The following is a 56,474-nucleotide window of genomic DNA, read 5'->3' on the forward strand; positions in this document are numbered from 1 at the left end:
TAATGTACAGCATTTGCTTCCAGCAAGTGCTGTTTTTCTTCAAATGACCATTTAGGATGAAATACTGACTGTTTATGATTTTCGGCTTGTTATTTGAAGAAAGCGCGCTATAATCTAAGTAGGTTAAGATTGACTTCTCAAATGGTTGAGGTCTGTTAAGACAAAAAAACTTTTAATCAAAAATTTATGATATAATAACAGCATAATAATCATTTGTAATTTTGGGAAAAAGGTGATTTGCTATATCTAATGGCGCTTTTTAGAATGGAGGGCATCTATGAAGTTAGAAATGATAGGCATTAGCAAGAGCTATGGCTCTAAGTCTGTGCTCAAAGATATTTCCTGTGAATTTACTGAGGGAGTCTATGGTTTGCTTGGGGCAAATGGTACAGGTAAGACGACCTTGATGAATATCATTTGTGATCTCATAAAGCCGAGCCAAGGAAGGATAAAGTTTGATGACGCCTCGCATGCTGAAGAGTATATCCAGTATCTTGGATTCTTGCCTCAAGATTTTTCTTATTATCATAACTTTACGGGGCTTGATTTCCTTTTATATATGGCTGCTCTTAAGGGGATGACGAGGAAACAAGCCAGAGTAGAGAGCGATAAGTTTTTGAAACTTACTGGTTTATATGATGTTCGGAAAAAGAAGATTGTTTCCTATTCGGGTGGTATGAAGCAAAGACTCGGCATTGCGCAGGCACTTCTCAATAATCCCAAAATATTGATTTTAGATGAGCCAACTGTAGGACTGGATCCCAAGGAAAGAGTGAAATTCAGAAATATTATCAGTGAGCTATCGGCTGATAAAATCATTCTCTTATCTACCCATATCGTATCGGACGTAGAAGCGATAGCCAAGGAAATCCTAATCCTAAAAGACGGAAATTTTGTGGAGAGAGGCAGTGCTAAGGAACTTCTTTCATTTATTGATGGACAAGTTTGGGAATTTCGTGTTGCCGAGCGTGAGTGGCAGCGTTTTGCAAAGGATTATGTCATTGTGAATGAGCGGATAGAACCAGACGGTATCGTCTTGCGGGTTATTAGCGATGATAGTCCTTTCGAAGGGGCGCAACGGGTAGTGCCAAGTCTGGAAGATTTGTATATTTATTACTTTAGAGAGGAGGCAAATGGATGATAGCTTTAGTTCCTTTTGAATTGAAAAAATTATTAAAAAAGAAATCAGTTTTAGGTGCAGTCCTGGCTATTATACTGGTTTTAGCTGGATTGTTTTATGCAAATTTTTTTAATGATGGTCAAATTAGTGGATCTTCAGCTGATCGAATACATGGAAAACAAGCAGTTGTGATCAAACAAAAGATTGCTGAAGAGCATACTGGTTATTTATCTGATGAGTTAATGGATAAAATCGTTAATGACTATGCAGCGAATATGCCCTATTTCAAACAGAATGACTTGTATGATATGTTTTCCTGGTATGCCATTGATCGTCTCGCCTCAAATTCTCAAGAAATTTTAACAGATACTTATAAATCTGATGATGTCTTACATTACGATCAGATTAGTCTCAAGTCGCAAGAAGAGCTGCAATCCTATTTTCCCTTAAAAACCTTAAAGCTGGGAAATTTTGCTCCTTGGCATAAGTTATTTAATACCTTAAATGCGGCTTTTAGCTTAATAGTGGTATTTGTGATCTATATTTGCTGCTCTGTTTTCTCAGGTGATCGAGCAAGAAAGATGGATTCATTACTTTTGACAACTAAATATGGTCGCAATCAGTTAACGATTGCAAAGATCTTATCTGTTTTTGGAATTGCTACTTTAACATTTGCCCTTGTTAATAGCCTTATTTTGCTAGTGTTTGGGACCTACTTCGGTTGGAGTGGTTGGGATACCAGCGTCCAGATGAATTTGGAATGGATTTCGACCATTTATAATATTTTGCAATTCCCTGTCCATATGAATCTCTTAGAATTGTTGATTCGCCTTATTCTATTCCAGTTTGTTGGTTTACTCTTTATTCTTGGGGTGATGGTCCTCATATCTAGTTTGACAAAGTCGCCGCTAGCAACATTTGCGAGTTCTGTAGGGATGTTCTTGGCTCCAGATTTTTTGATGAATATTTTCAGAGATGGCCTGATGAACAAGATACTAACTATTTTTTCAATTTCAACCGATGGAACGGAAGGAATCTTATTGAAACTTTCCAATAGCAAAGGATTCTTCTTCAATGATTTTACTACAAATGCTATCAGCATGATTATTGTCCGACTCTTCCTCATGCTCCTCTGCTGTCTGATGACTTATCGGATCATCCGAAAAAGAGGACTTTAAACGAGTTGTTGTCTTTTTTAGAAAAGCAGTTTCGCTTTTCTGATGGAATATACAAGGAAAAAAGAGGTCACTAATATGGAAAAAAATTTGTTTTTTAAAATTTCTCTGCTTATATCTTTTATGCTAACGGCAGGAGGTCTATTATTAACACTCTTTAATTATTTATTTTTTAATTATCCGTTTTTAAACCAAACTACGGTAGGCCTAATTGTCTCTTTTTTAATTGTTTCGCTTATATTTTTTAGTTCTCATCATAGAAATAGAAATTAATTTTTTGAATTACTTGAGAATAAAAAGAAAAAAACTGCTAAAGACATTCTTTGAATTTATCCTTTAAAGGAGTTGATTTTATGGCTAATACTAGGCGAGCAGTGGTTGCTATGGGCTTAGGTTTCATCTTATTATTAGCAGTGGGAATTCTACTGCAGATTCGCTTTGGGAGAATGGTCTTTTTGTTAAGTTTATTCTGTTATGCGGAAGCCTTTATCATCTGGTACGCGAAAAGTAAGTCTAAGTCGCAGATCAGTGGCAGTAGGAGCATTGAACTCTTCTGGCTCTATATCAAGCAGTTGAAAATATTGTATATCACAATTTTGTGTCTTGCGATTCCTTTCGTGTCCCTGTCTTCTGACCCCACTTATGATTTGTTTTTTGTGCTTGGCTTGTTAGTATTCTTGCTCTTAAGCAATTATATCTTTAGCTCTCATGGCATTCAGCCATCTAAGAAAGAGAGAAATGTAAAAGATTAATTGTTTTATCTGTGGCAGTTATTCAGCTTGCTGTTTTCTACAAAAGAAAAGAGGCTGGGACAAAAGTCCTAGCCTCTCAATTGTCTTTGGATTGTCGAGCAAGACGCAGTGGTTGAGTAGGGCTCTATTCAACTATGCGGAGNAGGGCTCTATTCAACTATGCGGAGGTGGGACGACGAAATCGAATTCTAACGAATTACCAATTTCTGTCCCACTCTCTTTTGTAAAATGTGCAGGCTTAGTGTGCTACGCGTTTACGGGCTGCTTTCTTACGATTTTCTTCGATGAAAGCTGCTTTTTGTTCTTCTGGTTCGATGACTTTTTTCTTAAAGGCATAGACTGCACCAGCAAGAGCAGCAACAGTACCTGCTACACCTGTAAGAACGCCTTTTCCAAATCCTTTAGCCATGTGATTTCTCCTTTTCTGAACTTTTATTATTTATGTTATAATTAATAGTAACGAAAAATCAAAATTTTTTCAAGGAAAAACGATGAAAACCAAGATAATTGTAATAGTGGGGCCGACGGCAGTTGGGAAAACGGCTCTGAGTATCGAAGTAGCCAAGCGCTTCAATGGCCAAATCATCAGCGGTGATAGCCAGCAGGTCTATCGTGGCTTGGATATTGGCACGGCCAAGATTCGTCCTGAAGAGCAAGAGGGCATTCCCCATCATCTGCTGGATGTGCGGGAGGTTGGAGAAAGCTACTCGGCCTATGATTTTGTGACTGAGGCGTCTCAGGCTATTCGTGAGATTGCAGCTCAAGGACAGCTTCCCATCATTTGCGGTGGCACAGGGCTCTATATCCAGAGCTTGCTCGAGGGCTACCATCTGGGCGGCTCCGTCCCTCATGAGGAGATTCTGGCCTATCGGGCGCAGCTGGATAGTTGGTCAGATGAAGCTTTGTTTGGAAAAATAGCAGAGCTAGGTATCGAGATTCCTCAGCTAAATCGGCGCAGGGCTATGAGGGCGTTAGAGATTGCCCAACTGGGAGGTTCCTTAGAAAACAGCCAGCCAGACTATGAGGCCCTGCTGATTTGCCTAGATGATGAGCGACAACAACTTTATGAGCGAATTAATCAGCGGGTTGATCTGATGCTAGAAGCCGGGCTTTTAGAAGAAGCCCGTTGCCTGTTTGATAAAGCTCCGACCAGTCAAGCCAGCAAAGGAATCGGCTATAAGGAACTCTTCCCCTACTTTGAAGGCCAGATGAGCCTAGATGAGGCCGTGGACAAGCTCAAACAGAATACCCGCCGTTTCGCCAAACGGCAACTGACTTGGTTTCGAAATCGGATGGCCGTAACCTTTTATCAGGTGGGAAATCCAGACTACAAAGAGCAGGTTATGGAGGACATCAGGAAGTTTTTGGACAAATAGCTGGCTGACCAAGTCTTAGTAAGGATATGAAATGATAGAAACAGAGAAAAAAATAGAGCGTGTCTTTCTGGTCGGTGTGGAACTACCAGATACGGAGAATTTTGACCTATCCATGGAGGAGTTGCAAAGCCTAGCCAAGACGGCAGGGGCAGAGGTCGTCGGCTCCTATAGCCAGAAGCGGGAAAAGTATGACAGCAAGACCTTTGTCGGTTCTGGCAAGTTAGAAGAAATCCGGCAGATGGTTGATGCCGAAGAGATTTCGACAGTTATTGTCAATAACCGTCTGACACCTCGCCAAAATGTCAATCTGGAGGAAAGTTTGGGGGTCAAGGTCATTGACCGGATGCAGCTGATTTTGGATATTTTTGCCATGAGGGCTAGGAGTCATGAAGGCAAGTTGCAGGTGCATCTGGCCCAGCTCAAGTACCTGCTGCCTCGCTTGGTTGGTCAGGGCATCATGCTCAGCCGTCAGGCTGGTGGAATTGGCTCCCGCGGGCCTGGTGAAAGCCAGCTGGAGCTCAATCGACGCAGTGTCCGTAATCAGATTCATGATATTGAGCGCCAGCTCAAGGCGGTTGAGAAAAATCGGGCAACCGTTCGTGAAAAGCGACTGGAATCCAGCATTTTCAAAATCGGGCTCATCGGCTATACTAATGCGGGCAAGTCGACTATCATGAACTGCTTGACCAGTAAGAGCCAGTATGAGGCAGACGAGCTTTTTGCGACACTAGATGCCACGACCAAGAACATCAACCTCAGTGGTCAGCTCAATGTCACGCTGACAGACACAGTTGGCTTCATTCAGGATTTGCCGACGGAGCTGGTATCTAGCTTTAAATCCACTCTGGAAGAGAGCAAAAATGTCGATTTGCTGGTTCATGTTATTGACGCTAGCGACCCTCATCATGAGGAACATGAAAAGACCGTCCTCGACATCATGAAAGAGTTGGACATGCTGGATATTCCCCGGCTGACTCTCTATAACAAAGCGGACAAGGTGGAGAACTTCACCCCGACCTTGACTCCTTATTCTTTGATTTCGGCTAAGGCGGACAATAGCAGAGCTCTTTTACAGCAAGTCCTGCTAGAGCGGATGAAAGAGCTTTTTTTGCCTTTTACCATCAAGGTAGCACCGGCTAAAGCTTACAAGATTCATGATTTAGAGAAGGTCGCTATTATCGGGAATCGAGAATACATAGACGACGTCGAAGTCATTTCAGGCTGGATTGCCGAGAAAAATAAATGGAAACTGGAAGAATTTTATGATTGATTATATTGACTTGGCCCTGAAATACGGTGGTTTTACTAGCCTAGACAGGGTCTACTTAGAGCAAGTATTGACTGGCCTGACAGAGGAGCAGAAGCGTAGCTTTATCACTCCGCCACCTAGCGTTATCAATGCTTACTTTGCTGAGCTTTATCAAAAGAAAAGTCCGGAAGCCGCGACAGCCTATTTTTTAGAAATTACCCAAGCGCTGGACTTGTGGAATCCGGAGCCTAGCTTTGTAGAAAGTAAACCTTTTGTCCGACTCAATCTTTCTGGTAAGTCCTATGGATTTTGCTACGAGAGAGAGGAAGTCGGCTTGGTCTTCCCTGAAAAGCCAGAGGCGGTAACAGCTGACCTACTCTTTGAAATCGCTCAAGTCTTTCCCCAGTACTTGGTTTACGAAGAAGCTGGGAGAATAAAAATGGTACCTCTCAAAGCTGAGCCTCAAGTCGTGGACAGTCAGGCGTTGACTGCCTTGACCGATTGGCAGCAGCTAGCGGATGGTAGCCAGAGAGTTCTGGGCTATAATCAAGACGAAGTTAGTCAGCTGGCTCAGTCCTATGCTGGCAGAAAATACTATCACTTGCAGAATCGCTCTGCCATGATTTATATCATTTAGAAAGAAAAACATGCAATTACAATTTTTAGGAACCGGAGCCGGTCAGCCCTCCAAGACTCGCAATGTGTCCAGTCTTGTCCTCAAGCTTTTGGAGGAAATCAATGAAGTCTGGATGTTTGACTGCGGCGAAGGTACCCAGCACCAGATTTTGGAGACGACGATTAAACCGCGCAAAATCAGCAAGATTTTCATCACGCATCTGCATGGCGACCATATTTTTGGCTTGCCGGGCTTTCTATCCAGTCGCTCCTTTCAGGCTAATGAAGAGCAGACAGACCTAGAGATTTTTGGTCCCAAAGGTATTAAGAATTTTGTCCTGTCTAGCCTGCGAGTGTCAGGTTCTCGTCTGCCTTATCGGATTGATTTTCATGAGTTTGATGAAAATAGTCTGGGTAAGATTTTAGAAACGGACAAGTTCACTGTTTATGCAGATAAGCTAGACCACACGATTTTCTGCGTCGGTTATCGGGTCATGCAGAAAGATTTGGAAGGAACGCTGGATGCGGATAAGCTAAGAGAGGCAGGCGTACCTTTTGGTCCCCTCTTTGGTAAGGTCAAGAACGGTCAGGATATCGTACTAGATGATGGAACCAAAATCAGTGCAGCCGACTATATATCAGCCCCTCGTCCAGGTAAGACCATTACCATTTTGGGGGACACCAGAAAGACTGATTCAAGTGTTCGCTTGGCTGTGGCTGCGGATGTGCTGGTTCATGAAGCGACCTATGGTAAGGGAGATGAAAAAATGGCTCGCAAGCATGGCCATTCGACCAATATGCAGGCCGCAGAAGTAGCCAAAGAAGCCGGAGCCAAGCGCCTCCTCCTCAATCATGTCAGCGCGCGTTTCTTATCGAAAGACATTAGCCAAATGCGTCGCGATGCCAGCGCTGTCTTTGACAATGTCCATGTGGTCAAGGATTTGGAAGAAGTTGAGTTATAGTTTTCCAATTTAGGACAGTTTTGTTGAGAGGAAAATAAGATGGCAGTTGAAAATCGTTTATTCGATAAAGCTGATTGGTATTTTGAGGATGCATTAACCAACTATCTTTACAGCTACCAATTACAAAATGAGGAATTGACAAAAGATGATTACCGAGAGATTCATCGTTGGGCTGCGAATCATATTGGTTTTTTCGTTACTTGGCTCATCCAGCATGATGCAAAGGAAATGATGACTCTTGATGAAGAAACATCATTCCAGAGTGTCAAAGACGAGCAAAGTTTGGGTGTGGATTATGTTCTAGACTGGTGTGATGGCAAATTGGGCACAATGGATGTCAAAAGGGATTTTCAGGCTTTTGTGAACGACTATTATGAACATCAGTACATGAAGGATTATTCTGAATTTGTAGTCAATGACTTATACGACCTACCTTTGGAATTTTTAGGTAGCTGGGAGGATTATCATCTTTTTGCTCCGGTCATTGATCAAGCTTATGCTGACTATTTAGCTGGGAAAAGATTTCATTAAATTAACAACACGAAAGGCAGAACAATGCGTACCATCATCATCACAGGAGCTAGCGGTGGACTTGCTCAGGAAATGGTTCAGCTCTTGCCCCATGACCGACTGATTTTGGTTGGTCGTAGCAAGGCCAAGCTGGAAAAACTATATGGAGAAAGGGAAAACCTTGACCTAGTGGAGCTAGATATCACAGATAGCTCAGCTTTGGAAAGATTTGCTGAGCGGATTGACAACCAATACGGCCAAGTCGATGTCCTAGTTAATAACGCTGGCTATGGGATTTTTGAAGAATTTGACAAAATCAGCTCAAGCGATATCGAGGCCATGTTTGAAGTCAATACCTTTGCCCTGATGAACCTGTCCCGCATCTTTGGAGCTCGCATGAAGCGGGCAGGCCGAGGCCATATCGTTAATATCGTTAGTATGGCCGGCCTCATTGCCAGTAGCAAGTCCAGTCTTTACTCAGCGACTAAGTTTGCTGCTATTGGTTTTTCCAACGCCCTGCGTTTAGAACTCCTGCCTTTTGGGGTCTATGTCACAACGGTGAACTCAGGTCCTATCAAAACTGCCTTTTTCGATCAGGCAGATCCTGACGGTTCCTATGTAAAAGCAGTGGATAAGTATATCTTGGAGCCTGACTTTGTAGCAGGAAAAATCGTCAGCTCCTTTGGCAAAAAGAAGCGGGAAATCAACCTGCCTGGCATTCTCAATCTAGCCCACAAGCTTTATACCCTTTTTCCAAGAATGGCCGACAAGATGGCAGCCAATATGTTTAACTACAAGTGAGGTTTTATGACAGCTAATCTACAAGCCTACAAAGCTCATCTGCAGGCACCTTGGGGCAAGCTTCAGTATGATATTATTTTTGCTTTTCTTGAGTCACTTAAGGGCCAGAAAATTCTTGATTTCGGCAGTGGTTTTGGGATTGTGGCTGATTTTCTAGCGGAAAAGAACCAAGTGACCGCCATCGAGCCGAGCTCAGAAATGATTGCCGAGCGCAAGCAGGACTTTTCCTATGAGCAATTGCAAGGCAGCTTGGACCTTCTGCAAAATCTGCCTGACCAGTCTTTCGATGTCATCGTCTGTCATAATGTCTTAGAGTATGTATCTGACCCTGCTCTTTATTTAGCAGAATTTTCTCGCCTCTTAAAAAAGGACGGCAAAATTTCTCTGGTTAAGCACCACGAGGTTGGGCGCATTATGCATACGGTGGTTTTTGAAAATGCCCCAGAAAAAGCCCAGCAGCTTTTAGCGGGTCAGAAATATCAAACCCACAGCATGGGAGCTGTTAAGGTTTATCAGATTTCGGAAGTGATTTCAGGTCTGCCATTAGAAGTTGAGGATTATCAGGGAGTACGGATTTTTTACGGGCTGCAAACCAATGACTACAAAACGGCCCCTGACTGGGCTGAAAAGATGCTTGAGATGGAGCTGGCTGTCTGCAACAAATCACCTTATCGGGACATCGCCGCCTTTCAGCATGTTTGGCTGAGCAAGCACTAAATCTATTTATTAAGCACAATCTTCCTAGGGAGAACTATTTATGGCAGAAAGAAATGTCAGAGAGCCTGAGCAGCCGATCAACTACGCCATGCTCAGTTTATTTCAGTATCTGGCTTCAATTTTGGTAATTCTGGTTCACTGCCAGAGGCTTTTTGAGAATGAAGTCCTACATTTCACTCAGAAAAGTATGTTTGGCCGCATGGCGGTCCCTTTCTTTTTAATTTCTTCAGCTTTTATACTTAAATCCAGCTTGGCTAAGAAGAAGGAAATGAAGGTCTACATTAAGCGGGTTTTGAAGCAGTATCTTTTGTGGAGCGGGATTTATGTCCCTTATGCCTTGGCCTATTTTTGGACCTTGCCACTTCCTAAACATTATGCTCCATTAGCCTTATTGGCTGGGCTTTTGTATATCGGTTTATGCTATCAGCTTTGGTATATTCCTGCCTTTCTCTTGGGACTTTTACTTGTTCACTATTTTTATAGAAAATGGGGTGCTAGAAAGACGGGGGTATTTTTACTCCTGCTTTATGTAATGGGCTCGATCGAGACATACTACGCTTATTTCTCAAATAGCTGGCTTACCCAGTCATTTGATGCCTATGCTAAAGTTTTCTTCACCACCCGAAATGGCCTTTTCTATACTCCCATTTTTGTTTACTTGGGCTATCTCCTTTATGATTATCGGCATTTCAGCCTTTTTAGGGACAATGTTGGGAAAAAGCTATTCTTGACCAGTCTTCTTTTGCTGCTAGATGGGTGGATTGTTTTTGTTCACCAAGGGATTGACAAGAATTTCTTTTTGGCTTTGCCTCTCTTTGCTTTATTTCTGGTGAATTGGGTTTTACGTACAAGGATTGGTCAAAAATGGCATCTTTATCACCTTAAAGAATTGAGCGTTTTATACTTCTTTTTGCATCCAATTTTTATAGAATCCTCTTTCTATCTGCTCCAGAAGACCGATTTTGCTAAATGGCAGCAGGGAAGGATTGTCTTTTTGCTAACCTTGCTCTTAACTCATCTAAGTGCAGAAGTCATTTTATTGGCTCGGAAGCGCTTGTTCTTGAAGCAAAGACTTACAAAGGGAATAGGATGACGAAAAAAAAGCTAGTGAGTCAGATATGGCGATTGGGGAAATCCTAGCTGGTAAGAGAAAATCCAGCAAAATTGTCCTTGCTCAGATTTTAATCCAGTGAGGAAGTAAGACATAAAGTGATAGAACAGAAGAAATATTCCGTGCCTTTTTCTTCTGTTCTGTCGCTTTTTCATGTTATAATATTCAGACAAGATTGAACGGAGAAAGTGTTTCACTTATCATGATTAGCTCAAAATACGACTGGCAGTTTGCCACTAATTTTACAGACGAAAAATTTTTAAAAAAGGCTAAGAAAGCTGGATTAGAACCCGCAGCTGCCAGTCTTCTTTACCAAAGAGGTGTGCAGACTGAAGAGGCTTTACAGGAATTTTTGGAGCCTAGTTTAGACCAGCTTCACGACCCTTATGACCTTCATGATATGAAGCGGGCAGTGGAGCGCATTCGCGCAGCGATTGAGAATTACGAACAGATTTTGATCTATGGCGATTATGATGCTGATGGGATGACCTCAGCATCGATTGTCAAGGAGGCCTTGGAGCAGCTGGGGGCTGAGTGTCAGGTCTATCTGCCCAATCGCTTTACGGATGGCTATGGTCCTAATAGCAGTGTTTACAAATATTTTATTGAAAATCAGGGTATTTCACTCATTATTACAGTGGATAATGGAGTGGCTGGACTTGAAGCTATCGAGCTGGCCCAGTCTCTGGGCGTGGATGTCATCGTGACGGATCACCACTCCATGCCCGAGGAGCTGCCAAATGCCTATGCGATTGTCCATCCGGAACATAGCGGAGCGGATTACCCTTTCAAACATCTGGCTGGCTGTGGGGTGGCTTTTAAGCTGGCAACAGCCTTGTTGGAAGAAGTCCAAGTCGAACTGTTGGACTTAGTTGCCATTGGCACTATTGCAGATATGGTCAGTCTGACGGGGGAAAATCGGATCTTAGTCAAATATGGTCTTTCAGTTCTCAAAAATACCCAGCGGGTAGGACTTCAGGAACTTTTCAAAATTGCAGGCATTCAAACTGATGAACTGGATGAAGAAACGGTTGGCTTCCAACTTGCCCCTAGACTCAATGCCTTGGGACGGCTGGATGATCCCAATCCAGCTATTGAGCTTTTGACAGGCTTTGACGACGAAGAAGCTCGTGAGATTGCTCTCATGGTTAACCAGAAAAATGACGAGCGCAAGGAAATCGTCCAGCAGATTTATGAAGAAGCAAAAAGTATGCTGGACGCTAAGAGACCAGTTCAGGTGTTGGCCAAGGAAGGCTGGAATCCCGGTGTGCTAGGGATTGTCGCTGGGCGCTTGCTGGAAGAGCTGCATCAGCCAGTCATAGTGCTTAATATCGAGGATGGAATCGCTAAGGGCAGCGCCCGCAGTATTGAAGCGGTCAATATTTTTGAGGCCTTGGACAGCCACCGTGACCTCTTTCTAGCCTTTGGTGGCCATGCTGGAGCGGCTGGAATGACTCTTGAAGCAGACAAGCTGGCGGAGCTTGCAGATATTTTGACAGAGTATATCTTAGAAAATGATTTGGATTTAACTGGCAAAACAGCTCTGTATTTAGATGAGGAGCTACACCTGCCAGAACTAACCCTCGATACACTCAAAAGCTTCGAAAAACTGGCTCCTTTTGGTATGAACAATAAGAAGCCACTTTTTTACCTTAAGGATTTTAAAGTGGACAATGCACGGACTATGGGGGCTGGCAATAGCCATCTCAAGCTGAAAATTTCTCAGGAAGACGCATCTTTTGAAGTAGTTGCCTTTGGGCAAGGAAGCCTGGCGACAGAGTTTGCCCAGACCAAGAATCTAGAGCTGGCCGTCAGCCTCTCTGTCAATAAATGGAATGGACAGACCAGTCTCCAGCTCATGCTGGTAGATGCCCGTGTGGACGGCGTTCAGCTTTTCAATATCCGAGGAAAAAATGCGACACTACCTGACAAAGTTCCTGTCTTGCGTTTCACAGAGGAATTGCCAGATTTGACAAATTGCAGAGCAGTTGTAGTTTATGACCTGCCTGATGATTTGCAGGTCTTGAAGAAGATTCTTCAGTCTCAGGATTTCGAAGCTATTTACTTTAAAAATGAGATTGCCAAGCCATACTATCTGACCGGTTATGGTACTCGTGAGCAATTTGCTAAACTTTACAAGACCATCTATCAGTTCCCTGAGTTTGACGTTCGCTATAAACTTAAAGAGTTGGCAGCCTATCTGAAAATCGACCCGATTCTCTTGGTCAAAATGATTCAGATTTTTGAAGAGCTGGGCTTTGTCAGCATCACCGAAGGCGTCATGACGGTCAATAAGGAAGCAGAAAAGAAAGAAATTGATAGCAGTCTTATTTATCAAGATCTCAAGCGACTAGTCAAGGAGCAGGAACTCATGGCTCTGGGCACTGTGCAGGAGATTTACGACTATCTCATGGATTGCTAGGTGCAAGGCCTCCTTGTTTTACAAATCTTTCATATCTAAAAATATTTGAAAGTCTGCTAGAGCCTTTTTGGATAAAACATGGTATAATAGAGAGTAAAAAATTTTTTGAAAGAAAGAACATTATGAATTTAAAAGATTATATTGCAACTATTGAAAACTACCCAACGGAAGGTATTCTCTTCCGCGATATTAGCCCTTTGATGGCTGATGGCAATGCCTATAGCTACGCTGTACGTGAAATTGTACAGTATGCGACTGACAAGCAAATCGACATGATTGTTGGTCCAGAAGCGCGTGGCTTTATCGTAGGTTGTCCAGTTGCCTTTGAATTAGGAGTTGGTTTTGCTCCTGTTCGTAAGCCAGGCAAACTTCCACGTGAAGTTATCTCAGCAGACTATGAAAAAGAGTACGGTGTAGATACTCTGACTATGCATGCGGATGCAATCAAACCTGGTCAACGCGTTCTGATTGTCGATGACCTTCTTGCAACTGGTGGAACTGTTAAGGCGACCATTGAGATGATTGAGCGTCTTGGTGGCGTAGTGGCTGGTTGTGCCTTCCTCATCGAGCTGGATGAGCTCAAAGGTCGCGAAGCAATTGGCAATTATGACTACAAAGTATTGATGCACTACTAAAGATATAGCTTATTACTATATCTAGTTAGAGAAAAAGTATAATTGAAAACTATATCTCCTTTGAGTATAATAAGTATATTAAACAAAAGGAGATATTTTCATGCCTATCAAGATTGATAAGAAGCTTCCAGCAGTTGAAATTTTAAGCTCTGAGAATATCTTTGTCATGGATGATGACCGGGCAGACCACCAAGATATTCGCCCTCTGAATATTTTGGTACTCAATCTCATGCCCCAGAAAATGGTGACAGAAACTCAGATCTTGCGTCATTTGGCCAATACGCCCTTGCAGCTGACCATTGAGTTTCTTTATATGACTTCTCATACATCGAAGACCACCCAAGCGGAGCACATGCAGACCTTTTACAAGACTTTCGATGAGGTTAAAAATCGCTATTTTGATGGCTTGATTATCACAGGAGCACCAGTAGAGCATCTGCCTTTTGAGGCGGTGGACTATTGGGAGGAGTTCCAGCAGGTGATTGAATGGTCCAAGACTCATGTCTTTTCGACTCTGCATATCTGCTGGGGAGCTCAAGCTGGTCTCTATGCCCGCTATGGCGTGGATAAGCACCAGATGGAAGATAAACTCTCAGGTGTTTACGAGCAGTCGGCTCCAAGTAATAATCTGCTTTTTAGAGGCTTTGATGATGAATTTATCACGCCTCATTCAAGGCATACAGAGGTGCTGAAGGAAGACATTCTGAATCTGACCAATCTAGAAATTCTCTCTGAGGGAGAAAAGACTGGCTTGTCTGTTTTGGCAAGTCGTGACTTGCGAGAGGTGTATAGCTTTGGTCATATGGAATACGACCGTGATACCCTCGCCAAGGAGTATTTCCGTGATTTGGAAGCGGGCAAGGATCCGCATATTCCTGAAAATTATTTCAAGAATGATGATGTGAATGCGACACCTTGTCTGCGCTGGAGTCTGGCGGCAGCTCTCTTTTTCAGTAACTGGGTCAATTATGCAGTCTATCAAGAAACACCATTTGATTGGCAAAGTCCAGAGAATGATGCATCCTTCTTTGCTTATTTATAAAGAGGTACTATGACTTATTTAGCAGCTTACAAAAATGGCAACTTGGTTCTTCCAAGTGCCCTCTTTTTGCATTTTAAAGAAATTTTTGATTCCAGCGATGATTTCTTGGTCTGGCAGTTTTTCTATCTGCAAAATACCACCTCATTGGAGGAGTTTGCGCCCAGTCAGATTGCAGAGCATATTGGCAAGACCTTATCCGAGGTTAATCGTTCCATGTCCCATCTGACGGAAAAGGGCTTGCTCCAGTACAGAACCATCGAACTGAATGGGGAAATCGAGGCGATTTTTGATGCTTCACCAGCCTTAGAAAAGCTAGACGAGATTCTAGGCACTTCCAGTCCTACTGGGTCAAGGACAACGTCTGATGGTAACCTTCTCAAGGAACTGGTTGAGACATTCCAGCAAGAGTTAGGGCGTCTTTTGACTCCATTTGAAATCGAGGATTTGACCAAGACTATTAAGGACGATCAAATCAATCCAGATTTGGTCAAGGCTGCTCTTCGTGAAGCTGTTTTCAATGGCAAGGCCAATTGGAAATATATTCAGGCCATCTTGCGTAATTGGCGGCGAGAAGGCATTACAAGCCCAGCTCAGGTAGAAGCCAAACGGGCGGAACGTGAAGCAAGCAATCCGCAGAATGTAACGGTTTCGGATGATTTCCTCAATGCCATGAATTTGTGGAAGGACTAGTTACAAGTAAGTGTGGTGGGGCTGTGCGAAATGTTTGAAGATTCTGCTTTTCTTTCTACTATCTAGTTTCAGATTTAAAGAGCTTCAAGTCATTATAAATAGTTCCAACTCCGAGTGGTTGCTCAGTAATCGCTGGCTATTGAGCAATAATCTACTATATTGATAGTTTGCTGAACATAATAAGGCGAGAGAGTGGGACAGAAATCGGTCATTCGTTAGAATTCGATTTCGTCGTCCCACCTCCGCATAGTTGAGTAGGGCTGTAAAAGCTGATGAAATCAGCGTAGTAGAGCCCACTCAACCACTGCGTCTTGCTCTACAATCCAAAGACAATTGAGAGTCTGGGACTTTTGTCCCAGCCTCTTTTTTGTCTTAGAACCTATGATTTTGAGGAATTGTGATATAATGAAAAGGTATGTTGGTAATTCTATAAATAAAAGGAGAAGTGAAGATGGGACAAATTAAATCAAGCACTATTTCAGCTGGATCTGCTATCAGCGAGCTAGTTGAAGTTGATACCAGCAATGCACAAAATCAACAAGCCGAATTTTCCTATACAACAGGGATTGCTGGGATGGAAGCTGGCCGTCAGGCCTGCAATCAAATGCTGCAGGCTATCAGTGACTTCAGTTCGGCCGTCTTAACTCAGGCCAATAAATTTCCAGAAATTGCTGCAAAAATTGAGAAACGCGATATAGAGCAGGCTAAGCGCTGGGAGAGTTAAAATGAAGGTAGATAAAAGCGAAAAAGAACGCCAAGCACTTTACGAAAAAATTCTCAAAGTTGACCAAAAAGAAGACGAATTTATGACGATGAAACGTCAATACGAGATTTCCCTGGTAAATTTTGCGACGGATTTCCAATATTTGACGACTCGAATGGAAAATCTACTTTATGAGTATCCGCAAAATACTGCTTCCCTCAGTCGTGATTTAGCAGAGACTCAGCATCTTAACCAACAGGTTAAGAACTATGTGGATGTTCAGATGGATGAACTAGAAAAGCTCGGTCGTCAAACAAGAAAGACTCTGGAAGAAGAACGAGAAAAACTGACCAAAGAAAGGAATAGTCTACCATGGGAGTGAAATATAGTGCAGCAGATTCGGCCCAGCTTATCCAAGCGATGACCAGCAACCTGCAGGTAGCTAATCAGGTGACCGATCGTCTATCTAGTGGCTGCAATCACCTGATTGCCTCTTTGGAGTCGGGTGAGCTGCAGGGAGCGGCTTATACAGCGGGAAAAGGCTTATTTACAGAAATTATAATCCCTGCTATCAAAAAGCTACAAGCTGCTATTGATGATATTCAGGAGGAGCTGAATTCTTATAAATATGCTGACTCCACCGTATCTGAGTATGGGATACTGGATCTTGACTTGCTGAAAGAACAGTTGGAAACAAAACAGGAGATGTTGGAGAAAACCCAAGCTCAGCTAGCAGAGTATCAATCTCTATTTCGCCGGATTATTGATGGACTTGCAGGGGAATTAGCTGACAATCTGTCCAAGACGAATGCTCTGACAGTGCTGGAAAACCAGCTAAATATCGGCATTCGGGAAATTCAGGAAAAAATTGACAAACTTGAATGGTTTGTGGCAGATGTTTCAAAATACTTTACAGACAGTCTAGAAATTTTGAGACTAGCTATTCAAGGAGCAGTGTCATTGAGTCAAATCACAATTGATGCAGAAGGAAACTACTATACAAATGGTGCGGACATGTCTTGGGTTTCAAAACTGAAAAATGAAGAGATTCGTACTTATGGAAGAGGAGTAGATCCTAAGATTTCTTTGATTAATCAGAGTATCAGAGAATTGATGCTACCTGATGAAGCAGCAGCTTACTATCGTAAACACTTGCTGGCCTACTTAGAGGGGAAACCTTCTAGCGACTGGCCAATCTTGATTCAAGAATTCAATCAATCTTTACGCTTTGACCATGAGGGGAATATTCTGACTTTTATACCTACTAAAGTTAGTAATGTACCAGTCGTTGGTGAAGTGTGGGTTGTTCTAAAAAATGGTCATTTCGATGAAGAATACACTCGGCGTCTGAATGATGAGCGAGGTGGACAATTTTGGGAAAGTATCCGAGAAAATGCGGCAGAGTTCTTAGCGGGTCTAGGAAGTATTGCCCTTGGTGCTATGATTGATACAATAAGCTTAGGAGGAGGGGCGGCAGGCTTAGTATTTTCTATACCAAGTTTTGGGACTATAACTATTCCCATAGAAACAGCGGCAGCGGCTGGTTTTGCGACAGGAGCGACGATGATTGCTGGTGGCACATATGCCGTTAATGATGCTATTATAAAGACTTGGACAGCTGATGCTAGTTTAAATGTCAGCTTTGCCCAAAGTTACGACAGATGGCAGGCGACTAAACCGACGAGTAAGACTTTTGGGACTGTTGAAGGTAAAGTCGGAGGAAAGAAAGGGAATATTCGCGTAGATGCAGAACCCCATAGTGGTAAAGTTCAGATTCAGTCAGGAGGAGGAAAATCAGGTTATAGAGTTAATGCACATAGAGGAATGGATAAAATTGTCGATGCGGCAAGTGCTAGAGAATGGATTGATAGACTTCCTGAGTTGAATAAATTATCAAATTATGAAAAAAATCAATTAGTTAAATATATTTTAAAAGCTGTTAAGTGGTTAAAATCATAGGAGGAAAAATGAAAGTTTATATTAAAGGTGATTACACCAAAGAAATTCCATTTGATTATTTAGAATTAGCGAAGAGGATGTGGTTTGAGGAAAAAGATGGAATAGAGCCAGATTTGTCGTATGCTGGGTATCTAGATTTACCAATCGAGAAACTTTCTATTCACTTAGAATTAGACAAGGAAACTCATGATGATAGGTGGAAAAGTGTTCAGATAAAGGAAGGGATAAAATATGATTTTTTATCCCATAAGTCAGAATATATACAGTTAGACTATGAAGATGCTATCATGTCGGATTTTCGTGAGAAAGGTGAATGTTTAAGAATTGCTTCCACACATCTGGACCTTCTCACTGTTGATAAACGTGCTTTCTACATTATGGCTATTGAAATTGCGACTGCGATTGATGGTCAGATTAGCGAAGATGATAAAGAGAGCTGGTTAAGTGTGGAGGAATTTAAAAATCGGCATGAGGATATCCTTTCGATGAGTTATGAAGATGCTAATGAGCTGAGTTTGGAAGAAATTCCCTTTTTGGACGATGTGAGAGACCCAGTCTGGGAAGAAGATGACCGCAGAAATGAAGAATACATCAAAATATATGGTGAAGTGGAGTTGGATGACGAGGACGAATGAAATTATACTTAAAAGGTGATTATACAAAAAAGATACCTTATGGTTATTTGGAACTAGCTCGTAAAATGTGGTTTCCAGAGGATGAGCAGGTTTCTTACTCAAATGCTGGGAATAATGATGCATTGCAAGAAGATTTTTTCTCAAATTTATCCTTGAGGAAAGGCACTGTCGATAAGAGGTGGGTGTTACTTATAATGTTGAAGGGGATTCCTTTACTCCTCTTGCTATTGAGAAAAAACTCCCTATTCTATAAGTGTTAAACAATTTGATGGGAAAGCTTAATTTAGATAGAAGGTACAAATGGCTAAAACAAAATAATTTCACTTGATGATACAGAAATGATATACTGAATAGAAGAATGTTTAGAAAAGAGTAAGCAATGCAAAAAAAGACTATTTCCCAGCGCTTGGAGCGAGTAGCCGCTTTTGTGCCGGATGGGGCAAGGCTGCTGGATGTTGGAAGCGATCACGCCTATCTGCCTATTTACCTGATTCAGCAGGGACGGATTGAGAAGGCTCTGGCCGGTGAAGTGGTAGAGGGGCCTTTCCAGTCTGCTCAGAAAAATGTTGCTGAGCATGGGCTGACGCAGCAGATTGAGGTTCGCTTGGCCAATGGTCTGGCGGCTGTTGAAGCGGAGGATCAGATTGACACCATCGTTATCGCTGGCATGGGTGGTCGCTTGATTTCAGAGATTTTGGAAAATGGCAGAGCTAAGCTTGGGTCTATTTACCGCTTGATTTTGCAGCCTAATAACCGAGAGGATGAGCTCCGCAGCTGGCTAGTATCTAATGGCTTTCGCTTGCTGGCTGAGGATATCTTAGAAGAAGCTGGCAAATTTTATGAAATCCTAGTGGCGGAAGCAGGCCAGCAAACTTTGACAGAGAAAGAAAAGCGCTTTGGACCTTTTCTGATGAAGCAGAAATCGCCTGTGTTTAAACTAAGATGGCAAAAAGAACTGAAGAAACTTGAAGGAGCTCTAGCTCATATCCCAGAAAAAAATGAGCTAGAACGCTCTGCTATGTCCCAAAAAATCGAAAGTATCAAGGAGGTACTCCATGCTAGCAAGTGAAATCATCGCCCGTTATGAAGCCTATTGTCCACAGGAACTGTCCATGGAGGGTGACATTTCAGGCCTGCAAATCGGGACTTTGGACAAAGAAGTGGACAATGTTCTAGTGGCACTGGATATTCGCGAGCAGACGGTGGCGGAGGCTATTGAGGCAGGTGCTGGACTGATTATCGTTAAACATGCGCCTATTTTTCGCCCGCTCAAGGACCTAGTGACGGATAAGGCGCAAAATCAGATGATTTTAGACCTCATCAAGCATGATATTGCTGTTTATGTCAGTCATACCAATATTGATGTTGTGGAGGACGGGCTCAATGACTGGTTCTGCCAGCTTCTTGAGATTGAGGAGCCAAGTTTTCTCAGTCAGACGGGGCCAGAAAACGGTATTGGCCGTGTGGGGAGGATTGCTCCTCAGACCTTTGGGGACTTTGCGGCTAAGGTTAAGGAAACTTTTGGACTAGACGGTTTGCGTCTGGTTACCTATGAAGAAGCAGATCTCGAACACATGATTGATCGTGTGGCTATTTGTGGTGGCAGCGGTCAGTCCTTTTATCCAGAGGCCATTGCCAAGGGAGCGCAGGTCTACATAACTGGTGATATTTACTATCATACAGCTCAGGAAATGCTAACAGAAGGGCTTTTAGCGCTGGATCCTGGACATCATATCGAGGTTCTATTTACGGAAAAATTAAAAGAAAGGTTTGATACTTGGAAGGCAGAAGAGGGATGGGAGATTGAGATTCTGGCTAGTCAGGCTTCAACCAATCCTTTCCGACATATTTGAGAGGGAGCGACATGAAAAAAGTAGCAGTAATTGGAGCTGGGATTGTCGGATCAACAGCAGCTTACTATCTTTCCAAATCCCCAGATGTGGAAGTGGCTGTCTTTGATGACGGCAAGGGGCAGGCAACCAAGGCAGCCGCTGGAATTATCAGTCCTTGGTTTTCCAAACGTCGCAACAAGGCTTGGTACAGGATGGCGCGTCTGGGCGCTGATTTTTATCAGGAATTGATTGCGGAACTGAAAGCGACTGGTATCCAGACAGACTTTTACCAACAGACTGGTGTTTATCTGCTGAAAAGGGATGAGAGCAAGCTGCAGGAACTTTATGATTTAGCTGCTAATCGTCGAGAAGAGTCGCCGCTGATTGGGGACTTGAGTCTTCTCAGCCGTCAGGAAGCCCAGGAAAAATTTCCAGACTTGCAAGGCTTTGAGCGACTTCTCTATGCTTCCGGTGGAGCCCGGGTGGAGGGAGCACTCTTGACAGAGACGCTTCTGAAAGCCAGTAAGGCAGAGTTGGTTGAGAAACAGGTAAGCTTGACAGTAGAGGGAGAACAACTTCTGGTGGACGGACGTAGCTTTGACTGTGTTGTCTTGGCTGTGGGAGCTTGGCTAGGAGAAATCTTGCAGCCACTGGGCTATGAGACAGATGTTCGGCCGCAAAAGGGCCAACTACGTGATTTTAGGCTGGCTGAAAAGACGGATGACTATCCAGTTGTTATGCCTGAGGGCGAGCTGGATATCATTCCTTTTCTGGCAGGCAAGGTCAGCGTCGGTGCCAGCCATGAAAATGATCAGGGCTTTGATTTGACGGTAGATAGGACGGTTCTGAATCAGTTGCAGCAAGAAGCGGAAACTTATTTTCCAAGCTTGGCTACTGCAGAGATTTTAGGCGAGCGCGTGGGAACACGGGCTTATACCAGTGACTTTTCTCCTTTCTTTGGAGCTGTGCCAGACTTACCGCATGTCTACGCAGCCAGCGGTCTAGGCTCTTCTGGTCTGACAACTGGCCCACTCATCGGACGCCAATTGGCTCAGATGGCTTTAGGAGAAGCAGGGGTGTTGAATCCAGCTGACTATCCTATTGAACGGTACGTGGAGAAGAAGATACCTAAGGAAAACAAATGATTATAATATTTCTCATTTTACTTTTACTAGTACTATCCATATTAATATCAATCTCACTTATTCTATTTACTAGACACAAAGATCGTTCTCAACATCCTCTTGTTGTCCAGAATAATGGAGGAAATCAGGAACTAGCAAAGAATCCAAAAAAGAAAATAGGTTTCGGTATTTTGGGCTGTTTCCTATCTAGTGTGGTGGTCATTATTTCCATATCACTCGTCTCTATGTTTCTGAGTTTCATAGATATGTGGGGGATTTTTGTACGAGTGCCGAAATATGAAATGGTACAGGCTGTTCAGCGCTCTTATAAGCAGAGTGGTTTTGAAGGAACGGTCAGAGTTTTAGATGCTGATAAAAACTATACCTCTTTCGCTGGTTATTTAATCAGAGCTGAGTATTCTGAGGAGATTGAGGGGCAAACGGTTAAGATTGGTGACCGAATTGAATATTATACCTCTCGGGATACGAAAAATGGAAAAACGGATATTGACCTACAGCTTGAAAAGGGAGATGCCATTTATCAAGCTTTCCCTAGTATCGCTTATAAAGGACTTGAGCTGAGTCCGGGTTATAGTGAAACTTTACAGAATGTAAAAGATAGTTTTGTAAGAGCGGATAAGAAGAAACTATATCTAGAATCCCTTGATTTTATGATAGACAAGGATGCGCCAAATATTGATGCATACGAGGCTCTTATAAAAAAGAATCGGGCAGAAGGCCAGCCTTTGCAAGGCTTGTACCCAATCCCTATTTCTGACATGTTGGAAAAAGAGGCTCTTGCCATTGAAATGAAGGTAACTTTGAACGTGGAGCAGGACGATGGCTCTATCATTAGTATTGGCCAAGACCAGAAGAATGATGACAAAATCAAACAGATTTTACAAGAACAGCTAGATTTAACTAAGCTACCGAATGCACGCTATCTTATGGCCATTAGTGTTGGAAATGATAGTAAGCATTCTGGATTTGGTAAATACGAAGTTATTGTTCAAAATCATCAGATCGTTCAATTTTCTATCCAAAATAAACACTATTAAGTTAGAATAAGTTTTTTAGGAGCTTGCTTTAAATAACAGCTTGTGTTTATGCAAGTGTCATGATTGTACTTTTCTTAAAGTTACTAGTCCCATGTGGAGAGAGAAAGATGAAAAATTTTTTACCAAACGATGTATTTATTAAAGGAGAATTTGATAGCATACGATATTATTTGTACCGAAAAATCATCAGTGATAAGGTCCAAATATGGGTGGCTGTTTGGGGTTATCATGGGTTGATAGCGGAATCAAATGAAGAGTTTATGGATTTATCATTTCGTGAAATTGAAAGCCGCATTTATTCGATTTGGAGCTTAAATGCGAGATAAAATTATATATGAAATAGAAGAAAATATCTTATCTGACTGAATAGAATGATGAAATATCGGATAAGATATTATGGTTCGTCGATTGCTTAGTGACTTCACTGTATCGGTGAAACCAAGCCGATTTTGTATGATTGATTTTAGAGGATAGGGAGAGGTTATGGACTGGTTACGATCGTAGCCTGTGGTTATGTAGGCATTCTTGGCTGGGCTTTTTACATGGGGGTGTACCATTGTGGGCTCGGCTATCGTATTTTTCTTTAAACAGGTCAGTCGCAAGCTGCTGGATATTATGATGGGCTTTGCGGCGGGCGTTATGATTGCGGCTTCCTTTTGGTCGCTTCTGGCACCATCGATTGAGTATGCGCAGAGTTCTTATGGCAAGCTGTCCTGGTTGCTTGCAGCGATTGGTTTTTTGGTGGGAGGTTTTTCCTGCGGCTGATTGATGCGGTGGTGCCTCACTTGCACTTGAGCAAAGACATTTCGGAGGCAGAGAGTGTTCCTGAGCACAGCCGAAAGAAACTGTCCAAAACAGCCCTGCTCTTTTTAGCCATTACCATTCACAATTTTCCAGAAGGTTTGGCAGTCGGGGTAGCATTTGGTGCTTTGTCCGCTAATCCTAGTCCGGAAGCCTTTGTCGGCGCAATTGGCCTAGCTTTGGGAATTGGCTTGCAGAACGTCCCAGAAGGAGCGGCTCTGTCCATTCCAATTCGGACGGACGGTAAGTCTAGGCTTAAAGCCTTTTACTGGGGCTCCATGTCGGCTATTGTAGAGCCTGTCGGAGCAGTACTGGGAGCTGTTGCAGTCATGGCCATGACAGCTATTCTGCCCTATGCCCTCTCCTTTGCGGCGGGTGCTATGATCTTCGTGGTGGTAGAGGAGCTGATACCGGATTCGCAGACCAATGGCAATACCGATGTGGCGACTTTAGGTCTCATGGTGGGATTCGTTCTCATGATGGTCTTGGATATAGCTTTGGGTTGATATCAACTTAGAATCAAATAGCGGAAGAAAGCGGAATTTCCGCTCTTTTTCTTTTGTTTAAGGGCAGTGAAAAGGATGACATCCGCTTTCAAAAATGGTAGAATAAGGAGAATACATTAAGAGAGGAAACTCATATGAAAGGTATTATTCTTGCAGGTGGTTCTGGTACACGTTTGTATCCATTGACCCGCGCTGCGTCAAAACAGCTCATGCCGGTTTATGACAAACCCATGATTTATTATCCACTGTCAACTCTTATGCTGGCTGGTATCAAGGACATCTTGATTATCTCCACTCCGACAGATCTGCCTCGTTTTGAGGATCTTCTGGGAGATGGATCTGAGTTTGGTATCAAGCTCTCTTATGCAGAGCAACCAAGTCCAGACGGGCTTGCACAAGCCTTTATCATTGGGGCTGATTTTATTGGAGATGATAATGTAGCGCTGATTCTTGGGGATAATATTTACCATGGACCAGGTCTGAGTAAAATGCTCCAAAATGCTGCTGCTAAGGAAAAAGGGGCAACCGTCTTTGGCTACCATGTTAAGGATCCAGAACGCTTTGGTGTCGTAGAATTTGATGAAGATATGAATGCTATCTCCATCGAAGAAAAACCAGAACAGCCACGCTCTAACTATGCAGTGACAGGACTGTACTTCTACGATAACGATGTCGTCGAGATTGCCAAGAACATTAAACCAAGTCCTCGCGGTGAGTTGGAAATCACAGATGTCAACAAGGCTTACTTGGATCGTGGTGATTTATCTGTTGAGCTCATGGGACGTGGTTTCGCTTGGTTGGATACAGGAACTCACGAAAGTCTCTTAGAAGCTGCTCAATATATCGAAACGGTTCAGCGTATGCAGAACGTTCAGGTGGCGAATCTGGAAGAAATTGCCTATCGTATGGGCTATATCACTAAAGAGCAAGTGCATGAATTGGCGCAGCCGTTGAAGAAGAATGAATATGGCCACTATCTCTTGCGCTTGATTGGAGAAGAATAAGAAGATGACAGAACAATTTTTTGATAAGGAATTAGTAGCGCGTGAGGTTCCCGGAATTCCTGGAATGCTGGAGTTTGATATCCCTGTTCGTGGGGACAATCGAGGCTGGTTTAAGGAGAATTTCCAAAAGGAAAAAATGCTGCCACTAGGCTTCCCTGAAACCTTCTTTGCAGAAGGAAAACTGCAAAATAATGTCAGTTTTTCTCGTAAAAATGTCCTGCGGGGTCTTCATGCTGAACCATGGGACAAGTACATCTCTGTTGCAGATGACGGTAAGGTGCTGGGTTCTTGGGTAGACCTACGTGAAGGTGAGACTTTTGGCAATACCTACCAGACAGTAATCGATGCCAGCAAGGGGATTTTTGTGCCACGTGGCGTCGCCAACGGCTTCCAAGTTCTTTCTGATACGGTTTCTTATAGCTATCTGGTGAACGACTATTGGGCTTTGGAACTCAAACCTAAGTATGCCTTTGTCAACTATGCAGACCCAGCTTTAGGCATCCAGTGGGAAAACCTAGAAGCAGCAGAAGTCTCAGAAGCAGACAAGAACCATCCACTACTTAAGGATGTCAAACCTCTAAGAAAAGAAGATTTGTAAGAAGAGTGAATGTTTATTTTTATCATTTCCCTCTTTAACTTTTTGGGAACTCTATTTTCTGCTTTTTTAATTGCTGTTGCTCTTTTAATGTTGCAAAAATTATTCCTGATTCTAATTTCATTTTGGAGACAAGAAAATCAATGACTGAATACAAAAAAATTATCGTGACAGGTGGAGCTGGTTTTATCGGTTCTAACTTTGTCCACTATGTTTACAATAACTTTCCAGATGTCCATGTGACAGTGCTGGACAAGCTAACTTACGCGGGTAATCGCGCCAATATTGAAGAAATTTTAGGCGACCGCGTTGAGTTGGTTGTTGGAGATATTGCTGATGCAGCCTTGGTAGATAAGCTGGCAGCTGAAGCTAATGCGATTGTTCACTATGCGGCAGAAAGCCACAATGATAACTCGCTCAATGACCCGAGTCCATTTATCCACACCAACTTCATCGGAACTTACACGCTTTTGGAAGCAGCTCGTAAATACGACATTCGTTTCCACCATGTGTCGACTGACGAGGTTTATGGAGACTTGCCTCTGCGTGAAGACTTGCCAGGTCATGGAGAAGGTCCAGGTGAGAAATTTACCGCTGAAACCAAGTACAATCCAAGCTCGCCTTACTCATCAACCAAGGCAGCTTCAGACTTGATTGTCAAAGCTTGGGTGCGCTCATTTGGTGTCAAAGCGACGATTTCTAACTGTTCAAACAACTATGGTCCTTACCAGCACATTGAGAAGTTCATTCCGCGCCAAATCACCAATATCCTGAGCGGTATCAAGCCAAAACTCTATGGTGAAGGCAAAAACGTTCGTGACTGGATTCATACCAATGACCATTCATCAGGCGTTTGGACGATTCTGACCAAGGGTCAAATCGGTGAAACTTACTTGATTGGTGCTGATGGTGAGAAGAATAATAAGGAAGTGCTGGAGCTGATTCTCAAGGAAATGGGACAGCCAGCAGATGCTTATGACCATGTGACAGACCGTGCCGGCCACGACCTCCGCTATGCCATTGATGCCAGCAAGCTTCGTGATGAGCTAGGATGGAAGCCAGAGTTTACCAACTTTGAAGCAGGTCTCAAAGAGACCATCAAGTGGTACACGGACAATCAAGACTGGTGGAAATCAGAAAAAGAAGCAGTCGAGGCCAACTATGCTAAGACTCAACAAGTGATTAAGTAAGAATAGGCTAGCTATGCTAAGCCTTGTTATACAGGCGATATGCAACTAAGAGGCTGGGACTATTTGTCCTAGCCTTTTCTCACAGGATTGTTAGCTTTTTAATATGTTTGTTACAGAAAATTATGCAAAAATAGTGTAAAATAAGATAAATCCTTGCTGTGTTTTTAGCTAAAGGGATTTTCTCAAATTAAAGGAATACAAACATGAAAATGGTAAAAAGAGTAGTGGGAATTGCTTTGGTGCTGTTGTTTGCAGCGGTGCTATTTCTGGTTCCTGCATCTGTTAATCAAAGTGAACAATTAAAGAATGTTCAAGGCAGTGCTTCCTGGATGAGTATTATTGAGCCAGCTTTGAGCAATGCCAATGTAACGGCTCAGGGAGTCAGCACGGAGGTTTCTCTCAATAGCGTCCAGCTTAATCAGGTGCTCAAGTCTTCTCTGGCTGACTCTGAGAATCAGGAGCTGCTGAACAGTGTTTACAGTATTGAAGGCAATAAGCTACGCATCCAGTATCCAGTTAAGTTGCTCTTTATTGACAGTAAGCTGGACTTAGAGGTGGATGTGACGGTGAGAGATAATGTCTTGCACATCACAATCGATAGTGCCAAGCTGGGCTCTCTTCCTATCCCTAAATCTTGGGTGACAGGCATGCTGAAGCAACAAATGCAGGCTTCTAATTCATCTATCACGACGGAGGGAGATAGTTTCCTTCTAGCTCTGCCGCAGAGTCAATTCAGCATTAATAAAATCAGCTTCCAGAATGGAGCTGCTAAAATTCAGTTCAGCATGGGTTATGGAATTCAATGATTTTAAAATCTAATTTAAACCAAATTTCTAGATTGAAGAAAAGATCTATTTTAGATGATGCTCTTCAATCTTTTTATATTTAAGAAAATTGATCGAATAGAGCATGATGAAAATACCATATTTTGTAACTTTGTAGGTATCAATCAGGAATATTAAAAAATTCTGACAATTTTTTCGGAATTATGCTAAAATGAAGAAAAGGAGGGAAAACGATGAAATTTTACTCAATAGATCCAAATGTTGATGTGGTTGAAACTCCGGTCGAAGAGCAAGGACGTCTCATCCGCCATTTGCACCTTGCTAAAGGAAAACAAATTCCTGAACATAGCGCAGATGCTCTTGTTACAGTTGTCTGTCTAGAAGGAAAAGTGGATTTTACTGCCCTGGGAGAAACTGTACAATTGGTACCGGGAAGTTTTCTGACAATGGAGCCTAATGAACTTCATAGTTTATATGGCGTAGAAGAGAGCCATGTTTTAGTGATTCAGCAGTTGCTTTATCCCTGATCTGCTTGAACAGATGCTCTTTCAACTTTAACTCAAGGAATTTTTCTATTTCTTGAGTTTTTTTATTCTATTTTCCAAGAGGGCTTTGTCGCTAATTTTATGCTATAATAAATACTATGCAAACTAAACCGACTTCTGCCTATGTGCATATCCCTTTTTGTACTCAGATTTGTTATTACTGCGATTTTTCCAAGGTTTTTATCAAAAATCAGCCGGTGGATTCTTATCTGGAGCATTTGATTGAGGAGTATCATTCTTATAATATCAAAAAGCTCTGTACCCTCTATATCGGTGGTGGGACTCCGACGGCTCTATCAGCGCCTCAGTTGGCTTTTTTGCTGGAGAAGCTGACGGACAAGCTGGACTTGTCTTATCTTGAGGAGCTGACCATTGAAGCCAATCCTGGGGACTTGGATGAGGAGAAGATTGCTGTACTTAAAGATTCGCCTGTCAATCGGGTTTCGCTGGGCGTCCAGACTTTTAATGACCGCATGCTTAAGCAAATTGGTCGCAGTCACTCGGAAAAGGACATTTACGAGAATATTGCCAATCTCAAAAAAGCGGGTTTTGACAATATCTCGATTGATCTGATTTATGCCCTACCCAAGCAGACCATGGAAGATGTAAAAACCAATGTTGCCAAGGCCATTGCTCTGGACATTCCTCACATGAGTCTGTACAGCTTGATTTTGGAAAATCACACAGTATTCATGAATCGGATGCGGCGAGGGAAACTGCCTCTGCCCAAGGAAGACTTGGAAGCGGAGATGTTTGAATACATTATAGCTGAGCTCGAAAAGGCCGGCTTCGAGCATTATGAAATTTCAAACTTTTCCAAGCCAGGCTTTGAGAGCCGCCACAATCTCATGTATTGGGACAATGCTGAATATTATGGTATCGGAGCTGGAGCATCTGGCTATGTTGATGGTGTTCGCTATAAAAACCACGGCCCCATTCGTCATTATCTGCAGGCGGTGGAAGCGGGCAATGCCCGTGTACAGGAAGAAGTGCTGACGCTGAAAGAAAAGATGGAAGAAGAAATGTTTCTAGGACTGCGCAAGAAATCAGGAGTTTCTAAAAAACGTTTTGAAGAAAAATTCGGTCTTTCCTTTGAAGATCAATACGGAGCTGTTGTGATTGAACTGACTGAGCAGGGTTTGCTAGTGCCAGACAAAGACATCGTGCGCATGACTAAGAAGGGCCTTTTTTTGGGCGATACGGTTGCTGAGAAATTTATATTGGAGTAAATCATGGGCTTAACTTATCAAATGAAAATGAAAATTCCCTTTGATATGGCGGATATGAACGGCCATATCAAGCTGCCTGATGTCATCTTACTGTCTTTGCAGGTATCAGGCATGCAGTCGATTGAGCTCGGCGTCAGCGACAAGGACATGCTGGAGCAGTATAATCTAGTCTGGATTATCACGGACTATGATATTGATGTGACACGACTGCCACGATTTGCAGAGGAAATCACCATTGAGACAGAAGCATTGACTTACAATCGGCTCTTTTGCTATCGTCGCTTCACAATTTTTGATGAAGCAGGTCAAGCTATTATCCAGATGATGGCAAGCTTTGTCCTCATGGACAGAGATAGCCGTAAGGTTCATGGGGTGGAACCTGAGATTGTTGCACCTTATCAGTCTGACTTTTCTAAGAAATTGCTGCGCGGTCCCAAGTATCCAAACTTAGAAAATCCTATCAGTAAGGACTACCATGTGCGTTTTTACGACTTGGATATGAACGGTCATGTCAACAATAGCAAGTATCTGGACTGGATTTTTGAGGTCATGGGAGCAGATTTCCTTACCCAGCATATTCCTCAGAAAATCAACCTGAAGTATGTCAAGGAAGTCCGGCCGGGCGGGATGATTGCCTCTAGCTATGAACTAGACGGTCTGCAGAGCACTCACCAGATTTCCAGTGACGGCGATGTCAATGCACAAGCTATCATCACTTGGCAAGAGATTGAAAAAGATTAGAAAGTAATGTATGACTTATAAAGGATATTTGATTGATTTAGACGGGACGATTTATAAGGGAAAGAGCCGGATTCCAGCAGGAGAGGTCTTTGTGCATGAGCTGCAGAAGCGCAAGATTCCCTATCTTTTCGTGACCAATAACACTACGCGCACGCCAGAAGCCGTGAAGACCATGTTGGCTGAGAATTTCAATATTGAAACGCCGCTTGAGACTATTTACACAGCGACTTTAGCGACCATTGACTATATGCAGGAGAAAAATCTGGGCAAAAAAGTCTATGTCATCGGTGATGTCGGACTTAAACAGGCTATTGAAGAGGCTGGCTATATAGAAGACACAGAAAATCCTGACTATGTGGTAGTAGGGTTGGACTGGGAAGTGGACTATGAGAAGCTGACAATAGCGACTCTGGCCATTCAAAAAGGTGCTCACTTTATTGGGACCAATCCTGACCTCAATATTCCGACGGAGCGAGGTCTGCAGCCGGGTGCGGGAGCTATCAATGCCCTCTTGGAAGCAGCTACTCGGGTTAAGCCCACCTTTATCGGCAAGCCCAACGCCATCATCATGGAAAAAGCCATAGAGCATTTAGGGCTGGCGCGTGAGGATGTGGTCATGGTGGGGGATAACTACCTGACAGATATTCGAGCGGGAATTGACAATGGCATTCCGACCCTCTTGGTTACGACAGGCTTTACCCTGCCAGAAGAGGTACCAAATCTGCCGATCCAACCGACGCATGTATTGTCTAGTCTAGCGGAGTGGGACTTTGATGCGTGATAAGTTAAGATTTTCAGCCAGCGTCTTGTGCTTGCTGGCAGCAGCTATCTTACTGACTATTTATCTGGCTTGGTTATTTTACCCGCTGGAGATTTCTTATTTCGCTTTGCCTGATAAGGTTCATTTAAAAGCAGAGACTATCCAGTATAATTTCAATATTTTGATGAATTACTTGACCAATCCTTTTAGTCAGCAGCTGGCGATGCCTGATTTTCGCTCGTCAGCAGCTGGGCTGTATCATTTTCAGGCGGTCAAGTATCTCTTCCACTTGGCGCAGGTTGTCTTTGTACTAACCTTGCCGGCTTTTATTTTCTTTATCCAAAAAGTGATCAAAAAGAGATTTTTAGCTCTTTATCAAAGAAGCTTGTTTATCTTGAGTGTATTGCCCTTCGTCATGATTTGCTTGGCTGGCTTGATTGGTTTTAACAGCTTTTTTACGCTCTTTCACCAAGTGCTTTTTGTGGGAGATAATACATGGCTATTTGATCCAACCAAGGATCCAGTTATCTGGATTTTGCCAGAAGAATTTTTCATGCACGCCTTTATTCTTTTTGCTCTTCTTTACGAGGGAATCTTTTTAAGTTTGTATTTTTTCAGTAGAAAGACTCGTAGCTAATAATAACAAAGGAGATTTTATGAATACTTTACCTGAGCCTTTAAATCCCAAGAAAGATTTGGGGAGATTTTCAGCAAGCTGCTTCACTTATTCTATCGTGATGCTTGTGGTCGTTATCCTTTATACTGTCTTTTCCTATTTCTTTGTTCTTTTTCAGCAGGGTTTTGATATAGGTAAGACTGAGGAATTTGTAAAAAGTTTTATGGATAAAGATGGCGGTTCCTACATTATCGCTTCTTGTTTAGGTGTGCTTATTTTCACGATTTTCCGAGGCAAGCAGCTTTTTACTCGAGATTTGCGCAAGAAAAATAAGAAAATGACAGCCAAAGTCTTCTTCTTCATGATTTGCTTCTTGTTTTTCTCTCAGCTGTTCAGCACTGTGACAAGTCAAATCATGAATGCTATTTTGTCGCTCTTTGGTTTGGATCTTTCTGAGATTTTATCACAGGATTTTAGCTCTCATTCAATCACCATGTTTATCTATACAACGATCATGGCACCGATTACGGAGGAGATTATTTTTCGAGGAGCAGGCTTGCGAGCTTTGGAAAAGCACGGAAAAGTATTTGCTATTGTCATGACGGCTCTTCTTTTTGGACTGTTTCATGAAAATCTCTATCAGCTTTATTTTGCTGCTATGATTGGTCTGGGATTTGGTTACATCGCTTTTGAATATTCCATTTTCTGGGTGATCTTCTTCCATATTTTCAATAATTTGGTCATCGCAGAAGGACTTGATTTTCTGACCAACTATATCCCAGAAAGTATCGTGAATCTCATAAATTATGGATTGATGACTGCAGGAACAACGGTAGTATTGATTGTACTCATCCTAAATAGGTCGAAAATTAAAGCTTATATTATTGAAAATAAATCTCAGCCCGGCACATATAGGCAAGCCTTTAAATCAGTTTGGTTCTGGGTATTTTCAATTTTATGTGTGCTTGCTGCCTTTTTACCGATCCTTCTTGTCTATATCACTACAAGATAATAAAGAAATTAAAAGAAGTCTAACATGCTTCTTTTTTCTATATTCAAACAAATGATTTATTTTGACAGAAAATGATAGAAAATGCTTGACTTTGAACTTTAATCTTGTATAATAGAACTGTAATCGATTGCAGAGGAGGTGTTCTATGCTGAAGTCGAAAAGAAAACAGCTGATTCTCGAAAAAGTTACCAAAGATAAATTTGTATCTTTAGAGTATCTAGTACAAGCTTTAAACACTTCAGAATCAACTGTTAGAAGAGATTTAGATGAGCTTGAAAGCGAGCGGAAGTTGAGGCGTGTGCATGGTGGTGCAGAGAGTCTTCATTTCTTGCAGGAGGAAGAAAGCAATCAAGAAAAATCTATCAAAAACATTCAAGAAAAAACCAGAATTGCTCAAAAAGCAGCCAGCTTGATTCAAGAATACGATGTCATTTTTATTGATGCAGGGACGACCAATGAACTCTTAGTCAATGAATTGCACGATCCGAGCGTGACGGTGGTGACCAACTCTATCCACCATGCGACTAAGTTGGTGGAGCGCAACATTCCCACTGTGATTATTGGTGGAGTGGTAAAACGGTCGACAGATGCCAGTATCGGTGGTGTCGCTCTAAATCAAATTGGACAACTAAATTTTGACAAGGCTTTTATCGGAATGAATGGAATTGACAGTGGATTTTTCACAACTCCAGACATGGAAGAAGGAGCAGTGAAACGCACTATTCTTGAAAATGCTAAGAGAACTTATGTTTTGGCTGATGCCTCAAAGTTGGGCAATACATCTTTTGCAAAAGTGGCCCCAATATCGCGCGCAAGGCTTATTACAAACCAAACTGAATCTGAAGTGATTCAAAAGATTAAAGAAAAAACGGAGGTAATAGAAGCATGATTTATACAGTCACACTAAATCCTTCCATTGACTATATCGTCCGCTTGGACAAGGTCAATTTAGGCAGTGTCAACCGGATGGACAGTGATGATAAGTTTGCCGGCGGTAAGGGCATCAATGTCAGTCGTGTTCTCAAACGACTAGGAATTGAAAATACAGCAACGGGCTTTATTGGCGGCTTTACTGGGAAATTCATCACAGACAACTTGGTCAGCGAAGGGATTGCCAGCAATTTTGTCGAAGTGGATCAGGATACGCGTATTAATGTCAAGATTAAGGCGGATGCTGAAACAGAGATTAATGGCCCCGGTCCAGAAATTTCCACTGAAAAGCTAGCTGAGCTCAAGGAAATTCTTTCTTCATTGTCTCCAGCTGATACGGTAGTCTTTGCCGGCAGCAGTCCTAAGAATCTAGGAAATGTTGTTTACAAAGAACTGATTGGTCTGACCAGAAAAACTGGCGCTCAAGTAGTCTGCGACTTTGAAGGACAAACCTTGCTGGATTCCTTAGAATTTGAGCCGCTTTTGGTTAAACCCAACAATCACGAACTAGGTGATATTTTCGGTGTCAAGCTGGAAAACTTGGATCAGATTGAAAGCTACGCCCGTCAAATCTTAGACAAGGGTGCCCAACACGTCATTATTTCTATGGCGGGTGACGGTGCCCTGCTGGTGACTCAGGATGGTGCTTACTTTGCTAAGCCCATCAAGGGAAATGTGAAAAATTCTGTCGGGGCTGGAGATTCCATGGTGGCAGGCTTTACTGGAGAATTCGTCCGTTCAGGCGATGCAGTAGAGGCCTTCAAATGGGGTGTAGCCTGCGGAACAGCCACCACCTTCTCAGATGATTTGGCGACAGCTGATTATATCAAAGAAACTTATGAAAAAGTAGAGGTAGAAAAAAGATGAAAATTCAGGATTTACTGAGAAAAGATGTCATGTTGCTGGATTTGCAGGCAACTGAAAAGACAGCAGTTATCGAAGAGATGATTCAAAGTCTTGTGAAACATGGTTATGTGACAGATTTTGAAACTTTTAAGGAAGGAATCCTTGCGCGTGAAGCCCTGACTTCAACTGGTTTGGGTGATGGAATTGCCATGCCTCACAGCAAAAATGCTGCAGTAAAAGAAGCAACGGTCCTCTTTGCGAAGTCAAATAAAGGTGTAGACTATGAAAGTTTGGATGGCCAGCCGACGGATCTCTTCTTTATGATTGCTGCTCCAGAAGGTGCTAACGATACTCACTTGGCTGCTTTGGCTGAGTTGTCCCAATACCTGATGAAAGATGGTTTTGCTGAAAAATTGCGTAAGGTATCTTCGCCAGATGAAGTTATTGCTCTTTTTGACCAAGCGTCTGAAAAGGCAACTGAACCAGCAACTGTTGCTCCTGCAATTGAGGGAGGGGACTTCCTTGTAGCGGTTACAGCTTGTACAACAGGGATCGCCCACACTTACATGGCTCAAGAAGCCCTTCAAAAAGTGGCTGCTGAAATGGGTGTTGGCATCAAGGTTGAAACCAACGGTGCCAGTGGTGTCGGCAACAAACTGACAGCAGAAGATATCAAAAAAGCGAAAGCAGTCATCATCGCAGCAGACAAGGCTGTTGAAATGGATCGTTTTGACGGAAAACCTTTAATCAGCCGCCCAGTTGCAGACGGTATTCGCAAGACAGAAGAGCTCATCAATTTAGCTCTTTCAGGCAATGCTGAAGTTTATAAGGCTGCTAATGGTGGCGCTGTAGCAGCTAGCAGCAATGAAAAACTGAGTCTAGGCGGAGCATTTTACAAGCATTTGATGAGCGGTGTTTCCCAAATGTTGCCATTCGTTATTGGCGGCGGAATCATGATTGCCATTGCCTTCTTGCTGGATCAGATCTTAGGTGTGCCAAAGGATCAGCTCTCTAATCTGGGAAGCTATCATGAAATTGCAGCTCAATTTAAGGCGATTGGTGGTGCAGCCTTTGGTTTCATGTTGCCAGTCTTGGCTGGATACATCGCTTACTCAATTGCTGAAAAACCTGGTTTGGTTTCTGGTTTCGTAGCTGGTGCAATTGCTAGTAGCGGTGCATCATTTGGTGGTGTTGCCTATGCTGCAGGTGGTGAGAAGACACTCTCTCTAGCAGGAGTATCATCTGGTTTCCTTGGTGCTCTGGTTGGTGGTTTCTTAGCTGGTGGTGTGATTTTAGTCCTTCGCAAGCTTCTTGCTGGTCTGCCTCGCTCACTTGAAGGTATCCGTTCAATCTTGCTCTTGCCACTTCTTGGTGTTCTTGTGACTGGATTCCTTATGCTGGCAGTCAATATCCCTATGTCAGCAATCAATACAGCCCTCAACGATTTCCTTGCTAGTCTGAGCGGAAGCTCTGCTGTCCTTCTCGGTCTCTTGGTCGGTGGTATGATGGCGGTCGATATGGGTGGACCAGTGAACAAAGCAGCCTATGTATTTGGTACAAGTACGCTGGCAAGCACTGTCTCAACTGGTGGTTCTCCAGTCATGGCAGCGGTTATGGCGGCAGGAATGGTTCCACCGCTTGCAGTATTCGTGGCAACTCTTCTTTTCAAAGATAAATTTACTACCGAAGAACGTGATTCAGGTTTGACAAATATCGTCATGGGTCTGTCTTTCATCACAGAAGGTGCGATTCCATTTGGAGCTGCTGACCCAGCCCGTGCAATCCCAAGCTTTATCGTCGGTTCAGCTCTTACAGGTGCTCTTGTAGGATTGTCTGGTATTAAGCTCATGGCTCCTCATGGAGGAATCTTCGTCATCGGTTTGACCAACAACCCAATCCTTTACCTTGTGTATGTTTTGATTGGTGCAGTTGTCAGCGGTATTCTTTTCGGATATTTGCGTAAACCGCTTGAAAAATAAAATATAGGCGAAAGAGAGTGGGACAGAAATCGGTAATTCGTTAGAATTCGATTTCGTCGTCCCACCTCCACGCAGTTGAGTAGGGCTGTAAAAGCTGATGAAATCAGCCTAGTAGAGCCCACTCAACTACTGCGTCTTGCTCGATAATCCAAAGACAATTAAGAGGCTAGGACTTTTGTAGCAGCCTCTTTTTGCCATAATTTGTATAGATGGGATAAGTTCATGAAAACATATATAGATAAGTTAATTGTGAATATGAAAGCAGAAATTGCTTGGGAAGCATTGAAAATGATGGATGAATGGCTCCCTAGTTTGTCAACAAATCAAGCCATTTACTTTAAAGGTGGAGAAGACTTTTTCTACGAAGGAAGAAAGTACCATATTGTGACAAAAGAAGGGATAAAAATGTCTTGCGAAATAAGCGAGGTCAATGAGGAAGCCTTTTGGATTGAGATACATGCGAGACATTCTCTTCTGCATTTGATTTTAAATTGTCAAGTGATTCCTTTGACTTCTTCGACCTACCAATTGGTAAGAACACAATCTTATCCAGGCTTTGTTGGATTTTTATTTAATCTATTCTTTAAGCGTAGAGAAGTAGGTGAGACGAGCGAGTATTTGGAAGTATGGAGGAATTACGCCCAGAATCAGCTTCAGACTTTGTGAGAATCCGTCACCATCTCCTATCTGGATAGAGTCCTGAAAACAATTATCGCTAGAAAGATACATCAAATTATGTTATAATGGACTATCGTATATTTTTAGGAGAATAGTAATGGAATTACAACGTGAACAAGAATTTGTCAGCCAGTATCATTTTGATGCACGCAATTTTGAATGGGAGAAGGAAAATGGAACACCTGAAACAAAAGTTGACGTGAATTTTCAGCTGATTGAAAGAAATGAAGAAAAGAATTCAACATCCATGATTGTGATTTTGACTTTCATGATTGTATTTGATCGTTTTGTGATTAGTGGAACGATTACGCAGACAAATCATATTCAAGGGCGTTTGGTAGAGGAACCTAGTGAGTTTGAACATGAAGAAGTGGAAGAATTGGCGCGTCCTTGCTTGACCATGCTCAATCGTTTGACTTATGAAGTTACTGAAATTGCGCTAGATTTACCAGGTATTAATTTGGAGTTCTAATGATGAAATTAGCGGTTATAACGGATTCGTCCGCTTTTTTACCGGATAGCCTACGTGGAAATGACCATCTTTTTGTGCTCGATATTCCAGTAGTGATTGCTGGAGAGACTTATGTAGAAGGAAAAAATCTGACAGCCAGTGAGTTTTATGAGAAGATGGCTGCTGCAGATGATTTGCCAAAGACAAGTCAGCCTAGTGTGTCAGAGTTGGAGGAGACCTTGACGCGTCTTGCTGGCGAGGATTACACGCATGTGTTGGGGCTCTTTTTATCCAGTGGGATTTCAGGATTTTATCAAAACATCCAGTATCTCAAGGACGAGTTTCCTGATTTAAAAATCGCCTTTCCTGATTCAAAAATCACCAGTGCTCCGCTGGGTCGCATGGTCGAAAATGCTTTGACTTGGGCCGCGGAAGGGCAGGATTTTGAGATGATTTTGACCAAGATTCAGCAGCAAATTGATGGGACCAGTGCTTTTATCATGGTTGACGATCTCAATCATCTGGTTAAGGGCGGTCGCTTGTCCAATGGCGCAGCTATTTTGGGTAATCTCTTGAGTATCAAGCCGATTCTGTATTTTAACGATGCAGGGGTTATCGAAGTTTTTGAAAAGATTCGGACGGAAAAGAAGGCGACCAAGAGATTGATTGAAGTAGTGGAGGAGAAAACTGCCTCTGCTTCTTATCAAGTCATGGTGATTCATGGGAATGCTGAAGAGAAGGCGGAAAGCTTGCGTCAACAGCTGATGGAGGCTGGCATCGCGGATGACATTCCTCTGGCTACCTTTGGTAGTGTGATTGGAACTCACTTGGGTGAGGGCAGCGTCGCATTGGCCTACATTCCGCTAGTCTAGAGTTTTGTAGAGCGGTTAGTCAAGAATAGAGAGAGGTTCGAGATGAGTATAAAAGTCATTATCGCTGGTTTCAAGGGAAATATGGGACAAGCAGCCTATAAGATGGTAACAGAAGATCTTGAGTTGTCATTGGCCGGTCTGCTAGATCCTTTTACAGATGAAAAGGAAGTAGCGGGAGTTCCAGTTTTCAATACTAAAGAAGAACTTACTGGTCTTCAGGCGGATGTCTGGATTGACTTTACGACTCCCAAAGTGGCTTATGAAAATACTCGCTTCGCTCTTGAGAATGGCTTTGCTCCGGTGGTCGGAACGACTGGTTTCACGCCTGAGCAGATTGAAGACTTGACCCAACTATCTCGTCAAAAGAGTCTGGGCGGTTTGATTGCGCCGAATTTTGCTCTAGGAGCCGTTTTGCTTATGCAGTTTGCAGCCCAAGCAGCCAAGTATTTCCCAGATGTGGAAATTATTGAGCTGCATCATGACAACAAGAAGGATGCACCGAGTGGCACGGCTATCAAAACAGCTGAATTAATCAGTCAAGTTCGGACAAGCAAGCAACAGGGAGCGGCTGATGAGGAAGAATCCTTGGCTGGTGCCCGTGGAGCTGCCTTTGACGGCATGCGGATTCACTCAGTGCGTTTGCCGGGCTTGGTCGCTCATCAGGAAGTTATCTTTGGTAGTCAAGGAGAAGGGCTGACTTTGCGGCATGACTCCTATGATCGGGTTTCCTTTATGACTGGGGTAAATCTGAGTATCAAAGAGGTAGTGAAGCGCTCTGAATTGGTCTATGGATTGGAACATTTACTATGAGATTAGAGAAGATGCCTTCTGAGTTTCAGGAGGCTTTGCCAGTATTAGAGAAGATTAAAGAGGCCGGTTTTGAGGCTTATTTTGTCGGTGGTTCTGTACGAGACGCTCTGTTGAATCGGACGATTCACGATGTGGATATTGCCAGCTCAGCCTATCCTGAGGAAATCAAAACAATCTTTCCTCGGACAGTTGATGTCGGCATTGAGCATGGAACGGTTCTGGTCTTGGAAGGCCAGGGAGAATACGAGATCACGACCTTTCGGACTGAGGATGTCTATGTGGACTATCGCCGGCCTAGTCAGGTCTCTTTTGTGCGCTCTTTGGAAGAGGACTTGAAGCGCAGGGATTTTACAATCAATGCCCTTGCTTTAGACCAAGAGGGGGAAATTGTAGACCTCTTTAACGGTTTGGCAGATATGAAAAATCGTACTCTGCGGGCAGTCGGAGTGGCTGCAGAGCGGTTTAACGAAGATGCCCTCCGCATCATGCGGGGCTTTCGGTTTCAGGCTGGTTTAGACTTTGATTTGGAAGAGTTGACCTTTCAGGCTATGGCAGACTGTGCGCCGCTTTTGGAGAAGATATCGGTAGAGCGGATTTTTATTGAGTTTGACAAGCTCCTGATGGCACCTTTCTGGCGAAAAGGTCTGGAGAGCCTGATCAAGGCTGCTGCCTACGATTTTCTGCCTGATATGAAAGATTCAGCAGAGACTTTGCAGGAACTATTAGACGGTTTAGAAGAAGATTTTCAATTTTCTAGTTCTGAGCAGGCTTGGGCTGCGCTTTTGCTGGCTTTGAAGGTAAAAGATGTTCGTAAGTTCTTGAAGCATTGGAAAACGTCCAATGACTTTCAAAAGCGAGTAAATCAGCTAGTGGCTGTTTATGAGATTCGACAAGAACGTAGCCTGTCTAAGCGAGATTGCTATCAGTATGATTTGGATTTGATTCTGCAAGCTGAAAGTTTGAGACAGGCAGCAGGCTTGCCAGTTGAGTTTGAGGCTATTGAGGCGACACATGCTGCTCTGACCATTCATGATAAACATGAGATTGTAGTGACGGGCAGTCATTTGATTCGAGATTATGGCTTTAAACCTGGACCAGAATTAGGACAAATCCTGACTAAAATTGAATTGGCCATTGTCGACGGAGAATTAGCAAATAGCAAGGAAGAGATTATGAACTTTATTAAGGAGCAAGTTGGATGAGTGACTTTATCGTTGAAAAGCTGACTAAGTCTGTCGGGGATAAGACAGTCTTTCAAGAGATTTCTTTTATCATTCACGACTTGGATCGGATTGGACTGATTGGAGTCAATGGGACAGGAAAAACCACCCTTTTGGATGTCTTATCTGGCAAATCAGGCTTTGATGGTGATGTATATCCTTTTTCAGCAAAATCTGACTATAAAATCTCCTATTTGACTCAGGAACCAGACTTCGATGAAGACAAGACGGTCTTGGATACTGTTTTGTCCAGTGATTTGCGAGAAATGCAGCTCATTCGAGAATACGAACTGCTCATGGCTGCTTATGATGAAGCTAAGCAAGCTCGTCTGGACAAGGTCATGGCAGAAATGGATTCGCTACATGCTTGGGAGATTGAGAGTCAGGTAAAAACCGTCTTATCCAAGCTCGGTATCTCAGATTTGGCAGCAAAAATCAGCCAGCTTTCAGGTGGTTTACGTCGGCGGGTCCAGTTGGCGCAGGTTTTGCTTTCAGAAGCAGACTTGCTGCTGCTAGATGAGCCGACCAACCATCTGGACATTGATACGATTGAATGGCTGACAAATTTTCTCAAGAACTCAAAGAAGACGGTTCTCTTTATCACCCACGACCGCTATTTTTTGGACAATATTTCAACGCGGATTTTTGAATTGGACGGCGGGAGCTTGATTGAGTATCAGGGCAATTATCAGGACTATGTCCGACTAAAGGCTGAGCAGGATGAGCGCGATGCTGCCCTGCTACACAAGAAACAGCAGCTTTACAAGCAGGAATTGTCTTGGATGCGCCGTCAGCCTCAGGCACGAGCGACCAAGCAGCAGGCACGTATCAATCGTTTCCATGACCTCAAAAGTGATTTGGCTGGTCAGACCAATCAGACGGATTTAGAGATGAACTTTGAAACCAGCCGTATTGGGAAGAAGGTTATCGAGTTTAAGGATGTGGATTTTGCATACGGAGAAAAGCAGATTTTGTCGCATTTCAATCTCTTGCTGCAAAATAAGGATCGACTGGGCATTGTCGGAGATAATGGAGTGGGCAAGTCTACTCTGCTCAATCTCATTGCTGGTCAGTTGCAGCCTCAATCTGGTCAGATCATAATCGGCGAGACAGTCCGAGTGGCTTATTTCTCTCAGCAGATTGAAGGCTTGGATGAGTCCAAGCGGGTCATCAATTACTTGCAGGAAGTGGCGGAAGAAGTTAAGACAGGGAGCGGAACAACATCTATTGCTGAGCTCTTGGAGCAGTTTCTCTTTCCTCGCTCAAGCCATGGCACTTTGATTGAGAAGTTGTCTGGCGGAGAAAAGAAGCGGCTCTACCTGCTCAAACTTTTACTTGAAAAGCCCAATGTCCTGCTTCTGGACGAGCCGACCAATGATTTGGATATCGCAACCTTGACAGTTCTAGAAAATTTCTTGCAGGGCTTTGCAGGGCCAGTGATCACAGTTAGCCACGATCGCTATTTCCTCGATAAGGTAGCCAGCAAGATTTTAGCTTTTGAAGATGGACAGGTCAGAGAGTTCTTTGGCAACTACACGGACTATCTGGATGAGAAGGCTTTTAGACAATCCAGCGCAGCTATTTCCCAAAAGAAAGAAAAGGAAAAGCCAGTCAAGGCGCGGGAGCAGAAGAAGCGGATGAGCTACTTTGAAAAGCAAGAGTGGGAGACCATCGAGGCGGATATCGAGGAGCTGGAGGCACGTATCGCCGCCATTGAGACGGAAATGGAACAGAACGGTTCGGACTTTACCAAGCTATCGGAACTTCAGAAGGAGCTGGATGACAAGAACGAGAAGCTTCTTGAAAAGTATGAGCGCTACGAGTATCTGAGTGAGTTGGAGTAGTACAGTTACATAGTACATGTGTTCGTTGATAAATGTTTGTGAGGGAGAATGATGGAAATTAGGATTTATAGCCAGCCTAGTCAGGAAATCAAGGATCAGCTTTTTGAGCTGGTTCAGAGCTGCCATGTTACAGATGAGACCTATCGTCTTCCTTATTTGGATAACGCCTATAATTTTGATGGGGATATGCCAGCCTTTTTTCTGGCCAATCTAGATCACCAAACGGTCGGTTTTTTATCGGTTTATGCGGATGAGCCGGGGCAAGCAGAGGTATCTGTCTACGTATTGCCTGACTATCGCAGACAGGGCATAGGGAGCGCTCTTTTACAGGAATTTTCCAAAATTGCAGAAAAATACGATCTATCCCAAATCGAATACATCAGTGAAGTCAAGTTTTTAGCAGACCATCCGACCTTTGCTGAGAAGTTTGACTATAATTTGGAAGAAACGGAAATCTGGCTTGAGCAGGCGGCGGGGACTTTCCCTGAAGAAGAAAAAGAAGGCGTGGAAGTTTTACTGGGGAGAAAGGAAATGGTTACAGAGATTGCAGCTTTTCAGTCGCAGATTTTTGAAATGCCCATGGGGACTGCGCTTCACTATGCTAGTCAAGCGCTGGAGAGCCCAGATAGCTTGCTCTATGTCCTGAAAAAAGATGGTCAAATCGTGGCGTCTTGCTCAGTTGATACAACTTTTGGCAGCAATCACCTGTTTTCCTTAGCTGTGGATCAGGCCTTTCAGGGACAGGGCTTAGGGAGCCACCTAGTCAGGTCTATCCTGAATGACCTTGCTAGCCGAAATGGACAAGTCTGTCAAATCGTCGTAGAAGCCCAGAACACAGGTGCCCTGAGGCTGTATGAAAGATTGGGCTTTAAACGAAAATCGGAAACGGTTTATTTAAAGAGAAAATAAAAAATTAACCTTCAGAGAAGAGCGACATGGAGGTCAGGAGATCTGTTTATGATAAAGAGAAAAGAGCCTTTCTTGGTTCAGGCTGGCTTGGTGCTGGGCTTATTGGCTTTGGGAAATTTAGTCGGTGATGTCAGTCAGTTCTTGCGTTATCTTTTGGCAAGTCTGGCATTCTTATTTTTCCTCCATCTAATGATGGGAATGCTGACGCACAGCAAGCAAGTCAAAGAGCAACTAGGTCAAGCGCTAGTGGCCTCGGTCTTCCCTACCTTTTTCATGCAGGGAATGGTGGCTTCGACCTATCTAGCGAGCTGGACTTTTTTGGGAAATTTTGCCAGAATTAGTGCGCAAGTGCTGTGGTGGCTGAGCTTTAGCGGGCTGGTTCTCTTGATGGTCTATTATATCCTGACCTTTGTCTTCCCTTTCAAGTGGGAGAATGTTTTTCCTGCTTGGACGGTTTTATTTGTCGGGATCGGTGTCGCTCCCCTGACAATTGCAGTTCCCCAGCAGTTAGTTTTGGGGCAACTGGTCTTTTGGTATGGACTTTTAGCGACTATTTTGGTCTTGCCAATCGTCCTTTATAAAACTTATAAAATCGGCTTAGCAGAGAATGTTCGTCCAAACGCGACAACGATTTGTGCGCCTATTTCCTTGATGACAGCGGCTTATGTGGCTACTTTTCCTCAGCCCAATCCTGTCTTGTTGAGCTTGCTCTTGATTTCAGGACAATGCTTTTATGCCTTTATTTTGTGGCAACTTCCTCGTTTGCTCAATCGTCCTTTTTCGGCAGGATTTTCTGCCTTTACCTTCCCCTTGGTCATTTCGGCTGTGGCCTTGAAGCAATCTTTAAACGCATTGAATCTTGGTCTAGCTGGGCAAATTCTGCTTACTTTTGAGGTCTTAATAGCCCTGCTCGTCGTTCTTTATGTCACCTTCTTGTATGCAAAGGATATTTTGGGCAAATGAGGCAGATTTCGGAGATGTATTTCCAAGAGGAAAGTCACTGCCTACCTTTGAGGAAGGCTGAGTTTATGATATAATTAGGAGTATTTGTAAAAGGAAAAAGATATGAATATTCAACAATTGCGTTATGTAGTGGCCATTGCCAACAGCGGAACCTTCCGTGAAGCAGCAGAAAAAATGTATGTCAGCCAGCCCAGTCTATCTATCGCGGTGCGAGATTTGGAAAAGGAACTGGGATTTAAGATTTTCCGCCGAACGAGTAGCGGAACCTTTCTGACTCGGCGGGGCATGGAATTTTACGAGAGAGCTCAGGAATTGGTCAAAGGATTCGATGTCTTTCAAAATCAGTATGCTAATCCTGAAGAGGAAAAGGATGAATTTTCCATAGCCAGTCAGCACTATGACTTTTTGCCGCCTTTGATAACAGAGTTTTCTCAGCGTTATCCTGACTACAAAAATTTCCGCATTTTCGAGTCGACAACCGTGCAGATTTTGGATGAAGTAGCCCAAGGCCACAGTGAGATTGGGATTATTTATCTCAATAATCAGAATAGCAAGGGCATCATGCAACGGATTGAAAAGCTAGGTTTGGAAGTCGTTGAGCTAATTCCATTCCAGACCCACATTTATCTGCGGGAAAATCATCCTCTGACTCAAAAGGAAGAGTTGGTCATGGAGGACTTGGCAGATTTGCCGACGGTTCGCTTCACTCAGGAAAAGGACGAGTATCTCTATTATTCAGAGAATTTTGTCGATACCAGTGCCAGCTCCCAGATGTTTAATGTGACGGACCGAGCTACGCTGAATGGGATTTTGGAGCGGACGGATGCTTATGCAACGGGCTCCGGTTTCCTGGACAGCGATAGTGTCAATGGGATCACTGTCATTAAGCTCCGAGACAATTTGGATAATCGTATGGTTTATGTCAAACGGGAAGACGTGGACTTGAGTCAGGTTGGAGAAGCCTTTGTAGCTGTTATGAAAGAATATTTTGCACAGAAAAGAGAAGTATGAAACGAAAGATTACCATTCCTTTTTTAATTGTTCTTTTGATTGCTCTCGATCAAGCGGTCAAGTATTATATTGTTTCCAATTTTTCCTTGGGGCAGGTCAGGAAGTTTATCCCTAAGATTGTCAGTTTGACCTACCTGCGAAATACTGGTGCCGCCTTTTCTATCTTGGAAAATCAGCAGTGGTTTTTCGCCTTGATTACTTGTGCTGTGCTTGGAGCAGCTAGTTGGTATTTGCTTAAAAATATTCAGGGCTCAAAATGGTTGCTGACGGGACTAATTCTAATTATTGCTGGTGGTTTGGGCAATTTCATTGACCGAATCCAGCAGGGATTTGTAGTGGATATGTTCCAGTTGGATTTTGTCAATTTTGCTATTTTTAACGTAGCGGATATGTACCTGACTATTGGAGTAGTGATTTTATTACTGGTAATTTTGAAGGAAGAAACAAATGGAATTGAAAATTGATGCAGCAGCCGCAGGTCTGCGTTTAGACAAGGCAGTGGCGGACTTGACAGAGCTATCCCGTGGTTTAGCCAATGAACAGATAAAAAATGGCCAGATTTTGGTTAATGGAGAGGCAAAAAAAGCCAAGTATGCCGTTAAAGAAGGCGATGTCATTTCCTATGAAGTACCTGAGCCAGAGGTAGTTGAGTATATGGCAGAGGATCTTCCGCTAGAAATCGTCTATCAGGATGAGGATGTAGCCGTAGTCAACAAGCCACAAGGCATGGTGGTTCACCCTTCCGCTGGGCACACTAGCGGTACTCTGGTCAATGCCCTCATGTACCACATCAAAGACCTCTCTGGCATCAATGGTGTGCTGCGCCCAGGGATTGTCCATCGGATTGATAAGGATACTTCTGGACTTCTGATGATTGCCAAGAATGACCAGGCCCATTTGGCACTTGCAGACGAGCTCAAGGATAAGAAATCCCTCCGTAAATACTGGGCGATTGTCCATGGAAATCTGCCTAATGACCGTGGAGTGATTGAGGCGCCGATTGGCCGTAGTGAGAAAGATCGCAAGAAACAGGCGGTGACAGCTAAGGGGAAACCCGCTCTGACACGTTTCCAAGTCTTGGAACGTTTTGGGGACTATACCTTGGTTGAACTCCAGCTGGAGACGGGGCGGACCCATCAAATCCGGGTTCACATGGCTTATATCGGTCATCCAGTAGCTGGAGATGAGGTTTATGGACCTCGTAAGACCCTGAAGGGCCATGGTCAATTTTTGCACGCGCGAACCTTGGGGTTCACCCATCCTCGGACTGGCGAAGTGCTGGAATTTACGGCTGAAGCGCCAGCTATTTTCCTAGAAACTCTTGAAAAACTCAAAAAAGCCCATGACTAATCATCTCCGAATTTATGAGACTCTAGATAAATGGAAAATTAAGTCGACTGTCTTGGTTACAGTCGTTTTTATTTTCGACAAATCATGATATAATAAATAGAATACCCTAAAAGGATGAGAAAAATGAATTTAGAAGATTTGAAAAAACGTCAGGAGAAGATTCGCAATTTCTCCATCATTGCCCATATTGACCACGGGAAATCAACCTTGGCTGACCGGATTTTGGAGGCGACAGAAACGGTTTCCAGCCGGGAAATGCAGGCTCAACTCTTGGACAGCATGGACTTGGAGCGGGAGCGCGGTATCACCATTAAGCTTAATGCCATCGAGCTCAATTATACTGCCAAGGACGGCGAAACCTATATCTTCCACTTGATTGACACGCCGGGACACGTGGACTTTACCTATGAGGTATCGCGGTCTCTAGCGGCTTGTGAAGGTGCCATTCTGGTCGTGGATGCGGCTCAGGGGATTGAGGCTCAGACCTTGGCCAATGTTTATTTAGCGCTGGATAATGACTTGGAAATCCTGCCAGTTATCAATAAGATTGACCTGCCAGCTGCGGATCCAGAGCGGGTGCGGGCAGAGATTGAAGATGTGATTGGACTGGATGCTAGCGAAGCCGTATTGGCTTCTGCCAAGGCTGGCATCGGAATTGAAGATATTTTAGAGCAGATTGTAGAAAAAGTTCCAGCACCGACTGGAAATGTTGAAGCACCGCTCAAAGCCTTGATTTTTGACTCAGTCTACGATGCCTATCGTGGGGTAATCCTGCAAGTGCGGGTGATGGACGGTGTGGTCAAGCCGGGAGATACCATTCAGCTCATGAGTAATGGCAAGAACTTTGACGTAACTGAGGTCGGTATCTTCACGCCCAAGGCTATTGGACGTGATTTCCTAGCGACAGGGGATGTTGGCTATATCGCAGCCTCTATCAAAACGGTGCAGGATACTCGGGTCGGAGACACAGTAACTTTGGCGGACAATCCAGCATCTGAGCCCCTGGACGGCTATAAGCAGATGAATCCGATGGTATTTGCTGGTCTCTACCCAATCGAGTCCAATAAATACAATGACCTACGCGAAGCCCTCGAAAAGCTCCAGCTAAACGATGCCAGTCTGCAGTTTGAGCCAGAAACATCGCAAGCACTAGGATTTGGTTTCCGTTGTGGTTTCTTGGGCTTGCTGCATATGGATGTCATTCAGGAGCGCTTGGAGCGTGAGTTTAATATTGATCTGATTATGACGGCTCCGTCCGTTATCTATAAGGTCAATATGACAGACGGTGCTTCAATTGATGTGTCCAATCCGAGCGAGTTTCCAGACCCGACCAAGATTGACTCCATTGAGGAGCCTTATGTCAAGGCGCAGATTATGGTGCCTCAGGAATTTGTCGGAGCGGTGATGGAGTTGGCTCAGCGCAAGCGCGGTGACTTTGTGACCATGGATTATATCGATGATAATCGGGTCAATGTCATCTATCAAATCCCACTTGCTGAGATTGTCTTTGATTTCTTTGACAAGCTCAAGTCCTCTACTCGTGGCTATGCTAGCTTTGACTATGAAATTTCTGAGTATCGCTCGTCCAAGCTGGTGAAGATGGATATTCTCCTCAATGGCGACAAGGTTGATGCTCTCAGCTTTATCGTTCACAAAGAATTTGCCTATGAGCGCGGTAAGCTGATTGTGGACAAGCTCAAGAAAATCATCCCGCGCCAGCAGTTTGAAGTACCAATTCAGGCCGCTATCGGTCAGAAAATCGTGGCTCGGACAGATATCAAGGCCCTGCGTAAGAACGTCTTGGCTAAATGTTATGGTGGTGACGTTTCTCGTAAGCGCAAACTCCTAGAAAAACAAAAAGCTGGTAAAAAACGGATGAAAGCTATCGGATCTGTTGAAGTTCCGCAAGAAGCCTTCCTCAGTGTCTTGAGTATGGATGATGAATAACATCTAGTGGATGTTATTCACCCGATTCAAGAGATAAATTAAATGACAGTTTAAAATCCTAGCAAGCTAGGATTTTTTATGTATCGTGTAAAAATGAGCTAGAACAAGATGGAATGAAACTACTATGATGAACAGAAAAGTTGAAAGAAGGGCTTTTCTCACACAATCAATCCCTTACAAAAGAAAGATATACTAGAAAAATCGCTTGAATTTGTTCAAAACTTTTCGTTTCGAGGCTGTCGGAGATGGTTATATTACGTTGTATAGTGCCTCTGGGATGTGTGAGTTAAAAGTGAAACTTTCTTTTTAAAAAATCTTAAAAAGAAGCAGTCTATCAACTTGAGAATGTTCTAAAACAGTTTGTAACAAAAATACCAGAATCAAGCCAGAGTTGGTAGTTCTGACAAAAATTAAATCTTTAGTCAGGTCCAGAGGGGCTAAAATCGGAAGTGTAGCAATCAAATGGAGATATTATTTTTAACTTCGTATAGATTACACCACAATGACGCTCCTTGTCTTTAGTTATCAGATTAGACAGTAAATGTTTTTTGCAAATGGATAAATATGGTAAAATATAGTTATCGGTACAATTTACTCTTTTGGAAAGGAGTTTTTCTATGAAAAAGAAATGGTTTTTACTGCTTATGATGGGCTTAATAGGCTTGACATTGAGTTCTTGTGTATTATTTCCTAGAAAAAAGGGTGGAGTTAAGTCGTCTTCAACGAGTGAGACTTTCTCTTTAAGAGGTGATAGCAGCTCAAGCTCTAGTGCGGATGATAGTTTGGTCACTGCAGAAACCAAACGTGTCGGTTCAGATGACTATGGCTACATCAGCATTCCAAAGAACTGGGTTAAGTTTACTGATTTAGGTGGTGGAGACAGTATCCAGTATACAGATGGTTCCGGCTACAACATTGTCAGCATGAATGCCTATACGAAGGAAAAAGCTAATATTGGAGAAGGTGAGGATTTCACGGCTGAGACAATCGCAAATCGCATATATTATAACTGGAGTGAGAATAAAGAGGCGGAGAAATTTTGGGGAGCAAAAACGACTGTTTCAGGCAATGATGCTTATCAAGTAAATGTCAATATGAAATCTGGTCAATACCTCACTAGCTGGATTTTCAAACAAAAGGATAAGATCTATCTCATCTCCTTTGAAGGGGATTCGGATACTCTCGGTAAATTCGTTTATTATATTGAATACACTTGGGATGAAAAGCTAGAAGAGTCAGGAAAATCGAATATCTAAAAATGAAACAGCAGTTTTTATTAAAAGCTGCCGTTTTTTTATTTTATGGTATAATGCTAAGTGGTAAATGCCTATGAATAGAGAGAATGAGAGACCATGCCTCAAGAAATTGACCTTGAAAAGTACCACCAACTAGCACTGCAAAAGCAGAAAGAGCACCGAAAATTTTTAGCCAATCTCAAGAAAAAGCCACCAAAAAACCTCGATAAGATTGCCCAACAGATTCATGATGAGGTTTTTGAAGAGATTGATTGTACAGCCTGTGCCAATTGCTGTAAAACTCTGGGACCAGACTTTAAGGAAGCCGATATTGTTCGCATTGCCAAGTATTTCAAGATGAAGCTGCCGGCTTTTGAAGAGGAATTTCTGCAGGTGGACGAAGACGGTGACAAGGTTTTCAAGGCGATGCCTTGTCCTTTTTTAGGTGGGGACAATCTCTGCTCGATCTACGATGTCCGTCCCAAGGCCTGCCGAGAGTTCCCTCATACAGACCGCAAGAAGATTCATCAGATTAATCATCTGACAATCAGAAATACCCTGACCTGTCCAGCGGCTTATCTCTTTGTGGAGAAGCTGCGGGATAGGTTGTAAAATCCCCTATAAATCTTGTACAAAAATTCTAGGGCGGAAGTATCTTATATCTGTTAGACTATAGTTAGAATTGAACATGGCCTAAAGGTTGTGTGAAAAAGATAAAATTTTCTCGGAGCAGGAGCCCCTCCGCAAATTTTCCTATTTTCACTTTGCTTTTAACGGCCTTAGTATCTTTTGTGAGGTGAAAAAGAATATGATGCATCAATTCAATCGAACCATGGAATATTTGGAAAGTAAGTTGGACGCGGAAGTGGACTTGCAGCAATTTCAGCAGCTATCAGGCTATTCTTATGCTCTCTTTAGCAGGCTCTTTTCCATCCTAGCAGATATGACTTTAGCGGAATATCTACGCAATCGCAGGCTGTCAGAAGCAGTGACAGACTTGCGGGAAAGCTCTGAGAAAGTCATTGATATAGCACTGAAATACGGCTATGAGTCTGCGGATGCCTTTAGCGCAGCCTTTAAGAAATTCCATGGTGTTACTCCCTCAGAAGTTCGAAATGGAAAACCTTATCGGGTCTTTCCTAGACTTCAATTATCCTTAAAGATTACAGGAGGAAAGAACATGGATATCAAGATTCAAAAGAAACCTGCTTTTACTGTGGCAGGTGTCCTATTGGAAGATATTGACAATAGCCAGTGCCCGTCTGCATGGGAGCAGCTCTATGCAAATCACAGCTTTGAAAGCCTAGAAAGTATGGGCAGTGGCCAATCCTTTGGTGTCTGCTCGGATGTCAAAGAAGGCGAAATCATCAACTATATGGCTGCCTATGATGTGAAGGATAAAGCGAAAGCAGAAGAACTAGGTCTGTCAATCAAAGAAATCGCAGAAGCTGAATATGCTATCGTACCAGTCAAGGGAGCTATACCAGCCAGTATCCACCATGCTTGGAAATATGTCTTGGAAGTCTTTTTCCCAGAAACTGGTTATCGCCACTCAGGAGCACTAGATTTTGAAGTTTACACCGAGGGAGACATGTCCTCCCCAGACTATCAAATGGAACTTTGGATTCCTGTGGTGAAATAAAGTGAAAATCAGCCGTTCATTTTGAGCGGCTGATTTTTTTGTGGCTTGTGGTATAATGAAGCTACTACAGTTTCAGAAAGGACTTGGACCTTGTCATACAAATTTTTATTCTTCGACCTTGACCATACGCTGCTGGATTTTGATACGGCAGAAGATATTGCCTTGACTCAGTTTTTGGAGGAGCAGGGCGTGACGGAGATTCAGACCTACAAAGATTATTATATTCCCATGAACAAGGGGCTTTGGCGGGATCTGGAGCAGGGTAAAATTACCAAGCCGGAGCTGGTCAACACTCGCTTTTCTCGTCTTTTTGCCCATTTTGGCATTGAGAAGGATGGAGCCGAGTTGGCCTTTCTATACCAGCAGCACATCGCTCAGCAAGGACAAACATATGCTGGTGCTAGCGAGCTTTTGGACAGTCTGACAGCAGCTGATTATGAGATTTACGGAGCGACCAATGGCATCACGGCCATTCAGACTGGCCGCATGACCAATTCCGACATTTCACCCTATTTTAACCATATTTTTATCTCAGAAAAGATGGGGACTCAGAAGCCCGAAGCTTTGTTTTATGAAAAAATAGCAGAGCAGATACCAGATTTTGACCTGTCTCAGACTTTGATGATTGGAGATTCTTTGACTGCAGATATTGCTGGCGCTAATAATGCTGGACTGGACTCTATCTGGTATAATCCCAAAAAGCTGATGAACAATAGCAGTGCGCAGCCGACTTATATGGTATCTTCCTATGAAGAAATTAAAAAATTACTGCTTTGAAAAAATTTTAACTCTGTCAAGAAAAAAACTTGACAGCTGTTTTTAATCTGTTATAATAGAACATGTGCTTAATAGCTCGGCTATTTCACCAAAAGAAAAAATATAGAAAAGAGACATTTTAAAAATGGCAGTAAAAATCCGTTTGACTCGTATGGGTTCTAAGAAAAAACCTTTCTACCGTATCAACGTTGCAGATTCACGTTCACCACGTGACGGACGTTTCATCGAAACAGTTGGAACTTACAACCCACTTGTTGAAGAAAACCAAGTGACTTTGAAAGAAGATCGCGTTCTTGCATGGTTAGCTGATGGAGCTCAACCTTCAGATACAGTTCGCAACATCCTTTCAAAAGCTGGTGTTTTGAAGAAATTCCACGATTCAAAATACTCTAAATAATAGAAGTGCAGGTTGATATATGGACACGATTGAAAATCTCATTATTGCGATAGTGAAACCTTTGATTTCACAGCCAGATGCCTTAACTATCAAGATTGAAGATACGCCTGAGTTTTTAGAGTATCATCTTGATCTTGATCCAAGCGATGTTGGACGTGTGATCGGTCGTAAAGGTCGTACTATCTCCGCTATAAGGACGATTGTTTACTCTGTCCCAACCGAGTACAAAAAAGTTCGCATCGTTATTGATGAGAAATAAGAAGCAGCGGGGCCGTGTGTCCCGTTTTTCTATGGCCCTTAATGAAACAAGCCGTTAGGTGTAGTTGAATTTAGGGCCATTGATGCAGTTCGAGCTTTGCGAGAACTACGTTCCTTATTATCCTTAATGAAACAAGCCGTTAGGTGTAGTTGAATTTAGGGCCATTGATGCAGTTCGAGCTTCGCTAGAAGCAAGTATCTCAGTTAAGACAAACGCAAAATCTACACTCGAATTTAAATAAATTCGAAACGGGAGGACATATGAAGCCAGAAGAGTATGCTTGGAACGTCCGTGAGCGCAAGTGTTATGAAAATGATCAAGTGATTTTACCGAGTCCTTACAAGTTGAAAATTCTGGATGATAGTGAGAAGAGATTGGAATTGGAGCTTGTTTTGGAGCAGCTTCCTCAGGGGCAACTGGCTCGATGGGCTATGAAAATGGCGTCAAGCTTTATAGCTCTGATAGATATGGAAGATGAGTTTGAGAAGCAGAAGATTTTGACTCAGGTAAGAGAGGTTTTTCAGGCTCGGCTTGATGGGAGGGCATCTGCCTATGAACTAAGAAAGGCTGGTTTCTTAGCTAACAAACTGTCGCAGCAAGCCCGATCACAAATTGGTAAATATGCTGCGCGTGTTTTTGCCCAAGCAGTCGCAACAGGTCACATGCGGGGCCATGCTATTGTCGCAGCGGATTATGCCATCAAAGTCAGAAACTTGCAGAGTCCAGATGATTTGCAGCGAGCTATCAAGGAAAGAGAAAGACAGATAGAGCTGGCCTCTACTTTTATTAGATCAGGAAAGGAAACTTTATGAAGCATTTATTTTCACGCTTGTCACCAGCGCAAAAGATTATCTTGTCTTTTCTTCTGGTGATATTCTGTGGCTCCTTGCTACTCAGTCTGCCTTGGGTGCAGACGGAAAGTTCCCAAGCGGGCTATCTGGATCATCTTTTTACAGCTGTCTCGATGGTCTGTGTGACAGGGCTTTTTACTCAATCGGTTGTGGATACATATAATGTCTGGGGGCAGCTCCTTTGTATGCTGCTGATTCAGATTGGTGGCTTGGGAATTCTGACTTTTATCGGATTTTTCACCATGGAAAGTCGGAAAAAGCTCAGCCTCAAGGATCGCCGCATTCTGCGGGATAGTTTTAGTTATGGTCACAATCGTACCTTAGGTCAATTTGTCCGTTCGATTTTTATCACAACTTTTACTATCGAAGGACTGGGTGCGCTCCTTCTCATGATTCGCTTCATTCCCAAGTTTGGTCTAAGAAAAGGGATTTTTAATTCTATCTTTTTAGCCGTTTCTGCATTTTGTAATGCGGGCTTTGATAATTTTGGTAATGATAGCCTACTAGGCTTGCAGACAGATGTTTTGGTCAATATCACCTTGGCTCTCCTCATTATTACTGGAGGACTTGGCTTTATGGTCTGGTTTGACTTGGCGACTAAATTGGGAGGAAAACAGAAGGGGCTTCACTTTCATACTAAGGTAGTCTTGCTGCTGACTGCTGGTCTCCTTGTTTTTGGGACGGTCACGAGTCTCTGGACGGAGTACAATAATCCTGGAACGATTGGCAATCTTTCCTTTGGCGATAAGCTACTGGTCAGCTTTTTCCAGACAGTCAGCATGAGGACAGCTGGCTTTGCTTCCATAGATTATACGGCTGCTCGTCCAGTAACCCTGTTTATCTATCTGCTCCAGATGTTTTTAGGAGGAGCTCCGGGTGGTACAGCGGGCGGTCTGAAAATTACCACCTTCTTAGTTCTTTTGCTTTTTGCCCGAAAGGAAATTCTGGGCTTGCCTCATACTAATATGGGGCGGAGGACATTGGCTCCTCAGCTAGTGCAGAAGGCTTTTGGTGTGACAGTGATTTTTCAGCTGACATTTCTGCTTGGTCTTTTGGCTCTTGGGCTAGTGACCGATAGCAGTCATCGTTTTATTTACCTGATATTTGAGACTGTTTCGGCATTGGCTACAGTTGGTGTCACGGCCAATATCACTACCAGCCTCAATACAGCTGGTATGATTGTGATTATGCTGCTGATGTTTATTGGACGGGTGGGGCCGCTGACTCTTATGGTTAGTCTCAGCCATTATCAACCGAAGAAGGCGACTACCTTGCACTACAGCAAGGCAGATATTATGATTGGATAGGAGAAAAGAAATGGCAAATCAAACAGTTGGAATCCTCGGCTTGGGGATTTTTGGACAGAGTATCATTGAGGCCTTGATTTCTCAAGATGTAGAAATCATTGCGATTGATAATCACGAAGAGACAATCAATCAGTATGAAGACATGATTGCCGTCGGTGTGATCGGGGACATTACCGATATGGAGCTTTTGGAGGCGGCAGACGTTGGTTCCTGTGATACGGTCGTCGTGGCAACTGGAGAAAGTCTGGAATCCAGTGTTCTAGCGGTCATGCATTGTAAGGCATTGGGCGTAAAAAATGTTATTGCCAAGGTCAAGGATGAAGTGACCCAGCAGGTACTGGAAAAGGTGGGAGCTGATTTGGTTATCCTGCCTGAAGTGGAGGCTGGTATTTCATTAGCTAAGACCATTCTCTTTAACCATTCGATTGAGGTTTTCCAACTGGATGACGATGTAGTGGTGGCTGAGTTTGAACTGCCTGCTAGCTGGGTCGGGAAAACGGTCCGTGAAGTAGATGCTCGTAGGCTGTATCATCTCAATATTATCGGCTATCGTCTGACAAAAAATCAGCCTTTGGAAAGCCAGTTTACTCCAGACCTTGTCTGGCCAGAAGGAGTCAGCATTATGGCTGTGACTGATAACCAGCATTTGGACTATTTACGTGAAATAGTGAAGTAGTAGCTGGGATAAGTCCTCTTCGCTGGGAAGTCCTATTGGCACTTTCTAGTAATTCGGCATCTTACTATATCTGAACAGGAAATGGATACATAGGAGCTCTTTCAGGGCTCTTTTTTGAAACCAGTTGTAAAATTTGTTATACTATCACTAGAAAAGGAGTGATTTTATGAGCTTAACCAGCCAGATCATTACAGCAGATTTTCCAGATTTGGATAAGGTAGAAGCCTTGAATAATGAAGCTTTCCCAGAAGAGGAAAGGATACCGCTCAGTGAATTTTTACGATATGAGGAACAGGAAGATGCCAATTTTTTCGCCTTTTATCATGAAAAGGAGTTTGTTGGTTTTGCCTTTGCCATCTCCAACGCGCAAGCCTTTTATGTTAGTTTCTTTGCGATTATGCCCCACCTGCGCAGTCATGGCTATGGCGGTGAAATCATCGAAAAGCTGGTCAATTTCTATCAGCGAACCATGATTTTAGAAATCGAGCGTCTAGATGAGCCATGTGACAATCTGGAGCAGCGTCAAGCTCGCTGGGATTTTTATCACAGCAAGGGCTTCCGTTCAGCCAATGCCTTTCTGGAATATGAGGATCTTAGCTTTGAAATCCTTTATCGAGGGGATTCTTTTGACGAAGAAGCCTATCGGGACATTTTCCACCGACTTCAGGAGGAGAATTATTTCGATTTTGAAATCAAACATAGACGTTTCAGCGATTATTAAAAGGAAGTTCTCTGGAGCTCAATTGCGATTTGGAGCAATAAAAGATTGCTTTGCTTTTACTAAATGGAGGTTAGAATGAGACTCTGGCATCAAGCACTGATTCCCAAGCTTCCCCGTCCGCAACTGCTTGGCCAGCATCGGGAATGCTGCGCTCTTCGTGGCAAAGGCTGGGGCAAGAAACATGCGACTGTTGACTATGTTTTTACTCACTCTCCTTACTTGCTTTATCGCTACCATGAGCTGATTATGGAGGAGATGACAAGGCGAGGCTATCGTGTGTCCTTAGAGTGGCTGGAGAGGGACTATCGTGGCAAGACTTGTCCAGCTTATGAGCATCTGGAAGAAATGGCTGTGGCGAGCACTATTTACCCTGAGCATGATGCGTCTTACTATGAGGAATGCCTGCAAAACCTCAAAGAAAAAGGCATTGACTTATAAGCTTTTCCGCTGTCTGAGCTAACTGCCTGTCTTGAGAAAAAGCCAGCAAAATGATACAATAAAACGAATAGTAAAAAGGTTAACTGGAG

At 43.2% G+C, this 56,474-nt stretch carries 62 protein-coding genes and 1 pseudogene; 62 read left to right on the forward strand and 1 reads right to left on the reverse strand.

The window, feature by feature from the left end:
* Positions 1-277: 277 nt before the first annotated feature.
* From FXF62_RS00310 to FXF62_RS00325, 3 genes are all read left to right on the forward strand, one after another.
* A complete protein-coding gene (locus tag FXF62_RS00310) occupies positions 278-1,141 on the forward strand; it encodes an ABC transporter ATP-binding protein (protein WP_149517204.1) in 864 nt (287 codons plus the stop codon).
* Complete coding sequence (locus tag FXF62_RS00315; RefSeq protein WP_149517205.1) at positions 1,138-2,298, forward strand: ABC transporter permease subunit; 1,161 nt, start codon at positions 1,138-1,140, stop codon at positions 2,296-2,298. The genes FXF62_RS00310 and FXF62_RS00315 overlap by 4 nt, the downstream gene beginning before the upstream one ends.
* Before the next feature lie 350 nt (positions 2,299-2,648).
* A complete protein-coding gene (locus FXF62_RS00325) occupies positions 2,649-3,047 on the forward strand; it encodes a hypothetical protein (protein WP_149517207.1) in 399 nt (132 codons plus the stop codon).
* Between the two features lie 238 nt (positions 3,048-3,285).
* Here the strand turns inward: FXF62_RS00325 and FXF62_RS00335 are convergent, their stop codons facing one another.
* Positions 3,286-3,456 carry a DUF3042 family protein gene (locus tag FXF62_RS00335; RefSeq protein ID WP_005590510.1) on the reverse strand — a complete coding sequence of 57 codons (171 nt, stop codon included), beginning with the start codon at positions 3,454-3,456 and terminating at the stop codon, positions 3,286-3,288.
* An 82-nt stretch (positions 3,457-3,538) separates the two neighbouring features.
* Between FXF62_RS00335 and miaA the strand changes: the two genes are divergently transcribed.
* From miaA to FXF62_RS00645, 59 genes and pseudogenes are all read left to right on the forward strand, one after another.
* Positions 3,539-4,423, forward strand: a complete 885-nt coding sequence (gene miaA / locus FXF62_RS00340) for a tRNA (adenosine(37)-N6)-dimethylallyltransferase MiaA (protein ID WP_149517208.1) — start codon at positions 3,539-3,541, stop codon at positions 4,421-4,423.
* A 31-nt stretch (positions 4,424-4,454) separates the two neighbouring features.
* Positions 4,455-5,693 (forward strand): GTPase HflX, encoded by a 1,239-nt coding sequence (gene hflX, locus FXF62_RS00345; protein WP_149517209.1) that lies wholly within the window; start codon positions 4,455-4,457, stop codon positions 5,691-5,693.
* Entirely contained in the window at positions 5,686-6,309 is a 624-nt protein-coding gene (locus FXF62_RS00350; protein WP_149517210.1) for a cystathionine beta-lyase, read from the forward strand. The genes hflX and FXF62_RS00350 overlap by 8 nt, the downstream gene beginning before the upstream one ends.
* A 10-nt stretch (positions 6,310-6,319) precedes the next feature.
* Positions 6,320-7,249: a ribonuclease Z gene (gene rnz, locus FXF62_RS00355; protein ID WP_149517211.1), complete on the forward strand. Its 930-nt coding sequence runs from the start codon at positions 6,320-6,322 to the stop codon at positions 7,247-7,249.
* Between the two features lie 39 nt (positions 7,250-7,288).
* Positions 7,289-7,780 carry a DUF7832 domain-containing protein gene (locus FXF62_RS00360; RefSeq protein ID WP_149517212.1) on the forward strand — a complete coding sequence of 164 codons (492 nt, stop codon included), beginning with the start codon at positions 7,289-7,291 and terminating at the stop codon, positions 7,778-7,780.
* Between the two features lie 24 nt (positions 7,781-7,804).
* Positions 7,805-8,560: an SDR family NAD(P)-dependent oxidoreductase gene (locus tag FXF62_RS00365; protein ID WP_149517213.1), complete on the forward strand. Its 756-nt coding sequence runs from the start codon at positions 7,805-7,807 to the stop codon at positions 8,558-8,560.
* A gap of 6 nt (positions 8,561-8,566) precedes the next feature.
* Positions 8,567-9,277 carry a class I SAM-dependent methyltransferase gene (locus FXF62_RS00370; RefSeq protein ID WP_149517214.1) on the forward strand — a complete coding sequence of 237 codons (711 nt, stop codon included), beginning with the start codon at positions 8,567-8,569 and terminating at the stop codon, positions 9,275-9,277.
* Positions 9,278-9,317: 40 nt separating this feature from the next.
* On the forward strand, positions 9,318-10,370 hold the full coding sequence (locus tag FXF62_RS00375) for an acyltransferase family protein (protein ID WP_149517215.1): 1,053 nt from the start codon (positions 9,318-9,320) through the stop codon (positions 10,368-10,370).
* Positions 10,371-10,590: 220 nt separating this feature from the next.
* Positions 10,591-12,810 (forward strand): single-stranded-DNA-specific exonuclease RecJ, encoded by a 2,220-nt coding sequence (gene recJ, locus FXF62_RS00380; protein WP_149517216.1) that lies wholly within the window; start codon positions 10,591-10,593, stop codon positions 12,808-12,810.
* A 122-nt stretch (positions 12,811-12,932) separates the two neighbouring features.
* On the forward strand, positions 12,933-13,445 hold the full coding sequence (locus FXF62_RS00385; RefSeq protein WP_149517217.1) for an adenine phosphoribosyltransferase: 513 nt from the start codon (positions 12,933-12,935) through the stop codon (positions 13,443-13,445).
* Positions 13,446-13,545: 100 nt separating this feature from the next.
* Positions 13,546-14,487, forward strand: a complete 942-nt coding sequence (metA, locus tag FXF62_RS00390; RefSeq protein WP_149517218.1) for a homoserine O-acetyltransferase MetA — start codon at positions 13,546-13,548, stop codon at positions 14,485-14,487.
* A 9-nt stretch (positions 14,488-14,496) separates the two neighbouring features.
* On the forward strand, positions 14,497-15,177 hold the full coding sequence (locus FXF62_RS00395; RefSeq protein WP_149517219.1) for a DnaD domain-containing protein: 681 nt from the start codon (positions 14,497-14,499) through the stop codon (positions 15,175-15,177).
* A 451-nt stretch (positions 15,178-15,628) separates the two neighbouring features.
* Entirely contained in the window at positions 15,629-15,901 is a 273-nt protein-coding gene (locus tag FXF62_RS00405) for a TIGR04197 family type VII secretion effector (RefSeq protein ID WP_149517220.1), read from the forward strand.
* Between the two features lies 1 nt (position 15,902).
* Positions 15,903-16,262, forward strand: coding sequence for a cingulin (locus FXF62_RS00410; protein ID WP_149517221.1), 360 nt, complete (start codon positions 15,903-15,905; stop codon positions 16,260-16,262).
* Entirely contained in the window at positions 16,253-17,839 is a 1,587-nt protein-coding gene (locus FXF62_RS00415; protein WP_149517222.1) for a T7SS effector LXG polymorphic toxin, read from the forward strand. The genes FXF62_RS00410 and FXF62_RS00415 overlap by 10 nt, the downstream gene beginning before the upstream one ends.
* Before the next feature lie 8 nt (positions 17,840-17,847).
* On the forward strand, positions 17,848-18,474 hold the full coding sequence (locus tag FXF62_RS00420) for a hypothetical protein (protein WP_149517223.1): 627 nt from the start codon (positions 17,848-17,850) through the stop codon (positions 18,472-18,474).
* A complete protein-coding gene (locus FXF62_RS00425) occupies positions 18,471-18,734 on the forward strand; it encodes a hypothetical protein (protein WP_262881535.1) in 264 nt (87 codons plus the stop codon). Before FXF62_RS00420 ends, FXF62_RS00425 begins: the two co-directional genes overlap by 4 nt.
* Positions 18,735-18,853: 119 nt before the next feature.
* Entirely contained in the window at positions 18,854-19,543 is a 690-nt protein-coding gene (locus tag FXF62_RS00430; protein ID WP_149517224.1) for a tRNA (adenine(22)-N(1))-methyltransferase, read from the forward strand.
* Positions 19,530-20,327 carry a Nif3-like dinuclear metal center hexameric protein gene (locus FXF62_RS00435; protein ID WP_149517225.1) on the forward strand — a complete coding sequence of 266 codons (798 nt, stop codon included), beginning with the start codon at positions 19,530-19,532 and terminating at the stop codon, positions 20,325-20,327. The genes FXF62_RS00430 and FXF62_RS00435 overlap by 14 nt, the downstream gene beginning before the upstream one ends.
* An 11-nt stretch (positions 20,328-20,338) precedes the next feature.
* Complete coding sequence (locus FXF62_RS00440; RefSeq protein ID WP_149517226.1) at positions 20,339-21,451, forward strand: NAD(P)/FAD-dependent oxidoreductase; 1,113 nt, start codon at positions 20,339-20,341, stop codon at positions 21,449-21,451.
* Positions 21,448-22,488, forward strand: a complete 1,041-nt coding sequence (locus tag FXF62_RS00445) for a hypothetical protein (protein WP_149517227.1) — start codon at positions 21,448-21,450, stop codon at positions 22,486-22,488. The genes FXF62_RS00440 and FXF62_RS00445 overlap by 4 nt, the downstream gene beginning before the upstream one ends.
* A 107-nt stretch (positions 22,489-22,595) precedes the next feature.
* Complete coding sequence (locus tag FXF62_RS00450) at positions 22,596-22,814, forward strand: hypothetical protein (RefSeq protein WP_149517228.1); 219 nt, start codon at positions 22,596-22,598, stop codon at positions 22,812-22,814.
* A gap of 187 nt (positions 22,815-23,001) precedes the next feature.
* A pseudogene (gene tmpA, locus FXF62_RS00455) lies at positions 23,002-23,795 on the forward strand (ZIP family manganese transporter TmpA).
* Positions 23,796-23,929: 134 nt separating this feature from the next.
* Entirely contained in the window at positions 23,930-24,799 is an 870-nt protein-coding gene (gene rfbA / locus FXF62_RS00465) for a glucose-1-phosphate thymidylyltransferase RfbA (RefSeq protein ID WP_149517229.1), read from the forward strand.
* 4 nt (positions 24,800-24,803) lie between these two features.
* Positions 24,804-25,397 (forward strand): dTDP-4-dehydrorhamnose 3,5-epimerase family protein, encoded by a 594-nt coding sequence (locus FXF62_RS00470; RefSeq protein ID WP_149517230.1) that lies wholly within the window; start codon positions 24,804-24,806, stop codon positions 25,395-25,397.
* Positions 25,398-25,537: 140 nt separating this feature from the next.
* On the forward strand, positions 25,538-26,584 hold the full coding sequence (rfbB, locus tag FXF62_RS00475) for a dTDP-glucose 4,6-dehydratase (protein WP_149517231.1): 1,047 nt from the start codon (positions 25,538-25,540) through the stop codon (positions 26,582-26,584).
* Positions 26,585-26,787: 203 nt separating this feature from the next.
* The gene (locus tag FXF62_RS00480; RefSeq protein WP_149517232.1) at positions 26,788-27,390 is read left to right on the forward strand and encodes a hypothetical protein; all 603 of its coding nucleotides are present in this window, start codon (positions 26,788-26,790) and stop codon (positions 27,388-27,390) included.
* 212 nt (positions 27,391-27,602) lie between these two features.
* Positions 27,603-27,896 carry a cupin domain-containing protein gene (locus FXF62_RS00485; protein ID WP_005590484.1) on the forward strand — a complete coding sequence of 98 codons (294 nt, stop codon included), beginning with the start codon at positions 27,603-27,605 and terminating at the stop codon, positions 27,894-27,896.
* Between the two features lie 116 nt (positions 27,897-28,012).
* Entirely contained in the window at positions 28,013-29,143 is a 1,131-nt protein-coding gene (gene hemW, locus FXF62_RS00490) for a radical SAM family heme chaperone HemW (protein ID WP_149517233.1), read from the forward strand.
* A gap of 3 nt (positions 29,144-29,146) precedes the next feature.
* Complete coding sequence (locus tag FXF62_RS00495; protein ID WP_149517234.1) at positions 29,147-29,884, forward strand: acyl-[acyl-carrier-protein] thioesterase; 738 nt, start codon at positions 29,147-29,149, stop codon at positions 29,882-29,884.
* A 10-nt stretch (positions 29,885-29,894) separates the two neighbouring features.
* Entirely contained in the window at positions 29,895-30,665 is a 771-nt protein-coding gene (locus FXF62_RS00500) for a TIGR01457 family HAD-type hydrolase (protein WP_149517235.1), read from the forward strand.
* A complete protein-coding gene (locus tag FXF62_RS00505) occupies positions 30,658-31,281 on the forward strand; it encodes a TIGR01906 family membrane protein (RefSeq protein ID WP_149517236.1) in 624 nt (207 codons plus the stop codon). The genes FXF62_RS00500 and FXF62_RS00505 overlap by 8 nt, the downstream gene beginning before the upstream one ends.
* A gap of 19 nt (positions 31,282-31,300) precedes the next feature.
* On the forward strand, positions 31,301-32,272 hold the full coding sequence (locus FXF62_RS00510; RefSeq protein ID WP_149517237.1) for a CPBP family intramembrane glutamic endopeptidase: 972 nt from the start codon (positions 31,301-31,303) through the stop codon (positions 32,270-32,272).
* A gap of 145 nt (positions 32,273-32,417) precedes the next feature.
* Positions 32,418-33,161: a DeoR/GlpR family DNA-binding transcription regulator gene (locus FXF62_RS00515; protein ID WP_149517238.1), complete on the forward strand. Its 744-nt coding sequence runs from the start codon at positions 32,418-32,420 to the stop codon at positions 33,159-33,161.
* Positions 33,158-34,069, forward strand: a complete 912-nt coding sequence (gene pfkB / locus FXF62_RS00520; protein WP_149517239.1) for a 1-phosphofructokinase — start codon at positions 33,158-33,160, stop codon at positions 34,067-34,069. The genes FXF62_RS00515 and pfkB overlap by 4 nt, the downstream gene beginning before the upstream one ends.
* Positions 34,066-36,027 (forward strand): PTS fructose transporter subunit IIABC, encoded by a 1,962-nt coding sequence (locus tag FXF62_RS00525; RefSeq protein WP_149517240.1) that lies wholly within the window; start codon positions 34,066-34,068, stop codon positions 36,025-36,027. Before pfkB ends, FXF62_RS00525 begins: the two co-directional genes overlap by 4 nt.
* A gap of 222 nt (positions 36,028-36,249) precedes the next feature.
* Positions 36,250-36,693 carry a hypothetical protein gene (locus FXF62_RS00535; RefSeq protein ID WP_149517241.1) on the forward strand — a complete coding sequence of 148 codons (444 nt, stop codon included), beginning with the start codon at positions 36,250-36,252 and terminating at the stop codon, positions 36,691-36,693.
* Between the two features lie 109 nt (positions 36,694-36,802).
* The gene (locus FXF62_RS00540; protein WP_015605101.1) at positions 36,803-37,177 is read left to right on the forward strand and encodes a DUF1149 family protein; all 375 of its coding nucleotides are present in this window, start codon (positions 36,803-36,805) and stop codon (positions 37,175-37,177) included.
* A 2-nt stretch (positions 37,178-37,179) separates the two neighbouring features.
* Positions 37,180-38,028 (forward strand): DegV family protein, encoded by an 849-nt coding sequence (locus tag FXF62_RS00545; protein WP_149517563.1) that lies wholly within the window; start codon positions 37,180-37,182, stop codon positions 38,026-38,028.
* Between the two features lie 42 nt (positions 38,029-38,070).
* The gene (dapB, locus tag FXF62_RS00550) at positions 38,071-38,838 is read left to right on the forward strand and encodes a 4-hydroxy-tetrahydrodipicolinate reductase (RefSeq protein WP_149517242.1); all 768 of its coding nucleotides are present in this window, start codon (positions 38,071-38,073) and stop codon (positions 38,836-38,838) included.
* A complete protein-coding gene (locus FXF62_RS00555; protein WP_149517243.1) occupies positions 38,835-40,040 on the forward strand; it encodes a CCA tRNA nucleotidyltransferase in 1,206 nt (401 codons plus the stop codon). The genes dapB and FXF62_RS00555 overlap by 4 nt, the downstream gene beginning before the upstream one ends.
* Positions 40,037-41,902, forward strand: coding sequence for an ABC-F family ATP-binding cassette domain-containing protein (locus FXF62_RS00560; RefSeq protein ID WP_149517244.1), 1,866 nt, complete (start codon positions 40,037-40,039; stop codon positions 41,900-41,902). Before FXF62_RS00555 ends, FXF62_RS00560 begins: the two co-directional genes overlap by 4 nt.
* A gap of 51 nt (positions 41,903-41,953) precedes the next feature.
* Positions 41,954-42,811: a GNAT family N-acetyltransferase gene (locus FXF62_RS00565; RefSeq protein WP_149517564.1), complete on the forward strand. Its 858-nt coding sequence runs from the start codon at positions 41,954-41,956 to the stop codon at positions 42,809-42,811.
* A gap of 48 nt (positions 42,812-42,859) precedes the next feature.
* Entirely contained in the window at positions 42,860-43,774 is a 915-nt protein-coding gene (locus FXF62_RS00570; protein ID WP_149517245.1) for a TDT family transporter, read from the forward strand.
* A 102-nt stretch (positions 43,775-43,876) separates the two neighbouring features.
* Complete coding sequence (locus tag FXF62_RS00575) at positions 43,877-44,785, forward strand: LysR family transcriptional regulator (RefSeq protein ID WP_149517246.1); 909 nt, start codon at positions 43,877-43,879, stop codon at positions 44,783-44,785.
* Positions 44,782-45,249: a signal peptidase II gene (gene lspA, locus FXF62_RS00580; protein ID WP_149517247.1), complete on the forward strand. Its 468-nt coding sequence runs from the start codon at positions 44,782-44,784 to the stop codon at positions 45,247-45,249. Before FXF62_RS00575 ends, lspA begins: the two co-directional genes overlap by 4 nt.
* Positions 45,233-46,135, forward strand: coding sequence for an RluA family pseudouridine synthase (locus tag FXF62_RS00585; RefSeq protein WP_149517248.1), 903 nt, complete (start codon positions 45,233-45,235; stop codon positions 46,133-46,135). The genes lspA and FXF62_RS00585 overlap by 17 nt, the downstream gene beginning before the upstream one ends.
* A 123-nt stretch (positions 46,136-46,258) precedes the next feature.
* The gene (gene lepA / locus FXF62_RS00590; protein ID WP_187984203.1) at positions 46,259-48,082 is read left to right on the forward strand and encodes a translation elongation factor 4; all 1,824 of its coding nucleotides are present in this window, start codon (positions 46,259-46,261) and stop codon (positions 48,080-48,082) included.
* A gap of 617 nt (positions 48,083-48,699) precedes the next feature.
* Positions 48,700-49,338: a hypothetical protein gene (locus tag FXF62_RS00595; RefSeq protein WP_149517250.1), complete on the forward strand. Its 639-nt coding sequence runs from the start codon at positions 48,700-48,702 to the stop codon at positions 49,336-49,338.
* A 96-nt stretch (positions 49,339-49,434) separates the two neighbouring features.
* Positions 49,435-49,929, forward strand: coding sequence for a YkgJ family cysteine cluster protein (locus tag FXF62_RS00600; RefSeq protein ID WP_149517251.1), 495 nt, complete (start codon positions 49,435-49,437; stop codon positions 49,927-49,929).
* A gap of 196 nt (positions 49,930-50,125) precedes the next feature.
* Complete coding sequence (locus FXF62_RS00605) at positions 50,126-50,959, forward strand: AraC family transcriptional regulator (protein WP_149517252.1); 834 nt, start codon at positions 50,126-50,128, stop codon at positions 50,957-50,959.
* Between the two features lie 90 nt (positions 50,960-51,049).
* On the forward strand, positions 51,050-51,736 hold the full coding sequence (locus FXF62_RS00610; RefSeq protein ID WP_149517253.1) for a YjjG family noncanonical pyrimidine nucleotidase: 687 nt from the start codon (positions 51,050-51,052) through the stop codon (positions 51,734-51,736).
* Between the two features lie 124 nt (positions 51,737-51,860).
* On the forward strand, positions 51,861-52,133 hold the full coding sequence (gene rpsP / locus FXF62_RS00615; protein WP_005590447.1) for a 30S ribosomal protein S16: 273 nt from the start codon (positions 51,861-51,863) through the stop codon (positions 52,131-52,133).
* A 19-nt stretch (positions 52,134-52,152) separates the two neighbouring features.
* Complete coding sequence (kphA, locus tag FXF62_RS00620; RefSeq protein WP_005590445.1) at positions 52,153-52,392, forward strand: RNA-binding protein KphA; 240 nt, start codon at positions 52,153-52,155, stop codon at positions 52,390-52,392.
* 260 nt (positions 52,393-52,652) lie between these two features.
* Positions 52,653-53,204 carry a putative immunity protein gene (locus FXF62_RS00625; RefSeq protein WP_149517254.1) on the forward strand — a complete coding sequence of 184 codons (552 nt, stop codon included), beginning with the start codon at positions 52,653-52,655 and terminating at the stop codon, positions 53,202-53,204.
* Positions 53,201-54,550, forward strand: a complete 1,350-nt coding sequence (locus tag FXF62_RS00630) for a TrkH family potassium uptake protein (protein WP_149517255.1) — start codon at positions 53,201-53,203, stop codon at positions 54,548-54,550. Before FXF62_RS00625 ends, FXF62_RS00630 begins: the two co-directional genes overlap by 4 nt.
* A gap of 10 nt (positions 54,551-54,560) precedes the next feature.
* Positions 54,561-55,226 carry a potassium channel family protein gene (locus FXF62_RS00635; protein WP_149517256.1) on the forward strand — a complete coding sequence of 222 codons (666 nt, stop codon included), beginning with the start codon at positions 54,561-54,563 and terminating at the stop codon, positions 55,224-55,226.
* Positions 55,227-55,392: 166 nt separating this feature from the next.
* On the forward strand, positions 55,393-55,947 hold the full coding sequence (locus tag FXF62_RS00640) for a GNAT family N-acetyltransferase (protein ID WP_005590441.1): 555 nt from the start codon (positions 55,393-55,395) through the stop codon (positions 55,945-55,947).
* Between the two features lie 75 nt (positions 55,948-56,022).
* Positions 56,023-56,385, forward strand: coding sequence for a TIGR02328 family protein (locus FXF62_RS00645; RefSeq protein ID WP_149517257.1), 363 nt, complete (start codon positions 56,023-56,025; stop codon positions 56,383-56,385).
* The last annotated feature ends 89 nt before the right edge of the window (positions 56,386-56,474 follow it).

The organism is Streptococcus cristatus (genome assembly GCF_008369405.1).
GTDB lineage: Bacteria > Bacillota > Bacilli > Lactobacillales > Streptococcaceae > Streptococcus > Streptococcus cristatus_G.

Excerpts from the sequence above, each read along its gene's own strand:
- FXF62_RS00545 (WP_149517563.1), top strand. The coding sequence starts at position 37,180 with ATGAAATTAGCGGTTATAACGGATTCGTCCGCTTTTTTACCGGATAGC.
- rnz (WP_149517211.1), top strand. The coding sequence starts at position 6,320 with ATGCAATTACAATTTTTAGGAACCGGAGCCGGTCAGCCCTCCAAGACT.
- FXF62_RS00415 (WP_149517222.1), top strand. The coding sequence starts at position 16,253 with ATGGGAGTGAAATATAGTGCAGCAGATTCGGCCCAGCTTATCCAAGCG.
- FXF62_RS00405 (WP_149517220.1), top strand. The coding sequence starts at position 15,629 with ATGGGACAAATTAAATCAAGCACTATTTCAGCTGGATCTGCTATCAGC.
- FXF62_RS00450 (WP_149517228.1), top strand. The coding sequence starts at position 22,596 with ATGAAAAATTTTTTACCAAACGATGTATTTATTAAAGGAGAATTTGAT.
- FXF62_RS00510 (WP_149517237.1), top strand. The coding sequence starts at position 31,301 with ATGAATACTTTACCTGAGCCTTTAAATCCCAAGAAAGATTTGGGGAGA.
- FXF62_RS00515 (WP_149517238.1), top strand. The coding sequence starts at position 32,418 with ATGCTGAAGTCGAAAAGAAAACAGCTGATTCTCGAAAAAGTTACCAAA.
- FXF62_RS00535 (WP_149517241.1), top strand. The coding sequence starts at position 36,250 with ATGAAAACATATATAGATAAGTTAATTGTGAATATGAAAGCAGAAATT.
- FXF62_RS00410 (WP_149517221.1), top strand. The coding sequence starts at position 15,903 with ATGAAGGTAGATAAAAGCGAAAAAGAACGCCAAGCACTTTACGAAAAA.
- FXF62_RS00540 (WP_015605101.1), top strand. The coding sequence starts at position 36,803 with ATGGAATTACAACGTGAACAAGAATTTGTCAGCCAGTATCATTTTGAT.
- FXF62_RS00310 (WP_149517204.1), top strand. The coding sequence starts at position 278 with ATGAAGTTAGAAATGATAGGCATTAGCAAGAGCTATGGCTCTAAGTCT.
- FXF62_RS00395 (WP_149517219.1), top strand. The coding sequence starts at position 14,497 with ATGACTTATTTAGCAGCTTACAAAAATGGCAACTTGGTTCTTCCAAGT.
- FXF62_RS00505 (WP_149517236.1), top strand. The coding sequence starts at position 30,658 with ATGCGTGATAAGTTAAGATTTTCAGCCAGCGTCTTGTGCTTGCTGGCA.
- FXF62_RS00420 (WP_149517223.1), top strand. The coding sequence starts at position 17,848 with ATGAAAGTTTATATTAAAGGTGATTACACCAAAGAAATTCCATTTGAT.
- FXF62_RS00335 (WP_005590510.1), bottom strand. The coding sequence starts at position 3,456 with ATGGCTAAAGGATTTGGAAAAGGCGTTCTTACAGGTGTAGCAGGTACT.
- FXF62_RS00500 (WP_149517235.1), top strand. The coding sequence starts at position 29,895 with ATGACTTATAAAGGATATTTGATTGATTTAGACGGGACGATTTATAAG.
- FXF62_RS00555 (WP_149517243.1), top strand. The coding sequence starts at position 38,835 with ATGAGATTAGAGAAGATGCCTTCTGAGTTTCAGGAGGCTTTGCCAGTA.
- FXF62_RS00640 (WP_005590441.1), top strand. The coding sequence starts at position 55,393 with ATGAGCTTAACCAGCCAGATCATTACAGCAGATTTTCCAGATTTGGAT.
- FXF62_RS00425 (WP_262881535.1), top strand. The coding sequence starts at position 18,471 with ATGAAATTATACTTAAAAGGTGATTATACAAAAAAGATACCTTATGGT.
- FXF62_RS00570 (WP_149517245.1), top strand. The coding sequence starts at position 42,860 with ATGATAAAGAGAAAAGAGCCTTTCTTGGTTCAGGCTGGCTTGGTGCTG.
- lspA (WP_149517247.1), top strand. The coding sequence starts at position 44,782 with ATGAAACGAAAGATTACCATTCCTTTTTTAATTGTTCTTTTGATTGCT.
- FXF62_RS00585 (WP_149517248.1), top strand. The coding sequence starts at position 45,233 with ATGGAATTGAAAATTGATGCAGCAGCCGCAGGTCTGCGTTTAGACAAG.
- FXF62_RS00470 (WP_149517230.1), top strand. The coding sequence starts at position 24,804 with ATGACAGAACAATTTTTTGATAAGGAATTAGTAGCGCGTGAGGTTCCC.
- FXF62_RS00365 (WP_149517213.1), top strand. The coding sequence starts at position 7,805 with ATGCGTACCATCATCATCACAGGAGCTAGCGGTGGACTTGCTCAGGAA.
- FXF62_RS00600 (WP_149517251.1), top strand. The coding sequence starts at position 49,435 with ATGCCTCAAGAAATTGACCTTGAAAAGTACCACCAACTAGCACTGCAA.
- FXF62_RS00435 (WP_149517225.1), top strand. The coding sequence starts at position 19,530 with ATGCTAGCAAGTGAAATCATCGCCCGTTATGAAGCCTATTGTCCACAG.
- FXF62_RS00525 (WP_149517240.1), top strand. The coding sequence starts at position 34,066 with ATGAAAATTCAGGATTTACTGAGAAAAGATGTCATGTTGCTGGATTTG.
- rfbB (WP_149517231.1), top strand. The coding sequence starts at position 25,538 with ATGACTGAATACAAAAAAATTATCGTGACAGGTGGAGCTGGTTTTATC.
- FXF62_RS00325 (WP_149517207.1), top strand. The coding sequence starts at position 2,649 with ATGGCTAATACTAGGCGAGCAGTGGTTGCTATGGGCTTAGGTTTCATC.
- FXF62_RS00595 (WP_149517250.1), top strand. The coding sequence starts at position 48,700 with ATGAAAAAGAAATGGTTTTTACTGCTTATGATGGGCTTAATAGGCTTG.
- kphA (WP_005590445.1), top strand. The coding sequence starts at position 52,153 with ATGGACACGATTGAAAATCTCATTATTGCGATAGTGAAACCTTTGATT.
- FXF62_RS00375 (WP_149517215.1), top strand. The coding sequence starts at position 9,318 with ATGGCAGAAAGAAATGTCAGAGAGCCTGAGCAGCCGATCAACTACGCC.
- FXF62_RS00560 (WP_149517244.1), top strand. The coding sequence starts at position 40,037 with ATGAGTGACTTTATCGTTGAAAAGCTGACTAAGTCTGTCGGGGATAAG.
- FXF62_RS00625 (WP_149517254.1), top strand. The coding sequence starts at position 52,653 with ATGAAGCCAGAAGAGTATGCTTGGAACGTCCGTGAGCGCAAGTGTTAT.
- FXF62_RS00430 (WP_149517224.1), top strand. The coding sequence starts at position 18,854 with ATGCAAAAAAAGACTATTTCCCAGCGCTTGGAGCGAGTAGCCGCTTTT.
- hflX (WP_149517209.1), top strand. The coding sequence starts at position 4,455 with ATGATAGAAACAGAGAAAAAAATAGAGCGTGTCTTTCTGGTCGGTGTG.
- FXF62_RS00315 (WP_149517205.1), top strand. The coding sequence starts at position 1,138 with ATGATAGCTTTAGTTCCTTTTGAATTGAAAAAATTATTAAAAAAGAAA.
- hemW (WP_149517233.1), top strand. The coding sequence starts at position 28,013 with ATGCAAACTAAACCGACTTCTGCCTATGTGCATATCCCTTTTTGTACT.
- FXF62_RS00385 (WP_149517217.1), top strand. The coding sequence starts at position 12,933 with ATGAATTTAAAAGATTATATTGCAACTATTGAAAACTACCCAACGGAA.
- FXF62_RS00635 (WP_149517256.1), top strand. The coding sequence starts at position 54,561 with ATGGCAAATCAAACAGTTGGAATCCTCGGCTTGGGGATTTTTGGACAG.
- FXF62_RS00360 (WP_149517212.1), top strand. The coding sequence starts at position 7,289 with ATGGCAGTTGAAAATCGTTTATTCGATAAAGCTGATTGGTATTTTGAG.
- FXF62_RS00485 (WP_005590484.1), top strand. The coding sequence starts at position 27,603 with ATGAAATTTTACTCAATAGATCCAAATGTTGATGTGGTTGAAACTCCG.
- FXF62_RS00445 (WP_149517227.1), top strand. The coding sequence starts at position 21,448 with ATGATTATAATATTTCTCATTTTACTTTTACTAGTACTATCCATATTA.
- rfbA (WP_149517229.1), top strand. The coding sequence starts at position 23,930 with ATGAAAGGTATTATTCTTGCAGGTGGTTCTGGTACACGTTTGTATCCA.
- FXF62_RS00495 (WP_149517234.1), top strand. The coding sequence starts at position 29,147 with ATGGGCTTAACTTATCAAATGAAAATGAAAATTCCCTTTGATATGGCG.
- recJ (WP_149517216.1), top strand. The coding sequence starts at position 10,591 with ATGATTAGCTCAAAATACGACTGGCAGTTTGCCACTAATTTTACAGAC.
- FXF62_RS00605 (WP_149517252.1), top strand. The coding sequence starts at position 50,126 with ATGATGCATCAATTCAATCGAACCATGGAATATTTGGAAAGTAAGTTG.
- dapB (WP_149517242.1), top strand. The coding sequence starts at position 38,071 with ATGAGTATAAAAGTCATTATCGCTGGTTTCAAGGGAAATATGGGACAA.
- FXF62_RS00480 (WP_149517232.1), top strand. The coding sequence starts at position 26,788 with ATGAAAATGGTAAAAAGAGTAGTGGGAATTGCTTTGGTGCTGTTGTTT.
- FXF62_RS00565 (WP_149517564.1), top strand. The coding sequence starts at position 41,954 with ATGGAAATTAGGATTTATAGCCAGCCTAGTCAGGAAATCAAGGATCAG.
- FXF62_RS00575 (WP_149517246.1), top strand. The coding sequence starts at position 43,877 with ATGAATATTCAACAATTGCGTTATGTAGTGGCCATTGCCAACAGCGGA.
- metA (WP_149517218.1), top strand. The coding sequence starts at position 13,546 with ATGCCTATCAAGATTGATAAGAAGCTTCCAGCAGTTGAAATTTTAAGC.
- FXF62_RS00645 (WP_149517257.1), top strand. The coding sequence starts at position 56,023 with ATGAGACTCTGGCATCAAGCACTGATTCCCAAGCTTCCCCGTCCGCAA.
- pfkB (WP_149517239.1), top strand. The coding sequence starts at position 33,158 with ATGATTTATACAGTCACACTAAATCCTTCCATTGACTATATCGTCCGC.
- FXF62_RS00350 (WP_149517210.1), top strand. The coding sequence starts at position 5,686 with ATGATTGATTATATTGACTTGGCCCTGAAATACGGTGGTTTTACTAGC.
- rpsP (WP_005590447.1), top strand. The coding sequence starts at position 51,861 with ATGGCAGTAAAAATCCGTTTGACTCGTATGGGTTCTAAGAAAAAACCT.
- FXF62_RS00630 (WP_149517255.1), top strand. The coding sequence starts at position 53,201 with ATGAAGCATTTATTTTCACGCTTGTCACCAGCGCAAAAGATTATCTTG.
- FXF62_RS00370 (WP_149517214.1), top strand. The coding sequence starts at position 8,567 with ATGACAGCTAATCTACAAGCCTACAAAGCTCATCTGCAGGCACCTTGG.
- FXF62_RS00440 (WP_149517226.1), top strand. The coding sequence starts at position 20,339 with ATGAAAAAAGTAGCAGTAATTGGAGCTGGGATTGTCGGATCAACAGCA.
- miaA (WP_149517208.1), top strand. The coding sequence starts at position 3,539 with ATGAAAACCAAGATAATTGTAATAGTGGGGCCGACGGCAGTTGGGAAA.
- lepA (WP_187984203.1), top strand. The coding sequence starts at position 46,259 with ATGAATTTAGAAGATTTGAAAAAACGTCAGGAGAAGATTCGCAATTTC.